The organism is Rhizobium sp. BK376 (assembly GCF_004341625.1).
Taxonomy (GTDB): domain Bacteria; phylum Pseudomonadota; class Alphaproteobacteria; order Rhizobiales; family Rhizobiaceae; genus Rhizobium.
Window position 1 is genome coordinate 1 of sequence record NZ_SLZG01000030.1, and the last position, 47,572, is coordinate 47,572.

At 58.6% G+C, this 47,572-nt stretch carries 42 protein-coding genes, 1 tRNA gene and 2 pseudogenes; 22 read left to right on the plus strand and 23 right to left on the minus strand.

The window, feature by feature from the left end; translation table 11 throughout:
• Positions 1 to 370 precede the first annotated feature (370 nt).
• The 5 genes from EV561_RS32210 to EV561_RS37685 all read left to right on the plus strand — a co-directional run bounded on the left by EV561_RS32210 (position 371) and on the right by EV561_RS37685 (position 1,655).
• Positions 371 to 447, plus strand: a tRNA-Met gene (locus EV561_RS32210).
• Positions 448 to 603: 156 nt separating this feature from the next.
• The gene (locus EV561_RS32215; protein WP_132527978.1) at positions 604 to 855 is read left to right on the plus strand and encodes a transcriptional regulator; all 252 of its coding nucleotides are present in this window, start codon (positions 604 to 606) and stop codon (positions 853 to 855) included.
• A 2-nt stretch (positions 856 to 857) separates the two neighbouring features.
• Positions 858 to 1,223, plus strand: coding sequence for a type II toxin-antitoxin system RelE/ParE family toxin (locus tag EV561_RS37675; RefSeq protein ID WP_132527979.1), 366 nt, complete (start codon positions 858 to 860; stop codon positions 1,221 to 1,223).
• An 18-nt stretch (positions 1,224 to 1,241) separates the two neighbouring features.
• Entirely contained in the window at positions 1,242 to 1,427 is a 186-nt protein-coding gene (locus tag EV561_RS37680; RefSeq protein ID WP_207910631.1) for a hypothetical protein, read from the plus strand.
• Positions 1,428 to 1,463: 36 nt separating this feature from the next.
• Entirely contained in the window at positions 1,464 to 1,655 is a 192-nt protein-coding gene (locus tag EV561_RS37685; protein ID WP_207910632.1) for a hypothetical protein, read from the plus strand.
• Positions 1,656 to 1,663: 8 nt separating this feature from the next.
• On the opposite strand, the gene EV561_RS32230 is transcribed toward EV561_RS37685, so the two are convergent.
• Positions 1,664 to 2,293: a TetR/AcrR family transcriptional regulator gene (locus tag EV561_RS32230; RefSeq protein WP_132527981.1), complete on the minus strand. Its 630-nt coding sequence runs from the start codon at positions 2,291 to 2,293 to the stop codon at positions 1,664 to 1,666.
• 181 nt (positions 2,294 to 2,474) lie between these two features.
• Here EV561_RS32230 and EV561_RS32235 point away from each other — a divergent pair, with 181 nt between their 5' ends.
• Both EV561_RS32235 and EV561_RS32240 read left to right on the plus strand, forming a co-directional pair.
• Positions 2,475 to 3,335, plus strand: coding sequence for an MBL fold metallo-hydrolase (locus EV561_RS32235; RefSeq protein WP_165927998.1), 861 nt, complete (start codon positions 2,475 to 2,477; stop codon positions 3,333 to 3,335).
• A gap of 75 nt (positions 3,336 to 3,410) precedes the next feature.
• Positions 3,411 to 3,953 carry a hypothetical protein gene (locus EV561_RS32240; protein WP_132527982.1) on the plus strand — a complete coding sequence of 181 codons (543 nt, stop codon included), beginning with the start codon at positions 3,411 to 3,413 and terminating at the stop codon, positions 3,951 to 3,953.
• 150 nt (positions 3,954 to 4,103) lie between these two features.
• Here the strand turns inward: EV561_RS32240 and EV561_RS32245 are convergent, their stop codons facing one another.
• Both EV561_RS32245 and EV561_RS32250 read right to left on the minus strand, forming a co-directional pair.
• Positions 4,104 to 7,280 carry a multidrug efflux RND transporter permease subunit gene (locus EV561_RS32245; RefSeq protein WP_132527983.1) on the minus strand — a complete coding sequence of 1,059 codons (3,177 nt, stop codon included), beginning with the start codon at positions 7,278 to 7,280 and terminating at the stop codon, positions 4,104 to 4,106.
• Entirely contained in the window at positions 7,277 to 8,449 is a 1,173-nt protein-coding gene (locus tag EV561_RS32250; protein WP_132527984.1) for an efflux RND transporter periplasmic adaptor subunit, read from the minus strand. The genes EV561_RS32245 and EV561_RS32250 overlap by 4 nt, the downstream gene beginning before the upstream one ends.
• A gap of 680 nt (positions 8,450 to 9,129) precedes the next feature.
• On the opposite strand from EV561_RS32250, the gene EV561_RS32255 reads away from it, so the two are divergent.
• Together EV561_RS32255 and EV561_RS32260 are read left to right on the plus strand one after the other, a co-directional pair.
• On the plus strand, positions 9,130 to 9,666 hold the full coding sequence (locus EV561_RS32255; RefSeq protein WP_132527985.1) for a YqhA family protein: 537 nt from the start codon (positions 9,130 to 9,132) through the stop codon (positions 9,664 to 9,666).
• Positions 9,667 to 9,808: 142 nt separating this feature from the next.
• On the plus strand, positions 9,809 to 10,915 hold the full coding sequence (locus EV561_RS32260; protein WP_132527986.1) for a Fic family protein: 1,107 nt from the start codon (positions 9,809 to 9,811) through the stop codon (positions 10,913 to 10,915).
• A gap of 161 nt (positions 10,916 to 11,076) precedes the next feature.
• Here EV561_RS32260 and EV561_RS32265 read toward each other — a convergent pair.
• The 3 genes and pseudogenes from EV561_RS32265 to ltnD all read right to left on the minus strand — a co-directional run bounded on the left by EV561_RS32265 (position 11,077) and on the right by ltnD (position 13,998).
• Positions 11,077 to 11,716: pseudogene (locus tag EV561_RS32265) on the minus strand (glutathione S-transferase family protein).
• Between the two features lie 597 nt (positions 11,717 to 12,313).
• Entirely contained in the window at positions 12,314 to 13,081 is a 768-nt protein-coding gene (gene otnI / locus EV561_RS32270; protein ID WP_132527987.1) for a 2-oxo-tetronate isomerase, read from the minus strand.
• Positions 13,082 to 13,083: 2 nt separating this feature from the next.
• A complete protein-coding gene (ltnD, locus tag EV561_RS32275) occupies positions 13,084 to 13,998 on the minus strand; it encodes an L-threonate dehydrogenase (protein WP_132527988.1) in 915 nt (304 codons plus the stop codon).
• A gap of 145 nt (positions 13,999 to 14,143) precedes the next feature.
• On the opposite strand from ltnD, the gene EV561_RS32280 reads away from it, so the two are divergent.
• The 6 genes from EV561_RS32280 to EV561_RS38140 all read left to right on the plus strand — a co-directional run bounded on the left by EV561_RS32280 (position 14,144) and on the right by EV561_RS38140 (position 20,363).
• The gene (locus EV561_RS32280) at positions 14,144 to 15,181 is read left to right on the plus strand and encodes a LacI family DNA-binding transcriptional regulator (protein ID WP_132528017.1); all 1,038 of its coding nucleotides are present in this window, start codon (positions 14,144 to 14,146) and stop codon (positions 15,179 to 15,181) included.
• A 31-nt stretch (positions 15,182 to 15,212) separates the two neighbouring features.
• Positions 15,213 to 16,478, plus strand: a complete 1,266-nt coding sequence (gene otnK, locus EV561_RS32285; RefSeq protein ID WP_132527989.1) for a 3-oxo-tetronate kinase — start codon at positions 15,213 to 15,215, stop codon at positions 16,476 to 16,478.
• On the plus strand, positions 16,475 to 17,122 hold the full coding sequence (otnC, locus tag EV561_RS32290; RefSeq protein ID WP_132527990.1) for a 3-oxo-tetronate 4-phosphate decarboxylase: 648 nt from the start codon (positions 16,475 to 16,477) through the stop codon (positions 17,120 to 17,122). Before otnK ends, otnC begins: the two co-directional genes overlap by 4 nt.
• Before the next feature lie 412 nt (positions 17,123 to 17,534).
• Positions 17,535 to 18,554, plus strand: coding sequence for a patatin-like phospholipase family protein (locus EV561_RS32295; RefSeq protein ID WP_132527991.1), 1,020 nt, complete (start codon positions 17,535 to 17,537; stop codon positions 18,552 to 18,554).
• A 3-nt stretch (positions 18,555 to 18,557) separates the two neighbouring features.
• Positions 18,558 to 20,021 (plus strand): GntP family permease, encoded by a 1,464-nt coding sequence (locus EV561_RS32300; RefSeq protein ID WP_132527992.1) that lies wholly within the window; start codon positions 18,558 to 18,560, stop codon positions 20,019 to 20,021.
• 39 nt (positions 20,022 to 20,060) lie between these two features.
• Entirely contained in the window at positions 20,061 to 20,363 is a 303-nt protein-coding gene (locus EV561_RS38140; RefSeq protein ID WP_245513134.1) for a hypothetical protein, read from the plus strand.
• A gap of 187 nt (positions 20,364 to 20,550) precedes the next feature.
• On the opposite strand, the gene EV561_RS32315 is transcribed toward EV561_RS38140, so the two are convergent.
• Positions 20,551 to 29,040, minus strand: coding sequence for a glucoamylase family protein (locus tag EV561_RS32315; protein WP_132527993.1), 8,490 nt, complete (start codon positions 29,038 to 29,040; stop codon positions 20,551 to 20,553).
• 559 nt (positions 29,041 to 29,599) lie between these two features.
• On the opposite strand from EV561_RS32315, the gene EV561_RS32320 reads away from it, so the two are divergent.
• Entirely contained in the window at positions 29,600 to 30,103 is a 504-nt protein-coding gene (locus tag EV561_RS32320; RefSeq protein WP_207910633.1) for a hypothetical protein, read from the plus strand.
• A gap of 41 nt (positions 30,104 to 30,144) precedes the next feature.
• Here EV561_RS32320 and EV561_RS32325 read toward each other — a convergent pair whose 3' ends face one another.
• Together EV561_RS32325 and EV561_RS32330 are read right to left on the minus strand one after the other, a co-directional pair.
• The gene (locus EV561_RS32325; protein WP_132527995.1) at positions 30,145 to 30,936 is read right to left on the minus strand and encodes an aldolase; all 792 of its coding nucleotides are present in this window, start codon (positions 30,934 to 30,936) and stop codon (positions 30,145 to 30,147) included.
• 23 nt (positions 30,937 to 30,959) lie between these two features.
• Positions 30,960 to 31,661: a haloacid dehalogenase type II gene (locus EV561_RS32330; protein WP_132527996.1), complete on the minus strand. Its 702-nt coding sequence runs from the start codon at positions 31,659 to 31,661 to the stop codon at positions 30,960 to 30,962.
• An 87-nt stretch (positions 31,662 to 31,748) separates the two neighbouring features.
• Between EV561_RS32330 and EV561_RS32335 the strand changes: the two genes are divergently transcribed.
• Complete coding sequence (locus EV561_RS32335) at positions 31,749 to 32,657, plus strand: LysR family transcriptional regulator (RefSeq protein WP_132527997.1); 909 nt, start codon at positions 31,749 to 31,751, stop codon at positions 32,655 to 32,657.
• 117 nt (positions 32,658 to 32,774) lie between these two features.
• On the opposite strand, the gene EV561_RS37430 is transcribed toward EV561_RS32335, so the two are convergent.
• The 5 genes from EV561_RS37430 to EV561_RS32355 all read right to left on the minus strand — a co-directional run bounded on the left by EV561_RS37430 (position 32,775) and on the right by EV561_RS32355 (position 36,401).
• Positions 32,775 to 32,918, minus strand: a complete 144-nt coding sequence (locus EV561_RS37430) for a hypothetical protein (protein WP_165927999.1) — start codon at positions 32,916 to 32,918, stop codon at positions 32,775 to 32,777.
• Positions 32,918 to 33,415, minus strand: a complete 498-nt coding sequence (locus EV561_RS32340) for a hypothetical protein (protein ID WP_132527998.1) — start codon at positions 33,413 to 33,415, stop codon at positions 32,918 to 32,920. Before EV561_RS32340 ends, EV561_RS37430 begins: the two co-directional genes overlap by 1 nt.
• Before the next feature lie 117 nt (positions 33,416 to 33,532).
• The gene (locus EV561_RS32345; protein WP_132527999.1) at positions 33,533 to 34,468 is read right to left on the minus strand and encodes an AraC family transcriptional regulator; all 936 of its coding nucleotides are present in this window, start codon (positions 34,466 to 34,468) and stop codon (positions 33,533 to 33,535) included.
• Positions 34,469 to 34,515: 47 nt separating this feature from the next.
• Positions 34,516 to 35,349, minus strand: a complete 834-nt coding sequence (locus EV561_RS32350; RefSeq protein ID WP_132528000.1) for an oxidoreductase — start codon at positions 35,347 to 35,349, stop codon at positions 34,516 to 34,518.
• Positions 35,350 to 35,483: 134 nt separating this feature from the next.
• The gene (locus EV561_RS32355) at positions 35,484 to 36,401 is read right to left on the minus strand and encodes a LysR family transcriptional regulator (RefSeq protein ID WP_132528001.1); all 918 of its coding nucleotides are present in this window, start codon (positions 36,399 to 36,401) and stop codon (positions 35,484 to 35,486) included.
• Positions 36,402 to 36,528: 127 nt separating this feature from the next.
• Between EV561_RS32355 and EV561_RS32360 the strand changes: the two are divergent.
• The 3 genes and pseudogenes from EV561_RS32360 (at position 36,529) to EV561_RS38145 (ending at position 38,547) form a co-directional block, all read left to right on the plus strand.
• Positions 36,529 to 37,328: pseudogene (locus EV561_RS32360) on the plus strand (alpha/beta hydrolase).
• 279 nt (positions 37,329 to 37,607) lie between these two features.
• Complete coding sequence (locus EV561_RS32365; protein WP_245513136.1) at positions 37,608 to 37,928, plus strand: hypothetical protein; 321 nt, start codon at positions 37,608 to 37,610, stop codon at positions 37,926 to 37,928.
• Positions 37,929 to 38,367: 439 nt separating this feature from the next.
• The gene (locus tag EV561_RS38145; protein ID WP_245513138.1) at positions 38,368 to 38,547 is read left to right on the plus strand and encodes a hypothetical protein; all 180 of its coding nucleotides are present in this window, start codon (positions 38,368 to 38,370) and stop codon (positions 38,545 to 38,547) included.
• Here the strand turns inward: EV561_RS38145 and EV561_RS32375 are convergent.
• From EV561_RS32375 to EV561_RS32390, 4 genes are all read right to left on the minus strand, one after another.
• The gene (locus EV561_RS32375; RefSeq protein WP_132528003.1) at positions 38,537 to 38,896 is read right to left on the minus strand and encodes a hypothetical protein; all 360 of its coding nucleotides are present in this window, start codon (positions 38,894 to 38,896) and stop codon (positions 38,537 to 38,539) included. The genes EV561_RS38145 and EV561_RS32375 overlap by 11 nt on opposite strands.
• Positions 38,893 to 39,708: a Ku protein gene (locus EV561_RS32380; protein WP_132528004.1), complete on the minus strand. Its 816-nt coding sequence runs from the start codon at positions 39,706 to 39,708 to the stop codon at positions 38,893 to 38,895. The genes EV561_RS32375 and EV561_RS32380 overlap by 4 nt, the downstream gene beginning before the upstream one ends.
• A 12-nt stretch (positions 39,709 to 39,720) precedes the next feature.
• A complete protein-coding gene (locus EV561_RS32385; RefSeq protein WP_132528005.1) occupies positions 39,721 to 40,620 on the minus strand; it encodes a Ku protein in 900 nt (299 codons plus the stop codon).
• Between the two features lie 282 nt (positions 40,621 to 40,902).
• The gene (locus EV561_RS32390) at positions 40,903 to 41,637 is read right to left on the minus strand and encodes a CPBP family intramembrane glutamic endopeptidase (RefSeq protein WP_207910634.1); all 735 of its coding nucleotides are present in this window, start codon (positions 41,635 to 41,637) and stop codon (positions 40,903 to 40,905) included.
• A 454-nt stretch (positions 41,638 to 42,091) separates the two neighbouring features.
• Here EV561_RS32390 and EV561_RS32395 point away from each other — a divergent pair, with 454 nt between their 5' ends.
• Complete coding sequence (locus EV561_RS32395) at positions 42,092 to 42,328, plus strand: hypothetical protein (protein ID WP_132528007.1); 237 nt, start codon at positions 42,092 to 42,094, stop codon at positions 42,326 to 42,328.
• Between the two features lie 760 nt (positions 42,329 to 43,088).
• On the opposite strand, the gene EV561_RS32400 is transcribed toward EV561_RS32395, so the two are convergent.
• Positions 43,089 to 43,304: a hypothetical protein gene (locus EV561_RS32400; protein ID WP_132528008.1), complete on the minus strand. Its 216-nt coding sequence runs from the start codon at positions 43,302 to 43,304 to the stop codon at positions 43,089 to 43,091.
• A 535-nt stretch (positions 43,305 to 43,839) separates the two neighbouring features.
• Here EV561_RS32400 and EV561_RS32405 point away from each other — a divergent pair.
• Positions 43,840 to 44,124: a hypothetical protein gene (locus EV561_RS32405; RefSeq protein ID WP_132528009.1), complete on the plus strand. Its 285-nt coding sequence runs from the start codon at positions 43,840 to 43,842 to the stop codon at positions 44,122 to 44,124.
• A gap of 65 nt (positions 44,125 to 44,189) precedes the next feature.
• Here EV561_RS32405 and EV561_RS32410 read toward each other — a convergent pair whose 3' ends face one another.
• The 4 genes from EV561_RS32410 to EV561_RS37435 all read right to left on the minus strand — a co-directional run bounded on the left by EV561_RS32410 (position 44,190) and on the right by EV561_RS37435 (position 46,722).
• Entirely contained in the window at positions 44,190 to 44,765 is a 576-nt protein-coding gene (locus EV561_RS32410; protein ID WP_132528010.1) for a hypothetical protein, read from the minus strand.
• Between the two features lie 234 nt (positions 44,766 to 44,999).
• Positions 45,000 to 45,314 (minus strand): hypothetical protein, encoded by a 315-nt coding sequence (locus EV561_RS32420; RefSeq protein WP_132528012.1) that lies wholly within the window; start codon positions 45,312 to 45,314, stop codon positions 45,000 to 45,002.
• A 102-nt stretch (positions 45,315 to 45,416) separates the two neighbouring features.
• Complete coding sequence (gene xth, locus EV561_RS32425; protein WP_132528013.1) at positions 45,417 to 46,193, minus strand: exodeoxyribonuclease III; 777 nt, start codon at positions 46,191 to 46,193, stop codon at positions 45,417 to 45,419.
• Between the two features lie 238 nt (positions 46,194 to 46,431).
• Positions 46,432 to 46,722, minus strand: a complete 291-nt coding sequence (locus tag EV561_RS37435) for a hypothetical protein (protein WP_165928002.1) — start codon at positions 46,720 to 46,722, stop codon at positions 46,432 to 46,434.
• Positions 46,723 to 47,572 lie beyond the last annotated feature (850 nt).

Sequence of the window (47,572 nt, forward strand, 5' to 3'; positions counted from 1 at the left end):
TCCGAACACGGCCGTGAAACGCCCCTGCGCCCATGGTACTTCGTCTTAAGACGCGGGAGAGTAGGTCGCTGCCAGGTCTGCCAAACGCAACAAACGCATGCGCCGAAGCCGTAAGGCTTCGAAAGCTGCATGCGAAAACAAATAATCTTCTCTGAGCGAAAACGGCCCAAAGCCGATCAAAGGGCCGCTTAAAAGCGGCCTTTTTGCTTTGGGCCTGAGAAAGCCATGAGCCAATTGCTCAAGCAATTGGCTTGGCGCAGAATACGGAAACGTTGAACGGGAGCGACTGCAAAGCAGTCGCCCCGGCAGTCCGACAAACCGCTTTGCGGTTTATCGGGATCGCGACAAATCGCATAGCGATTTGCGCTGGCGCGGGGTGGAGCAGCCCGGTAGCTCGTCAGGCTCATAACCTGAAGGCCGCAGGTTCAAATCCTGCCCCCGCAACCAATACACAGAAATAGCCCGCCCCACGGCGGGCTTTTGCGTTCCAAACAGCCGTTATCCCTGGCGCAGCGGATTTATTCGAAATACGGAGTTTTGTGGAGAATATTGACAATATTTGCTACCGCACCCATACTTAAAAGAGAACGAAAGGATAAACGCATGGCTTCGGGTAGCATTCACGTCAAAGTCAGTGGTGCATTGCAGGATCATATCCAGCAGCAAATTGGCGATGATGGGCTATACGAAAATGCCAGCGAGTATATTCGCGCCTTGATCCGCCGCGACTTGCAAACGCGGGACGAGGCGTGGGAAGCCTTGCAAAAAGAACTGGCGCCCGCAATGCAGGCTAAAGACAGCGAATTCATCGCGGTCTCTGCCGAAGACGTTATTCGCCGTAACAAGCGCCTTTAACCATGGCGGGATATCGCTTTTATCCTCGTGCGGACGCCGCACAGGACAGGATTTGGCGTGATACGTCCGATAGATGGGGCGAAGGACAAGCTGATACCTATATCCGTGGCCTGCATTCTCACCTTGAGCGTCTTTGCAAAAGCCGCCTAGTCTGGCGGAAACTTCCTCAGAAGTTGGCGGTGCCTTCCGATGTGACGAGGAAGGCCTTTTTCAGCCGATATGAACATCACTACGTTTTCTTCCGCGAACTGGACAACGGCGATCTCGGTATGATGAGCATCTTGCATGAGAAGATGGATTTGCCCGTTCGGTTGAGGGAAGACCTGCACGCTTTGCATTCCAAGGATGAGGACGGCGATCAAAGCTAAGGCCAGCGGGTGATAGAAATGGTGGACGAACCCCTTAATGAAACCAAACCTCTTCATACTCTTAACGCACGCGGCAATATCCTGCTTGAGGTAGTGCGCGATCAATTCAAGTTATCCTCGGAGCAGATGCTTCGCGAAATACAGTGGCTTCGCCATGCGGTCGAAGAGGCTCTTGCGGGAAAGGGTATTCGATACGACGATTAGAAAACGCCCCTTTTTCCCGATCGCAAACGGAGGGAGATGGCGCTCGTCTTTGATAGCCGCGCCATAGAGGCGCTGATCAGCCAGTTGGCGCTCGCGCTCCGCCGCCTCTCGATCCTTGCGCTGTTGAACGAGCAATGGTCCGGCTGCAACGAAGGTGGCCAACACGTCCGGCAGCATGGCCGCTGGCCCATATGGGTTCCTGGCACATACGAGGTCGGACTGGATTGATTTTCGGATCAGAGATCGGCGCGCTGTTTCAGGACAAGATCGAATATGGTCGTCTTGAAGTCGAGAAGAGGCTCATCGCGCTTTTCAGCCCGCATGCGCAGCAATGCGCCCTCCCAACTGTTCAACACAAAGCGGGCCAGAAGCGCCGCTGGCAGGCCACGACTGATCGCTCCTTCATCCTGTGCCTGTGCGATACAGTGCTCGAAAAACCGCGTCCACGATCCAAAATGCATCGCAAGCCGCTCGCGCATGAGGACGCTGTGGTCGGCGACCTCGGCGCTGATATTTCCGAGCAGACACCCTCTCACGAAGCCAGCCGCCCTGAATGCCTCGATCCTGTCGTCAAAATAACCGGCCAAACGGGCGAGTGGGGCAATTGACGCATCGCAAAGCATGCTGCGCAGCTTGTCCTCATTGCGATCAAAATAGGCGTCGAGGACTTCGACGCCGAAAACCTCTTTGCTGGCGAAGTGATTGTAGAACGATCCCTTGGGGACGCCGACACTCTCGGCAATGCCCTGAACACCCGTCGCGGCATATCCGTCGGTGTGAAACATCCCCAAACCCGCCTGAACGAGATTGTCGCGCGTCCCAAGCTTCGGTTTTGGACCCCTTCGGCCAGTTGACGAAGATTTCATTCAATACATCCTTGACTAATTAATTCTGACCGGTCACCTCATGATTATTAGCACCCCGTAAGCCTGTGTCAAGAAATGCCTTTTGGCGCGGATCATCTCACCCTGCCCGACGCATAACTGCGCAGCCGGATCCGCGCCATTCGACGCGATAATCCATCCTTCTCAAATTATGGAGAAAAACATGACCTCAGCCTTAGATGATGGACTTTCCTGGAGCACGCTCAACATCAAGCGGTCAGGTCTGAGCCGCGATGTACCGCCCGGCCACGAAGAGCTGATGTGGGTGGCGAATTCATCAACGCTGATCTACGGCGAACGCGACGCCATCCTGGTCGACACCTTCCTTACTACCGAACAGACACAGACGCTGTCGGATTGGGTGGCCGCTACTGGCAAAAATCTGACGGCCATCTACATCACTCACGGGCATGGCGATCACTTCTTTGGACTGGCGCCACTCCTCGAACGCTTTCCGAATGCCAGGGCCGTCGCAACGCCAGCCGTGGTCGAGGCCATGCACGAGCATCTGTCGCCGGCCTCGGTCGAGAACTTCTGGCGCAGGCTGTTTCCAGGTCAGATCCCCGACCGGCTGCTTGCGGCCGAACCGCTGGACAACAATGAACTGGAGCTGGAAGGGCACAAGCTTGTGGCAATGAACGCCGGGCGGACCGATACGGCGGTGTCGACATGCCTCTATGTTCCGTCGGCGGGGCTGATCGTCGGCGGTGACGTCGTCTATAACGGCGTTCACCTCTATCTCGGCGAAACCACGACCGAAAGCCGGGTCGAATGGATTTCGGCGCTGGATCGGCTCGACGGCCTTGCTCCCCGCACGGTTATCGCAGGGCACAAGGTGCCGGAAAATCCTGACGATCCATGCATCATCAATGAGACGCGGCAATATATCCGCGACTTCAATCGCTTGAACGAGGCAACAAAGACCGCCCGCGAACTCTATGACGCAATGCTGCAGCTCTATCCCAATCGGGTCAACGTCGGCTCGCTTTGGGGAGCCGCAAACATCGCCAAGAAGCAGGCTTGAGGCCGGAGACGGGACGGTCGTCTTAACCGGCGGTCGTCATCCAGCAGGCACATCAATTCTAACAGAGGATATCCAATGCAGAAAATGCTCCTTGCCGCCGCCTTCACTTTGGCAACCGTCTTTCCAGGCTTCGCGACCGTCGCTTCGGCAACCAACCAGGACCCACTGGACGCCCGCACCATCGACACGATCGAAGCACGCTTCAGCAAGCTCATGGAACTGGCGAACAAGCACGACATCAAGGGCCTGCACACGATGTTTTGGCAGTCGCCTTCCGCTCTTCTGGTCGCAAAGAGCGCCATACCATCCGAAGGCAACTGGGCAGGCTTCTGGGGCAACGATGCGATCGATCAGAAACTGCATGACATTGCGGCCTCCGGCCCTGTCGTGCTGACACCCGATCTGTCCAAACTCAAGGTCGTCGGGCTGACTCCGGATATCGCCGAGTCCTACGCTCCAATGAATATTACCGTGTCCTATGCTGGACAGGACGGGACCCCAAAACCCTTCCTGATGATCATCAATTGGAAGAAGATCGCGAAGGACTGGAAGGTCGCCTCCGAAATCATCCTCCCAGTGCCGCCGACCCCCGTATCTAGGGACGCTCAGCAAGGATAGCACGCCCTTTTGTGCGGTGTTCGGTCACTCACGAACTATGTGAGCTTGGCTGAAGATATCAAGCGAACTCGAAATCTCATTGAGGAGTGTCAAAGAGGCCGCCGCCCGGTGGCTCCGGGGTTCGAAATGCGGTCGAAATCCGGCGTCGTTTCACCCGAGCATCCCCTTGTCCGAAGGGGGTGCCGCGGTGGTTCCGGTGTTCGGCTGCGGGTGCGCGGCCCCGAACAGTCTCAGCTTGACGATCTCCCTCACTGTCTGAACGAAGATATAAAGCAGCGGAATGATGAGAAGGCCCACGATCGTTCCGAGCAACAGTCCGCCAAGGACGGTTACGCCGATTGCCTGGCGGCTGCCTGCTCCCGCACCGGTCGCCACCACCAGTGGCACCACGCCCAATATGGATGCCATTGCCGTCATCAATACCGGCCTGAAGCGCTGCGACGTTCCCTCGGTTGCCGCTTCCATGACGCTGAAGCCTTCTTCCCGGCGCTCCTTGGCGAATTCCACGATGAGGATGGCGTTCTTTGCTGCCAGCCCGATCAGCAGCAGCAGGCCGATCTGCGCGTAGATGTTAAGATCGATGCCGCCGATCGCCAGGCCGGCCAAGGCTCCGAGAACTGCGACTGTTACAGACATCATCACCGCCAGCGGGACACTCCAGCTTTCATATTGGGCAACGAGGAACAGATAGGTGAAAATGATCCCCATGATCAGGATGATGATGGTCTGTCCGCCAGCTTGCTTTTCCTGAAGAGCCAGTCCCGTCCATTGAAATCCGAAGCCTGGCGGCAGCTTTTCGGCGGCAAGCGTTTCCATGGCGTCGAGGGCGTCCCCGGTGCTCGCTCCTGGCGCAGCCTGCCCGTTGATTGCGGCGGAGGGGAAAAGATTGTAGCGGTTGACCGAGTTCGGCCCGTAGATGGTCGAGATGGAGACCATTCCCTGCAGCGGAACCAGGTCGCCCGACTGGCTTCGCACCCTCAGCCGCTGGATGTCTTCGATGCGCGTCCGGAAATTCGGTTCATCCTGAATGCGAACCTGGTAAACACGCGAGAATATGTTGAAGTCATCGACATAGGCCGATCCGTGATGCGCTTGCAGCGCGCTGAAGATCGTCGCCGGAGAAACGCCGAAAAGCTCGGCACGGCGGCGATCGATGTCTAGATAGATCTGCGGCGCGTCTGCCGAAAACGTGCTGAAGACGCCTGTCAGTTGCTTTGTCTGATTGGCCGCGATGATCAAGCCGCGCATCACTTCGGCGAGTTCTTCCTGGCTTTGCCCGGCACGAGCCTGGAGGCGGAAGTCGAAGCCGCCGGTCGTGCCGAGACCGGGTATCGCTGGCGGATTGAAGGGCACGATCGACGCGGAAGAAATCCTGCTGAACTCCCCACGCAGCCGGTTCATGATCGCAAAGACGCTCTGATCCGAGCCGCGCTCGCTCCACGGCTTCAGCGCCGAGATGACCATTGCGGAATTCGAGCCACCACCACCGATCATGCTCGTTCCGGCGATGGCGATGGTATTGGCAACGCCTGGTGTCCGCTGAAGCACGGAGGTGACTGTCGCGATCGTCTGCTGCGTGCGCTCCAGGGACGCGGAATCCGGCAATTGCACATTCATGAACAGATAGCCCTGGTCTTCAGATGGCACAAAGCCCACGGGCAGAATGCGATAGAAGCCGAAGATGCCGACCACGATCACGGCAAGAACCAGCAGGCTAAGGGCAATCCTGCGGGCGAATACCGCCAGCAAACGTAGGTAAAACCGTCTCGATGCATCGAGCCCCGCGTTTATCTTGCCGAAAATTCGCGACCGGCCCGCCTGCGCCGGCCGTAGGATCAGGACGCAGAGCGCTGGACTGAGCGTCAGCGCATTGATCGTCGAGAAGGTGATGGTGATTAGAATGGTAACCGCGAACTGCCGGTAAAGTTCACCGGTTATGCCGGCGAGGAAGGCAACGGGCACGAAGAGGGCGGCCAGCACCAGGGTCGTGGCGACGATCGGCCCCGTGACCTGGCTCATGGTGCGCAACGTCGCCTCGCGCACGTCGACACCGGCCTCGCTCATGATGCGCTGCACGTTTTCCACCACGATGATCGCATCATCAACAACCAGGCTGATTGCGAGTATCATGGCGAAAAGTGTGATCGTATTCGCCGAATAGCCCATGAGGTAGAGCACGGCGAAGCCACCGACCAGGGAAACGGGTATCGTCAGCGTCGGGATAATCGTCGCACGCCAGTCCTGCAGGAATAAAAACACAACGGCCACGACGAGCGCGAAGGTGATCGCAAGCGTGACGAAAATCTCATGGATCGTTTGTCGAACGAAAGCGGTCGTATCGAAGACGACCGTATATGCGACATCATCGGGAAACTGTTTCGACAAGGTCTCCAGTTCGCCAAGAACGGCGTTCGATACGGCCAGCGCATTGGCATCGGCCGATTGATAAACGACGACCGTCGCGCTGGGCTTGCCGTTCAGGGTCGACGTCGTATCGTAGGATTCCGCGCCTAGTTCGACACGTGCGACATCACGGAGATGAACGATCGCTCCATCCTTGTTGGTGCGGATGATGATGTCGCCGAACTCCGTTGCATCAGCAAGCCTTCCGCGCGCCATGACCGTCAACTGCAGCTGCTGGCCGGCGGGCGACGGGGGAGAGCCCAGTTGACCGGCCGACGCCTGCGCGTTCTGGGCCTGGATGGCGGCGGTGAGGTCCGAGGCAGTGACGCCGAGAGCCTGCATGCGATCGGGGTTCATCCAGATACGAATGCTGTAGGCCGGACCAAACACGCTCGCCTCGCCAACGCCCGGCAGACGCGCGATCGCGTCCCTTATGTTGATCATCGCGTAATTGCTGATGAAGACGTCGTCCTTGGTGCCTTTCGGCGAATAAATCGCAAAGCCGAGCAGCATGCTGGACGAACGAGTTCTGACCGAGACACCTGTCTGGGTGACGGCGGCGGGTAGTCGCGGCGATGCCAGCGCCACGCGGTTTTGCACGTTGACCTGTGCAATGTCCGGATCCGTGCCCGCCGCGAATGTCACCGTCAGGCTATAGGTGCCGTTATTGGTACTCGATGACGACATGTAGAGCATGTTGTCGACGCCGTTCACCTGATCCTCGATCGGTGCCGCGACACTGTCGGTCATGACGCTTGCATTCGCCCCGGGATAGCTCGCCGTCACCTGCACTTCAGGCGGCGTGATCTGCGGAAACTGCGCGACTGGGATCAGGAGGAGTGAGACTCCGCCCGCGATCATCATCACGATTGCGATGACCATCGCGAATCTCGGCCTGGCAATGAAGTGCGCCGATATGTTCATTGCGCTGAGCCTGATTGCGATGCGGTGGGCGCGAGCGAAAGCACGCTGCTATCGGTTGGAGAGACGTCAACGGGATTGATGACCACGCCTTCAGAGACGTTCTGAAAGCCCTCGACTATCAGTTTTTCACCGCCTTTCAGGCCATCGTCCACTGCCCAATTGCCGCCGACCTGTTGGGAGACCTTTATTCGTCGCAGCTCGACGGCATTCTTCTCGTTGACCAACAGGACGAACTTGCCTTCACGATCCTGCTGCACTGCCCCCAACGGCACAACCGGGCGCAGCGTCTTTTCCGCCTCCGATATGAGGACGGTGACGAACTGGCCTGGAATAAGAAGGGCATCCGGATTGGGAAACAGCGTTCGAATCGGAAGCGTTCCCGTCGCCGGGTCGATTTCATTGCCGAAGAATTCGATTTTTCCCGGCTGCTTGTACGGCTGGCCGTTCGAGAGCCGCAGCGTGGGCCGATAGCGGCTGGCGAGTTCCTCCTTGCCGATATCACCGGCCGCCGCGCGCAGTTCAAGGATGGATTTGTCGCTCACGGAAAATACCACGCGGATCGGATCGATCTCGACGACCCGCGCAAGCGCCGTCGAACTGCCGCTGACGAAGCTTCCCACAGACAGTTCCGCTGCCCCGATGCGGCCGTCGATCGGCGAGGTTATTCGGGCGTAGCTGAGATTGAGCTCGGCCTGGTCAACGCGTGTTTGTGCCGACGACAGGTTTGCCTGCCCGGTCTCAACCGCCGCTTGGCTTTCTTCCAACGTCGCGCGCGTTACGGTCTGGCCGGTCAGCGACTGATTTCTAGCAACGCGGCGTTGGGCGTCGTCCAAGGTCGCCTGGGCGCTCGCAAGCGCTGCCTTGGCGTCCGCCAGCGATATCTCGAGTGATCGTTTGTCCATCAGGAAAAGATCCTGATCCTTTTTGACCAGTTGACCTTCGTCAAAAAGACGTTCGTCCAGAAAGCCTTCGATCCGTGAACGGATATCGACGGAATTGACCGCCTCCACGCGACCGACGAATTCATGCGTCGGCGAAACATCTTGAACCGGAACATTGAAGACGCCCACGGAAGGCCCGGCCTCTGCTGTGGCGCTCTTCGGTGCGGACATCAACGTGGCCGATAATATTATGAGGCATACCGATCGAATCCGACGTCGCACTTTCATCGACCAGTCTCCACCTGAACCGAGATATTTCTCAAGTCGACACGTATGGAAACAGTCTGACGCGGAAAATTAGTATATATTCAAATACTACTGCTAGTCGTTGAAATCGGCAAGCCGTCAGCGATGGCCCTATTGTTGGAGTCGGAGCCTTGTAGATGTGGACCGGATGTGGGGCAGTTTGGAAGCGGCCTGGACGGCCGTTTCGGAGAAAGCGCCGCCTGTCGTTTCCTGCCCTTGTTCGGGCAAAAAAGCTTCTCGGTTACGCGCGTATCTCGTTGGATTCCCCAAAGATTTTCCCGGCTGAGCTCTGGGGGCCAGGAGAAGGAGGTGAGATGGGTCGTCAATAATTTCAACCAGATGCTGGAAGATGGTGTCCTCCATCTCCTATCGGTCAACGTCTTCATAAGAACACCCAACCCGCCTCTGCCGTATTTACTTTCAGTTGACGTCGTCGGAGATTTTCAACCGGCTTGTTTTTGTGATGTGCGATCGTAAGCTCAGCTGGGCAGCAGTTGTTCGACAATGCTGTCCTCGCCACTCTTGCTGCAAACGATCGCTTCGATTTCCGTGCCGTCATTGCCTTTGCCCAGGCGGCTCTTAGTCGATCGGAGCTGCAGATTGCTGGTGTTCAGCCATGACGGCAGCGCCGCCGGGAAGCATGAAGCTCGATTGGAGAAAACATGATATACCTCCTGCTGAAGTTGCGCTTCGTCATGGCGCTTGCATCCATAGGCGTCATCGCGGCTGCGGCTTTGATGTTCTGGGAAGGACTTCTGACACTATGGCATGCCTTCGCATATGTAAGGACCGACCCGGATCTTGCAGTCATTGCGGCCGTTATGCGAGCGACGGATAAGCTGCTGTTTGCCATCGTCCTCGTCATCTTCGGCTGCGCCATCGCGCTTGGTTTTCTTGTTGATCTGTCGCCGAAGCAACGCGCTGCACTGCCAGGCTGGATGATTATCGACAGCGTTGCCGAACTCAAAAACCTCTTCATCCAGATGATCATACTTTATCTCGTGGTCCATTTTGCCACGCTCGTGGCCGAGACAGATCAGATGCTCCAGTGGAACGCGCTGGTCCTGCCCGCCTCCATTCTGCTGTTGGCCGGCGCAATGAGACTGATCGCCAGTGCGCCTGGCCACGGTGGTCATGGTGAGGTCAACACTGCTCCTGAAAGATCGCGTGCTTCCATCAATGAGCCGGGTGACTCGTAAATATCGCTTAGGTCATTGCTTCGTCGCCATGCGGTTGATCCACTCGAAGAGCAAGCGTCGGCTGTCGACTGAGCAATAGAGAAGCTTGTAATACCTCATTAAGAGCTGTATTTTTGAGTTATAGAAAAGGTATCTATAACTCATGCAGTGGAACTGGCAGCACGCCGATTGGCCAAATTTCAAATACGATGCTGAGAGCATGGCCTCCATGGAGCAGAAATTTCTGCAGTCATCCGGTGAGGTAATCGGTGCAGTTCGGCATTTCAACGAGGACGATGGTCGTCAGCTCCGAATAGAGTTGTTGAGCGACGAGGCTATTAAAACCTCTGAGATTGAAGGCGAATTCCTCGATCGCGCAAGCGTCCAGTCGTCGCTGCGTCGACAGTTTGGACTCGATACAGATGATCGGCCAGTTCGACCCCAGGAGCGTGGGATCGCGGAGATGATGGCAGATGTCTATCAAAATTGGGCTGCTGAATTGCACCACGAGGAGCTTTTCCGCTGGCAGTCGATGCTGATGGCCGGAAATCGGCATATCGACACGATAGGCGCCTATCGCAGTCATGCAGATGCAATGCAGATAGTGTCAGGTCGGCTGGACAAGCCGGTAATCCACTTCGAAGCGCCCGCATCCCGTCAGGTAGGCACAGAGATGGAGCATTTCGTTGCGTGGTTCAATCGATCCGGACCAGATGGGCAGTTCCCGCTGCAGGCATTGACGCGCGCGGCCATCGGACATCTCTATTTCGAGAGCATACATCCTTTTGAGGACGGCAACGGGCGAATTGGCCGAGCTTTAGCCGAGAAGTCCTTGGCTCAAAACATCGGACAGCCAAGCTTGATTTCCCTCGCTTTCACGATCGAGAAGAGTCGAAAAGCCTACTATTTGGAATTGGAACGTCATCAGAAAACACTCGATATCACCGGGTGGATCATCTATTTTTCACAGACAATCCTTGAAGCCCAGCAAACAACCATCGGGCGAATTACCTTCTTCATTCAAAAGGCAAAGTTTTATGACCGATTCCGGGGCCGGTTTAATGACCGGCAAGAAAAGGTCATCGCGCGCATCTTCAAGGAAGGTATTGCAGGCTTCAAAGGCGGGCTGAGTGCGGAGAACTATATTTCGATCACAGCCACATCTCGGGCAACGGCGACACGCGACCTGCAGCAACTTGTAGAGATTGGCGCCCTCACGCGCATCGGGGAGCGTCGACATACACGTTACACCCTGCAACTTCAAAATTAGGACGCTCAAGAAACCAATGACAGATCAGGCGAGGGTGGAGCTTTTGGCCAGATGCACCACCGCCCTTCAATTCATCCAACATAGATCCAACTGCCACCGGTACAGAGTGCCGGCCAGACCGGGAAGGGGTTTCCTGAGCGGACATTTCCTGCAGGTTCGTGTCAAATGGGAAGAGGGGGCAGATCGGGGGCATGCAATTTCTTGAACGGGTCCCTCCAGGCGTCGATCCGGTTTAGTCGATCAGACCAGCGTTGTATGGAGGGGTATTCCGCGATGGGGAGGCGCGCCGTGTCGTTAAAGGGCAAAAAGGTCGCCATACGAAAATCGGCAAAAGATATCATGTCGCCCAGAAGCCACGGCTGATCGGAAAGTTCTCTTTCGAGAATCGCTGCCGCCTTGTGGAATTGGCCCAGACCCTCTTCAACCATCGTGTCGTCACAGGGCCCGATCCCGTAGCGCGGTTTTGTGCCGCGCTCCCAGTGGACGATGTCACATGCCTTCATGAAGTTCTCTTTCGCCCAACTGATCCAGCGGATCATTTCCGGTTCGTCTTCGTCAGTTCGCCAGAAGTTCGAGCCGGCGTGCCGTGATAGCCAGCAAGCAATCGCATCGGTTTCCCAAAGTGCGCGCCGACGCATGCTCCAGGATCGGCAAAAGAAGGTTTGGATTGGGCGGACGATATCGCTCCGATTGGCCTGGGGCCATTGGCTCGGCGAACTGGAACTCGATCTCCGTGTCCAAAAGGCGCGCTACCGCGACTGCGAGGCGCGGATTTGGGTTTCTGCTGAAATGCAATTTCATTTGGTTTCCTCCAGTGCACCCAAAGGAGTCGAACGGAGAATTCATTATTCGACAGCACAGAATAAAAAATTCAAAGAGATTCCGGATTGCGCCGACACATCCCTCAATCGATCAAAACAGAGATGCAGCGGGCTCTCGAAAAAGCATGGAGCGGGAGCTCAGGGACGCTTGGCGTCATCAAGATTGCCGGCGCCGGTTGATCTCGTCATGCGCAAGAATGCATAGGACGTCTTGCTGAAGGAGGCGGCCTCGATTGTTGCCGATCAGGCGGATCTCCGGAAAACGCGTCCATGCCTGCCGATCAGCAGTCGCGAAATGCCGGCGGAAAATAGTACCCCTCGCGGTCCATCACGACCCGAGTAATGTCTTTTGTTCCGTCATCGTCGCAGGCGAGAGCGGTCCCTTGGGAAGTGCTTCGGTGTTCTCCTGAGCCTGCTTCGTGTTTCGGAAGCCGGGGATTGGGAGGGTGTTGGGCGAGATGGCCTAGATCCATCCGAGGCGCAGCCAGGCCGCGTCCGAGCTGCGCACGTCATCGTCCGAAGCTTGACTTGGTCAAACTTGCCGGGGAGCAATCCCATCGCGAGCGGCCACGGTTGATCAAATCGACTTCATCCAGCCGAGCCCTTCCTCTGTGATCCCGGCCGGCCGGTATTCGCATCCCACATAGCCTTGGTAGCCAATCGCATCGATGTCAGCGAGGATAACGCTGTCGTTGAGTTCGCCCGTCGTCGGTTCGTTGCGTGTCGGGACCGCCGCGATCTGGATATGACCGATTTTCGGCGCCATCCTCCTCAAAGCCATAAGGACATCGCCGTGCAGGATCTGGCGGTGATAGATGTCGAATTGCAGGCGCACATTCGGGTGGCCGAGATCATCAATCAGCCTCAGTGCGCGCTCGAAGTGATTGAGGAAGTAGCCCGGCATATCGCGCCCGTTGATCGGTTCGATGACGAGGCCGATGCCCGCTGCCGCCGTGGCGTCCGCTGCCCGTTGCAGGTTGTCGCGATAACATGCCGCCGCCAGGGGATCGTCCCATGGGGCGTTGCCTGCCATCATGTGCAGAAGTGGCGTCCCGATGGCCTTGCCGTAGGAAATCGACGTCGAAAGCGCCGTGGCGAATTCTTCGCGGCGATCCGGGAGGCTGGCGAGACCGCGGTCGCCTGCAGCCCAGTTGCCGGGAGGCATGTTGAAAAGCGCTTGTTTCAGCCCCGCAGCGGCAAGTGTTTCGGTGATCAACTCCGCAGGATGATCATAGGGAAAGAGGTATTCGACGGCGGTGAAGCCGGCACTGGCCGCCGCTTGGAACCGCTCAAGAAACGGGCGCTCGGTAAACATCATCGACAAATTGGCAGCGAACTTCGGCATTCTCAGATCTCCTCCGACATTCCTGGCAGTTCAAGCCCGGTGATCTTGGCGAGCAGCCTGGCGACCGAGCTGTCATCATCTCGCCCCATGCCTGCTGCTTCGGTCATGACGAACAATTGCAATGCGGCAGCCGTGATCGGTAGGGGAAATTTCTGCTTGCGCCCGATATCGGAAACAATGCCGAGGTCCTTGGTGAAGATCGACACCGCGCTGTGCGGCGCGTAGTCGCCGGCAAGGACATGCGGTATGCGGTTCTCGAACATCCAGCTGTTGCCTGCCGATTTCGTTATCACATCGAAAACGCGCGAAATATCGAGATCAAGGCTCTTGGCAAAGGTGATTGCCTCACAGGCAGCAGCAATATGGACGCCGGCCAGCAACTGGTTGACGATCTTGAATGAGGAGCCAATGCCCGGTTTATCCCCGAGTTCATAAACCGTCCCAGCCATCGCATCGAGGGCAGGACGAGCAGCCGAGAAGGCGTGAGGCGATCCGGAGGCCATGAACGTCAGTTCACCTAAGGCAGCCTTCTTCGAGCCGCCACTGATCGGACCGTCCAGATAGAGCAGACCGGCTTCCTCGACGCGTGACGCGAATTCTTTCGCCTCGGCGGGCGAAATCGTCGCGCAGGAAACGATCACGCTCCCGGGCCTCATGGAAGAGACGATGCCGTCATCCCCGAAGAGCACCGTTTCGGTCTGAGCCGCATTGACGACAACGACCACCGCGATGTCGGCCCCATTTGCGGCATCTCTTGGCGCGGTCGTCGCGACGCCGCCATCCGTCTCAAGCGCATGCAGGGCATTCGGATTGATGTCGAAGCCGCGCACCGTGAACCCCGCTCGAAGTGCCGAGCGCGCCATTCCGAGCCCCATGGAGCCGAGACCGACAACAGCAACAGTCAATTGGTGCACCATTCCGGCAACCCCTTTCTTATTCGTCGAAACAAGGACACTTGAGATTATCTCAGCGCTAACATCACTTTCAAACCATATCCTCTTGATGGGATCAAGGAAAATATGTTAGCGCTGAGATATGGACGACACCGTGACGCATTTTGCGATGGATCGGCGGATTATTGAGGAAGTGGAAGCTTTGACACCGACAGGGACGCCGAAGCTCGCAGATGTCGCGCGGCTGGCCAATGTCAGCGAAAACACGGCGTCGCGGGTCGTTCGCAACAAGGGTTTCATTGCAGCCGAGACCAGGCAACGCGTCAACGAGGCGATCGAAAAGCTCGGCTACGTGCCTAACCGCGCGGCCGGCTCGCTGGCGTCGTCTTCCTCGATGATAATCGGGGTGATCCTTCCGTCGCTGTCGAATATCGTGTTTGCCGAGGTGCTGCACGGGATCCACGCCGGTCTTGCAGGCACCCCCTACCAGCCGATGATCGGCGTCACCGATTATGGCCTCGTCAAGGAACAGCAGCTCATTTCCTCACTGCTCGCCTGGCAACCAGCCGCGATCGTCACGACAGGGCTCGAACATACCGATGCGGCGCGGGGAATGTTGGAAGCGAGCAAAGTTCGCATCGCCGAGTTGATGGACATCGACAATCGGCCGATCGATCTTGCCGTCGGTCTTTCCAATCGCGAGGCGGGAAGGGCGATTGCCCGCCATCTGATGCAGCGCGGCTATTCGAAGATCGCCTATGTCGGCCACGACTGGCTTGCCGACCGCCGCTCTCACGCCCGCTACCTCGGCCTGTGCGAGGGCCTCAGCGAAAAGGGGCTGGATCTGGTCGCAGAAAACAGGATCGACGGGCCGAGTTCCGCCCTGTCAGGACGCGAGGCACTGGCGCGCCTTCTCGTTGACGGCGCCGATATCGAGGCGGTCGCCTTTTCCAACGACGACATGGCGGTCGGCGGCTTCATGCACTGCCTGGCAGCCGACATTCCCGTGCCGGACAAGCTCGCCCTCTTCGGCTTCAACGGCCTGGAGATTGGTCAGGCGCTTCCCAAGCCGCTGTCGACCGTTCTTTCCAATCGCTTCGCCATCGGCAAAGCCGCGGTCGAGCACCTGCTCGAAAGCGCAGAGCGCAGCGATCCGCCGAGAGTCATCGATACCGGATTTTCCATCATCGAAGGGGCGACCGCCTAGGGCGCTCGTTCCCTACAAGCAGGAGAACGACATGTTGCTGGGCGCAATCGCCGACGATCTCACGGGGGCAACCGACCTTGCCTTGATGCTCTCGCGTGAGGGAATGCGGACCATCCAGACGGTGGGCGTGCCGTCGCCAGCGTTTGATCCCGGTAATGTCGATGCGGTCGTCGTTGCACTGAAGTCCCGAACCAATCCAGCTTCGGAAGCGGTGGCGATGGCGCTCGACGCATTCGCATGGCTGAAAGCTGCAGGAGCACAGCAATTCATCTTCAAATATTGCTCGACATTCGATTCCACTGCAGAGGGTAACATCGGTCCGGTCAGCGACGCGCTCGTAAAGGAGCTGGGCACCGACCTGACCATCGTATGCCCGGCTTTCCCTGCAAATGGCCGGACGATCTACAAGGGACATCTCTTCGTCGGCGACCAGTTGCTCTCGGAAAGCCCGATGCGCAATCACCCCCTGACGCCTATGACCGACAGTTCGCTCGTCCGGCTCATGGCCGCCCAGTCGAAAATGAAGGTCGGCCTGGTCGCCCATGACGTCGTCGCACGCGGAGCCGATACCATCAGGCAAGCTTTCGCAAATGCACGCGCGCGGGGCGAGCAGGCGTTGATCATCGACGCGCTCTCGGACCAGGATTTGCGTGCCATCGGCGAGGCGGCGGCCGAGCTGCCATTGATAACCGGTGGCTCCGGCATTGCGATCGGCCTGCCGGAGAATTTCCGTCGACGAGGGCTCCTGTCATCCCGGGCTGGCGTCGTTCACTTTCCTTCGCCTCCCGGCAGGGCAGCGATCCTCGCCGGATCCTGTTCCGAGGCGACGCGGGCCCAGATCAAGGCTGTGATCAGCGCCGGACAACCGGCATTGAAGCTCGACCCGATCGACATTGCCAATGGGCGCATTGCCGTTGACAAGGTGGTAGAGTGGGCAATTGCTCAGGATAAGCACACGCCTTTGATCTATTCGAGTGCCGATCCTCAGGAGGTGCGCGCGGCACAAGAGGTTCTCGGAAGACAGAAAGCCGGCGAGTTGGTGGAAGATTTCCTCGCCAAGACCGCTACGGAGCTGAGGCTGAAGGGTGTAAGGCGGCTGATTGTCGCTGGCGGTGAGACCTCGGGAGCAGTCGTCGGCGCGCTCAAGCCCTCGGCCCTTTATATTGGCCCGGAGATTGATCCGGGTGTCCCCTGGACGCTGACGATGGGGGACGAACAGCCAATGGCCCTGGCGCTCAAATCCGGCAATTTCGGCGCGCCTGACTTCTTCATCAAAGCCTGGGAGCTCTTGAAATGACGGCGACACTGTCTGAGGAAATGCGCCTGCGCGACGAGATCGTCGAGGTCGGCAAATCGCTGTTCGACCGCTGCTTTACGTTCGGCTCAACCGGAAACATCAGCGCGAGATTGTCGAACGGCGATCTCTTGATGACGCCCACCAACGCCTCGCTGGGCGCGCTTGATCCGGAGCGCTTGTCGAAATTTTCTGCCGAAGGGGTTCATATTGGCGGCGACAAGCCGACCAAGGAAGCCTTCCTGCATCAGTGCATGTATTGCGAACGCAAGGCCACCGGCGCAGTCGTGCATCTGCATTCGACGCATGCTGTTGCCGTCAGCCTTATCGATGGTCTTGATCCCGACGATCTGCTGCCACCACTGACCGCCTATTATGTCATGCGGGTCGGCAAGCTACCGTTGGCGCCGTATTTTCCACCGGGTGACGCAGCCCTGGCTGAGGCGGTACGGGAAAAGGCGAGGGACAGCCATGCTGTTCTGCTCGCCAATCACGGTCCGGTCGTTGCCGGAAAATCGCTGCGCGAGGCACAATATGCCACCGAGGAGCTGGAAGAGACCGCCAAATTGTTTTTGATGCTGCGCGGCGAAAAGATCAGACCACTGACGCCGGAGCAACGGGAAAGCCTGACGAAAAGGCAAAACTGATCCTCGGAGAGCCAGATAGGCGCGGGGATTGAGATCATTGTCCGACCATAGGCCGTCCGAAATTGAACGCATGTCAACCGGCGAGGTACCCCGGTTCCCATCAGACACCCCGAACTGAAGCTCCGCGTATGCTACCGTAAGATACATGCGCTGCAACCGTTTCGTCATGCTGCGTGTACCAACAGCGGATATGGCTGTTGGCAGGCAGCGCGACGTGGAGCGGGCAAGATTGACCACCGGCGATACGATATACATCGACGGCGGGTACGATATCATGGATTAGGCCACCACCTCAGGGCACGCCCCGAGTGTTATCCGGCCCCTTCGGATCGCTTGATTTGTGCCAGAACTCACTCAACCTATTCGATTTCTCATATCAGAGGGCGGAAAAAGATGATCAGGGCTGCGTGATATGGACCGCTCCCTCCTCCTCGTGGACCTGGCGCTGCAAGGCGGCGGCGCCCATGGTGCCTTTACCTGGGGCGTGCTCGACCGGCTGCTTGAGGAAAGCTGGCTGAGCATCGAGGGCATTTCCGGCACGTCTGCCGGGGCCATGAACGCGGCGGTATTGGCGGACGGCTTCGCCCATGGCGGGCCGGAAGGCGCGCGCGAAGCGCTCGACCGCTACTGGCGGGCAGTCTCGGATGCCGCTCGCTTCTCTCCTTTCCAGCGCAGTCCGCTGGACCGGATGCTCGGCCGCTGGACCATGGATACATCGCCCATGTTCATCGGCATGGACGTCATCTCCCGTCTTTTCTCTCCATACGACCTCAATCCCGCCAACGTGAACCCGCTGAGGCGTATCCTTGAGGAAGAGATCGACTTCGACCGGCTTAAGACATCACCCATCCGCCTCTTCATCACTGCCACCAACGTGCGCACTGGACGTGGCCGGGTGTTCCGCAATTCGGAGATCTCGCCGGACGTGCTCCTCGCCTCGGCCTGTCTGCCGACCCTCTTTCAGGCCATCGAGATCGATGGCGAGCACTACTGGGACGGGGGGTATTCGGGAAATCCAACGCTTACGCCACTGGTGCGCGAGCTGAAATCCGACGACACCATTCTCGTCCCGATAAATCCTGTCGAGCGCCCCGGCACGCCACAGACGGCGGCGGAGATCATGAACCGGCTCAACGAGGTCTCGTTCAATGCCGTGGCCCTCAAGGAGTTGCGCATGATCGCCCTCCTGCGCAAGGTGGCCGACCCCGGCAGCGCCGAAGGAGCCGCATGGGCGAAAATGCGCGTCCACATGGTGCCGAACCCGCTGATGGCGACGCTCGGCTACTCTTCCAAGCTCAATGCGGAATGGGACTTCCTCTCCATGCTCAAGGAGGAGGGACGCAACAGCGCCGAGGTATTCCTCGACAGGCATGGCCATATGCTTGGCGTCCAATCCTCGATCGACCTCGACGTGCTCCTGGAAGGGGTTTGAGCCATGGGGCTTCTTGGCATCCTCGTCGGTCTCGCCGTCCTTATCTTTTTCGCTTTCCGGGGGGCGAGCATCCTGATCCTCGCGCCGCTTGCGGGCCTGATCGCAGCCGCCTTTTCCGGCGAACCGCTGCTCGCAAGCTGGACGCAGACCTTCATGCGCAATGCGGCGGACTTCATTGCACAGTTCTTTCCGCTATTCCTGCTTGGTGCGCTGTTCGGCAAGCTGATGGAAGATTCAGGCTCTGTATCCTCGATCGCCAATTTCATGACGCAAAAGCTCGGAGCGGAGCGCGCGATCCTCGCCGTGGTGCTGGCCGGCGCCATTGTCACCTATGGAGGAGTGAGCCTGTTCGTCGCATTCTTCGTGCTGGCGCCCATGGGCATAGCACTGTTCGCCGAGGCGGGCGTGCCGCGCCGGTTGATGCCGGCAGCCATCGCGCTCGGCACCTCCACTTTCACCATGTCGGCGATGCCGGGCACGCCATCCATCCAGAACGCCATTCCGATGCCGTTCTTCGGCACCACCCCCTTCGCGGCACCCGGGCTTGGCGTCATCGCTTCGGTCATCATGCTGGGCTTCGGCATGTGGTGGCTGAAGCGGAGAGAGGTTTTGGCGCGCGCGAACGGAGAGGGCTTCGGTCCCTCGGTTGCGCTCGCGACTGAATCGGCGGAAGCTGCGGCGGATGATCCGATCGTGCGGGAGCGAGCCACCACTGCGCGCGAATTCGACCCGGTGGAGGTTCACCACAGCCAGGAGGCGGCCAAAGGTCCGCCCATCGTGCTCGCGGCGCTGCCCGTCATCGTGGTGATCATCATCAACCTGCTGATGTCCTTTATTGTCCTGCCGCGCATAGATACCTCGTTCCTCGCTTTGCCCCAATGGGGCGAAACGAGCGTCTCGGCGGTCGGAGGCGTCTGGTCGGTGATCGTCGCGCTGCTCGCCGCCATCATCACCGTCATCGCGATCAATTTTCGCAGCATACCGGCCTTGCGCGCGACCATGACGGCCGGCGCCAACGCCTCGGTCCTGCCGATCCTGTCGGTGGCGAGCCTTGTCGGCTTCGGCGCCGTCATCGCTGCGCTGCCGGTATTCGCGGATGTGCGCGCATGGGTGCTTTCCATCGGCGGTGGCCCGCTGGTGTCGCTGGCGGTGGCGACCAACATTCTGGCCGCGCTTACCGGTTCCGCCTCCGGCGGCCTCACCATCGCGCTTGATGCACTCGGCCCCACCTACATGAAAATCGCAGCCACAATCGGCATGGATCCGGCATTGATGCACCGTGTCGCCGTCATCGGCTCAGGTACGCTCGACAGTCTGCCCCATAACGGTGCGGTGGTAACGCTGCTTTCCGTATGCGGCGTAACCCACAGGGAAGGATACCTCGACATCGTCATGGCGGCCGTCGTGGGAGCCCTCCTTGCCCTTGTGGTGGTCATTGTGCTCGGTTCACTCTTCGGGAATTTCTAACGCGGACAATATTAATCGAAACGCGTCAGCCAGCGCTGGGTGTGCTTCATCGCTTCCGGGGTCGAACGCGCGGCGACAGGATTCGAAGCGGACGGACTTCAGGGCCTCGGCAGCCCGGCGGTAGTCGTCGAGCACAATGCCTTGCGTTACGTCCCCGAACCGGGGCTGATCGCCGGCCCGGATTACGATCCCGCCATTGCGGGAATACGTTTAGCAATGCGGCCCGAGCGCTGTTGTGAGCGTCTCGTGTCCGCCCAGGCGCTCGAGAATATCCTTGCCCAGGATCGTCAGCCAGTGGACGGATTTGATCGACCTGCCGCCGCCCTGGTCGGGTTCCACTGAAGATCGGACCAGGTCGGAAAAATCGAAACCGGGGAAGCGATGTCACCCATTAGCTCGAGATTTTCCGACATCCATCACTCCCCGTTTCAACCTATCCTGCCTCGCGAGCCGATCGAGTGAATTTCGTTTTCGACGAGGCGGCAGATAAATCCGCCGCCCGCCTAATACGCATGAAACCGGTCATGCATCAGTTCAGACGGGGTCCCCCATCAATCCGCTTCATTTCCTCTCCGTCGATGAGAACCACCGGGCCGGCATTGTCGACGGGTTTAGATACAGCGATATGATGCTCTTTGCCTTCGAGCTGGATTTTCGCTTCGAAGCCGCTCCAGTCGCGAGGCAGATTGGGCTCGACGAACAGGACACCTTGCTCGATCCGAATGCCCAGAATGCCTTCCAGCGCAGCCCTGTAGAGCCAGCCGGCCGAGCCGGTATACCAGCTCCACCCGCCGCGCCCCTTCAACGCTCCTTCGCCATAGATGTCACCGGCAACGACATAGGGTTCGATCCGATAGACTTCCGACGCATCCTTATCCAGCGCGTGCTGAATCGGGTTGAGCATCTGGAAGCAGCGCCAAGCGTCGTCCGGCCGTCCCATGCGCGCAAGTGCCATGACCACCCACGTCGCCGGATGCGTGTATTGGCCGCCATTTTCGCGCACGCCCGGGGGATAGGCAGCGATATTTCCAGGATCGTGTGCCGGATTGACAAAGGGCGGCGTCAGCAGCCGAACCAGCTGTCCGTCCTCGTCGGCGAGCTTCTCCAGCGTCGCGTTCATCGCGCGAGTGCTGCGCTCCGCATCGCCCTGTCCTGACAAGACGCTCCAGGATTGAGGCATGGAATCGATTATACATTGATCGGATGTGCTGGATCCGAGCGGCGTTCCGTCGTCGAAGAAGCCGCGGCGATAGTATTCGCCATCCCATCCGGCCGCTTCGACCGCCTGCTTCAAGATCCTGACATGGTCGGACCACCGGTTGACGCGTTGGGTGTCGCCGCGCTCTTCGGCAATCCCGACGAAGCGGCTCAGCGTGCCAAGCAGGAACCAGGCGAGCCATACGCTCTCGCCTCGTCCTTCGACGCCGACGCGATTCATCTTGTCACACCAGTCGCCCGCCAGCATCAGCGGCAATCCGTTCGCCCCGGTCCGCTTGATCGCAAGGTCGAGACCGCGTGCGGCATGCTCGTAGAGCGAGGCATTCTCGGCCGAAATGCGCGGCTGGAAAAACGCATCGTGCTGACCGGCACTAAGCTCGGCTCCTTCGATGAAGGGGAGCGTCTCGTCGAGGATCGAGCGATCTCCGGTCGCGGTTTGATACTGGTCGAGCGCATAGGCAAACCAGACGACATCGTCGGAGATGTTGGTGCGCACGCCCGCGCCGCTATCGTCCAGCCACCAATGCTGGAAGTCGCCTTCGACGAACTGGCGTCGTCCGGCATTGCGGATCTGGTTGCGCGCATATTGCGGAGAGTGGCTGAGGAAGGCCAGCGAATCCTGCAACTGGTCGCGGAAGCCCCAGGCGCCGCTCGCCTGATAGAAGGCCGTGCGGGCCATGATACGGCAGCTCAGCGTCTGGTATGGCAGCCAGGTGTTCACCAGGAAATCGAGGCTGCGATCCGGTGTGGTAATGTGGACCTTGCCCGTGAAGTCGGCCCAGAAGGCCTTCGTCCGGTTGATGACGTCATCGAAGCTTTCACCGCGCAGCTCCGCGACGAGCGCTCTCGCTTCCTCCGTGGAGCCCGTGTCGCTCATATAGAAGACGATTTCACGGGTCTCGCCAGCGACAAGCGTGAGGTCGAAGGCCATGGCGGCGGCCGGATCACCATCGGGTTCAATCGAATCGGAGAGGACGATGCCGCCCGATGCTGCACGCGGCTGTTGCATCGTGCCGTGGCGCCCGACGAATTCCCGCCGGCTGCCCGAAACGCTGGTTGCCGTCTCGCTTGCCGCGAACGTTGCCACACGCGAGGAAAAATCGACGCTGAAGGGGTTGGTCGCGAAGATCGCACCGGAGCCCTGGTCGTATTCGGACAGGATAAACGGCTTGGTCTTGGTCGGATGGCTTCCGAGAATCCACTCGGCGTAGCCGTAGAGACGCAGATTGCGCGGCTCGGACGACTTGTTGCTGATGCGCAATTGCGTCAGCTTGATCGGCCGCTCGGCGTCGATCGTCTGCGTCACTGTCAGCGCGATCTCTTCCTGCTCGGTCGAAAAGACCGAATAGCCAAGACCGTGACGTGCTTCGAAGCGCGTCGAGGCGTCCTGGGCCAGTGCGGCATAGGGTACGATCGTCGCCGCGCGGTCGAGGTCGCGTAGATAGAATGCTTCGCCCGGTCGATTGATGACGACATCGTTGGTCCACGGCGTCAACAGATGGTCGCGGGAATTCTGGCCCCAGGTGAATGCAGCACCTTCCGCCGAAACGCCGAAACCGAATTTCCCGTTCGAGATCACGTTGATCCACGGATGCGGTGTCGGCTCGCCCCCGGAAAGACGGATGACATATTCGCGTCCGTCCTGCGTAAAGCCGCCATATCCATTCCAGAACGCCAGGTCGGCGCCGTCGACGGTCGAAGAAGCGGTCTCTTCGCGCCTCATCCGGGGGACCAGCGTGGAATCGCCCCATTGGCCGAGAACGGCTGGAGAGCCCGAAATCGTCAGCGCGTGCTCAAGCTGCTCTCGCAGGTTTCCATCGCGTCCGAGCAACACGATCCGCGATGCCGCAAGAATGGCCTCATAGGTGCGTGGCTCGGTCATGTCCTTGCGCAGCGTATAGATGTTGCGCTGGATGCCGGCGATCTCGCTCGTGTGTCGGGCCGCGTCGCAGAGCTGGTCGATCGTGCGCTGCATATCCTGTGCAGGCGTGCCGGTCTGCTCGTTGAAGATGACGAGGTCGATTTCCACGCCGCGTGACTGCAGGAAGCCTTGCGCGCGCAGCAGTTCCTTCAAGAGGTCTGTGCCAAGCTCATCGGTGATCCGCAATGTTATCAGCGGCGCATCGCCGGATAGTGTCGCAGCCCAGAGGACCGATTGCGGCTGAAGACCGCGGCGAACGGCAGCTGCATCTGCGCGCATCGCCATTTCCGGATAGACGAGGTAGCGGGCCAGTCGCTGGTAGATCGCGGCCTCTTTCGAGTTGATTCCGACCTGGCGCAGCTGGTTTTGCGTGCGCGTCCAGGCCTGAACGAGTTCCTGGGTGAAAACGTCCGGTTTGCGATAATGGGCCGCTGCCGTCTCGAGTTCGCTGCGGGTCGCAGCAGCGATCGTCCAGAAGGTGAGGGAAACCTTTTCGCCCGCCGGAACGCGCACGACACGCCGCAGCGATACGCAGGCATCCATCGTGAAACCGTCGGATCCCGACAAGGTCGCGCCCGGATCGAATGCGGCTGCTTCGGTCAGGCTTCTGCCGCGGCCGAGGAAACGCATGCGATCGGTCTCGAACTGCGTGGCGGAGGCGGAATCGCCGTCGTCGACGACAAGGTGAGCGATCACGATCTGGGGATCGGTCAGCTCGCGTTTCTGGCGCTCGACGAAGATCGTATGATCCTTTTCGCTGATATCCGTCTTCAGGAACATGCGCGCGAAAGCCGGGTGACCGGTATCGACGCCGTCATGCGCAGCCACGGGCTCCATGTAGGAGGTGACTTCGATCAGCCGATCTTCCGTGCCCGTATTGGTCAGCGTCAGGCGCCGGCCTTCGGCATCATGATCGCTGGCGATGAAGACCTCGAGGTCGCTCGTCAGGTTTCCGACGGTCTTGGAGAACTCGGCGCGATCGTCGCTGAAGCTCGTGCGCGTATTTTCGTTGGCAATCGAGCGTGGCTCGGCCGTCGTGGACCACCATTCATTGGACGAGGCGTCGCGCAGGAAGATGAAGCTGCCCCAACGATCCTCGGTCGGATCGGCACGCCAGCGCGAGACGGAAAGCCCGTTCCAACGCGAATAGCCCGAACCGGTTGCCGTCAGCATGGTCGAAAGGCGGCCGTTGGAGAGAAGGACGATGTCGCGTTCACGCGATGCCGGATCTTCCACCCGACGAACTTCGGGACGCATGAGGTCGCCCTGGACCATGGCGACCGCGTCAGTCTCGTGCTTTGCGGTCATCTTCGGCACGTCACGGGGTGCCTTTTCCTGCAGCAGCAGCTCGGCAGCTTCGATCACGGGATCGGCGTGGAACAGTTCACGCAGCAGGCCGTCGAAGACGACATTGGCGACTGCGGCAATCGACATGCCGTGATGGTGCGCATAGTAATTGTAGACGACAGCGCACTTCTTGCCCTCGGGCACGCGGCTCGGTGTGAAGTCGACGGCATCGTGGAAGCCGTACATGCCGAGCGCACCGAGTTCCCGCAGCCGGTTGAGATTTTCGAGTGCCGCTTGAGGCGCAAACTGGCTGGCGAGGATCGAGGCATAGGGCGCGATGACGGCGTTCTGGCCAAGACCGCGCTTCAGGCCGAGCGTCGGAACGCCGAAATTGCTATACTGATAATTCATCTGGTGGTCGCTGGCGTTGAAAGCCGCTTCCGAGATGCCCCAGGGCGTGCCGAGCCGGCGCGCATAATTCATCTGTTCCTGAACGATCAGATTGTTCGTCTGGTTGAGAATACCGCCCTGGCGCTCCTGCATGACGAGCGGCGGCATCAGATACTCGAACATCGAGCCGGACCAGGAGACCAGCGCGCCGCGCGAACCGACGGCGACGACATGGCGGCCTAGCTTGTACCAGTGCTCGGTCGGCAGATCGCCCTTGGCGACTGCAAAGAGGCTGGTCAGGCGGGCCTCGGAGGCGAGCATGTCGTAGCAGGCGGCATCCACCTCTTCGGTTTCGACGCGGAAGCCGATCGACAACAGCCGGCGTTCGGGACGGTAGAGGAAGCTGAAATCCATGGCGAAGGCGGTGTCGCGCGCGCGATCGGCAACGGCGAGCAACCGCGTGCGGATCTCTTCAGCCTTCGCCGCATCAACGTCGCCATCCGAAAGATGAGCGCGGCATGTCAGGACAAGGCTGTTTGCCCAGCGCACGACTTCGCTGCTGCGACCGGTCTTGACATCACGATCGAGGTCTCGCGCCAGCCGCTCGATGTCCGTGGCAAGCTCGGTAAAGCGGGTCACTTGCGCAGAGGATGCGTCATGCCCCTTGGCCGTCTCCAGCGCGGTCTTGAAGCCGGCGATCAGCTCGACGAGGCGAGCCTTGATGGCGCGGATCGCCTCGTCTTCCTGCGGAAGCTCGGCAAGGACCTCGCGCAGGATATCTGCAACGTCGCCGAGGCCATCGAGATTGCCGCGCGTATGCGCCAAGGGCGCTTCCGCCCACCTGCGACAGGCCGACGATACGGCGATCAGATGGCCGGCAAGATTGCCGCTGTCGACCGCGGAGACATACTTGCGTCCGAGCGGCTTCAAGGTATCGGTGTGATACCAGTTGAACAGATGGCCGCGATACTTCTCCAGGCGATCGACGGTTGCGAGCGTCTGTTCGATGCGGGTGACGGCGTTTTCGAACGAAATCCATCCAAAATGACGCGCCGAAACGACGGAGAGGAGGTAAACACCGACATTCGTCGGAGACGTACGGATCGCAACGACCGCATGCGGCGTCTGCTGGACGTTGTCCGGCGGCAGAAAGTGCTGGCTCGGGATGACGAACTGGTCGAAGTAGCGCCAGGTCCGACGCGCGATCTTGCGCAGATCGCTGGCGACCTGTTCGGGGACGTCCAGGCGGTCTTCGGTCTCCGCGGACTGGCTGACATACCAGGCAACGGCCGGCGACAGGATCCAGAGCAGCGCGAAGGGGATGCCGACGAGATAGGCGCTGTCACCCGGCAAGGCGGCCAAGAAAACGGCGATCACGCCAAGTGCGGGGGCGTGCCACATGACGCGGTAATGGCCGAGGATCGTCTTCTGGGCAACGGCCTGGGCGCTGGCGGCCGTGCGCCACTGCAGCATCAGCTTGCGGCTGACCAGAAGGCGATACACAGAGCGGACGATCGCATCCGCCATCACCCATGCCATGTCGGCGATGAAGACGATGCGCAACGCAACCTGGGCATTGGCGCCGCGTATATCCGTCAAGACGGTATGGAGATGGGCTCTGGCGACGATATCGCTGGTGCGTGGAATGATGCCGTTGATCAGCGACAGTGTCGGCGCCACGAACAGGCTGAAGATCAGCAGCATCTGCCAGAGAAGCGCGCCGAGCGGGTTCAGCCAGGCCCAGCCGAGCAGCGACGCGAAGAACCAGGCGATCGGCGTCAAGGAACGGCGCAGGTTGTCAAACATCTTCCAGCGACCGAGTTCGGTCACACCGCGCTCGGGCTTGAAGATATAAGGCAGAAGCTGCCAGTCGCCGCGCGCCCAGCGATGCTGGCGTGACACTTCGACTTCATAGCGGGTCGGGAAGTCTTCGACGAGCTCGGCGTCGGTCACGAGTGCGCAGCGCGCCATCGAGCCTTCGAGAAGGTCGTGGCTCAGAACCGAGTTCTCTTCGATCTTGCCCTCAAGGGATTTCTCGAAGGCATCGACGTGATAGAGGCCCTTGCCGGTGAAGGTGCCTTCGCCGGTCAGGTCCTGATAGACGTCCGAGACCGCAAAGACGTAAGGGTCAAGACCGCGGTTGACGGAGAAGATGCGCTGGAAGACCGATGCATCCTTGCCGGTCGTGAGCGAAGGCGTGACGCGCGGCTGCAGCACGCCATAGCCGCTGACGACCCTCCGGCTTTCCGGATCGAGCACCGGGCGGTTGATCGGGTGATAGAGCTTGCCGACGAGCTTGGTGACCGTATCGCGCACGAGGCGCGTGTCGGAATCCAGCGTCATGACGTACTGGATGCCCTCAGGAACGATATCGGCGCCGGGCAGGAAGGTCGTGGTGTCGCGATCGCCGCGCAGCAGCCTGTTGAGTTCGTGCAGCTTGCCGCGCTTGCGCTCCCAGCCCATCCAGACGCCTTCGCCCTCACTATAGAGGCGGCGGCGGTGCAGGAGATAAAAACGGGTCTTGCCGTCCTGCGCATAGCGGGCCGAGAGGTCTGCGATCTCGCTGCGGGCATAGTCAAGAACGTCCAGATCGGCCTGCGATTGCTCGACCTTGCTGTCCGGCCAGTCGGTCAGCAGCGCGAAATAGAGTTCGCCGAGCGGATTGGCGAGATAGTGGACTTCGAGGTTGCGGACGAGCTCGTCGACATGGTTGCGGTTGCCGATCAGGGAAGGGATCGTCACCAGCGTGCGGGCATCGTCCGGAATGCCTTCCTTGAACTCGTATCCGATCAGCCGTTCCGGCCTGACGAAATTCGTGACCACGAAATTAAACAGACCCGTCGCGCCTTCGGACGCGGGAAGTGTCAGCAACACAAGCAAGGCGACCGTGATGGAAAGGGCCGTTCCCGACTGCGTCATGGCCCAGCCGACAAAAATCAGCGCGATCAACGTCAGGCAGAGCACCGGCACGGCGATCGCCAGCCAGTTCATGCGCTGCATTGCGCGCAACAGATATTGGCTGACTGGCGTCCGGTAGCCGACGGTTGCTTCAAGTATGCGACGGCCGGCGCCGACGAAATAGTAGCCGACATTGCGCTCGGGCGAAAACAGATCGGCAGGTTCCGCATCGGCGGATTTGGTCAGTCGGACGGCGGCCTGGGCGATTTCCATTTCCGACTTGCCGCTGCGCTTGGCAAGCCTTTCGATCTGCCTGCGGTAGCCATTGCGCGAACCGGGATCCAGTTGTGGATAGTCGGTCTCGGTCAGAAGCAGCATGTCGACCTTGCTGACCTCTTCGACCCAGGTCGACCAGTCCGTATCGTTGATCTCGCGAAGGCTGCGAATAATGCTTCCCATCATCGCATTGCCGCCCGCCAGGCGGCTTTGCTCCAGGTTCACGACGGCCTGTATGTCTGTGCCGGCCTCAGTGAGCTTCGCTTCCAGCCAGGCAAGCGCCTCATCCATGGGCTCGATCGCATTGCGCAAGCGGTAATGAAGCTGTGTTACGAAGGTCGGATCAGAAACGAGCGCGCTGTTGTGCCCGAGCAGATCCGAAGCCTTGCCCGTCGCTGCCGTGATTTGGTCGGCAAGTTCGTTCGCCTTCTTCCGCATCTGGCGGCTGGCGTCGATAAGGGTCCCAACGCGGCGCAGATTGTCGATCAGAACGTAGCGCACCAACGAGGGCAACGCCCAAAGCTCGCCGATCCGCAACGTCTCGGCGTCCTGGAAACCATCAACGACAGCCGCAAGGCCCGCACGGCTGACATTGCTGTGCGAGTGGACGGCATAGAGCCAGGCGAGCGCCAGTGTCCGCGGAATGGAAACACCATCGATCACGATCGTGCGCAATTCGCTAAAGAATTTCCGCGGAAAATCCCTCCGCACCTCCTGGATGGCCTCTTCGACGATATAGTGGTTGTCGAGCAGCCATTCGGCCGCGGAAATAATCGGTTCGCCTGCGTCCACATCAGCTGCGGCAGCGCGATAAACGCGCAGGATTTCAGCCTCGTTCTCGCGATGCCTCTGATAAAATTCAAAATTCTGAAAGCTGGCGACATTGAGCTCATGCGTCTTGGCAAGCTGACGCGCCTCATCTGTCAACTCGCCATTGGACAACAGCGCACCTCTGATTCCCTGATAAGGATCGACAGGTTGCGTCGGCGTTGCTGTCGCGGGCACGTCGTCTATGATTTCAATGTTCATGGCATCCAAAATTTACGATTGTGCCTCGCAATGCGAAGCTTGGGTTAAATGACCAGCATAGCCGAATGCTCGTCTGAAAAGACAAGAAGATTGGCGTGGCGATGGTCATTCTGCGAAACATTGCAGTTCCGTAACCCACCCAAACTGAACTTTTCATGAATGGCGGCTGCCACAGGCACACGGTTTCCGGACGAGCGTATGATCGAATTCCGTAGCCTTCGTTCCGGTCTTCATCTTTCGGGGACGACCCGTGTTCCTCCAGCTCAGTGGGTGAGGTGGACAATCGCGGTGCATAAACTCACCATCGCCACACGGCGGTCTGACGATCTCGCTTTGACTTTGATGGAGGCGTAGGGAAGAGGCCAGGCATGGCGTTAAGCGCTTGCAAAGGGTTTTAGGATGTTACCCAGAAAGAGTGCCTCGGGCGCAGACGACACCCTGGCGGAAGGCCTAGGTCGGGTAAAGGAAAATCCAGAGAAATTTGGGCTCTTCTCACTGGACTTTTGCATGGTCCTCGCTCTGTTGAGTTCCATCGAGAAATGACCCCCGTGCGTTCCACTTGGAAATGACCGGAGCGCATTCGATGAAACAGAAAAGCAGCGTGTCCATGCAACCGGCTCCGAAGGATCGTGCGATTAAAAATAGCGCTTTGGTGCGGTCCGGTGAAAGGAGCGCAAGCGGAAACGCGAACGGCCCGGCTGAACCTTTCCGTCTGGTCTCGGCGCGTGAGCGCGACCTCGGGTGGCGCGCAAAACATGAAGCGCTCGACGATGATGACGACGTCAAGACGCGCATAGCGTCGGCAGCAGATGTCCTCATTTCCTGCCATGTTCTTGAATATCAGCCACGCAACCCAGATATACGCGACCCTGCGAGGAAGTTCACGGAACGCGGCGTTTCTTCGTCAGGACGGGTCGGTCCGTTCGATGCGCTTGTAGAGCGCATCGACGAAGGCCCCGGAAAGACGCTGCATGGGGCGCTCTTTGTACGGAAAAATAGAGGTTGGATCCATCGAGTGGATAATCGTCGCGACGTCCGCCTCAAAGAGAAGCACACGGCGTGACATCGGACGCGTCACCCGCTCAACTCGCCGTTGCGGCAGTATCAGCTTCGATACTCAGGCGCCTGGCGGTCGAGAACGCGCTTGATGCTTTCAAGGTGGAGGCGCGCGCTCTCCGGATCGCCTTGGCGCATTTGCCTTGCCGCCTGTTCGGCGATCTCGTCGGTGACCGGCAGCAGTCGGCGCCCGGTGCTCATCGCCTTGAGCTGAACCTCTGCGGCACGCTCCAGGTAATAGAGATCATCAAAGGCTTCAGCGATGTTAGGCGCGCAGACCATGACGCCATGGTTTTTCATGAACAGGATATCTTTGCCGCCGAGCACAGCAGCGATCCGATCGCCCTCGCGTTCGTCGAGCGCCAGTCCGTTATAATTCTCGTCGACAGCAACACGGCCGTAGAATTTCAGCGCCGTCTGGCCAGCCCAGACGAAGGGAGCGCCCTCGACCATGCTGAGCGCCGTTGCATTCGGCATATGCGTATGGAAAGCCGCACCTACGCGCGGGGACATCTTGTGAAGGCGGCCATGAATGAAGAAGGCCGTCGCTTCGGGCACACCGTCACCGACAATGACATTGCCCTCGAAATCGCAGATCAGCAGCGAAGAGGCGGTTGCTTCTTGAAAGGCCCAGCCCAGCCTGTTGACGAGGAACAGATCCGGATGGCCGGGTACGACGGCAGAGAAATGATTGCAGATGCCTTCCTCGAGCCCGAGCCGCGCCGCCATTCTAAGGCAGGCCGCCAGATCGACGCGGGCCTGCTGGATCTCGTCCGTATCAAGTGGCAAGTTTCGCAATATGGCCGGCTGGCCCCTCGAAAGGTTCAGTTCATGAGCCATGTCTTGTCTCCATTTCGCATTCTTCACATCCAGCCGTTTTCGGCAAACAGGTCAGGCACCTTGTCGAGCATCGGCACGATCTCGTTGGGGCGGTAGTCGCTGAGCGGTTTGCGTCCCGTGCCGCGATCGACCCAGATTGCACGAAATCCCAGTTCGCGCGCCGCGGCAAGGTCAAGATGTGGGCTTGCGCAGATATGCACGAGGTCATCGACGCCGATACCAAGTGTTTTCCAGGCCTGTCGGAAAATCTGTGGCGAAGGCTTATAGGCCTCGGTTTGCTCTGCGGTGATGACGCGGTCGATGGCGCCGCCGAGCTGGGCGACATTGCCGGCAATGATCGCGTCATCCGTATTTGAGATAATGGCAAGCCGGAAACCGGCCGCCTTCAGCCTGCCCAGCGTTTCCACTACTTCAGGAAAGGGCGGCATTCGACCGATCGAGGATGTCACGAGATCGGCGTCGGCGGGATCGAATGGCAGTCCGAATTCCGCCATCGCCAGCTCAAGTGCATGTGCTGTCACCTGGCGGAACGGCCGGTGTGGCTTTTGCTGCTCAAGTTCGTGCTCGTAGCGATCATAAACAGCAATGAATGCCGACTGGTCGATGTCCCGACCCTTTGCCGACAACATCGCATCCATGGCAGCAAGCAGCCCTTCATCCCATTGGATCAATGTCCCGTAGCAATCGAAGGTTAGCCAGCCTGGTTTGTTTCCTGGAAGTGTCATCCCGTCTCTCCATGATTTAGCTGATATTGACAAACAATGAGGTCATTGAGAAATTAAATGTCCCCATCATGTTCAGTGTGAAAATGAATGAGCTTTCCTTTCGATCTGGATCTGTTGCGAACCTTTGCCGCGGTCGTTGATGCAGGCGGTTTCACGCGAGCAGGCGACCGCGTCCATCTCACCCAGTCGACCGTCAGCCAGCAGATCAAGAAGCTCGAGGCCAACATCGGTCACAGCCTGCTCCTCCGCGACAGGTCGACCGGCGGCATCCAGACGACCGAGGAGGGCGAAGTTCTCCTGAGCTATGCGCGTCGCATTTTGGCAACCGCCGAGGAAGCAACCGACATCATGCGCAAGCCCGCTGCTCCAAAGACCGTCAGGCTCGGCGTTCCCGAGGATTTTGCGGGCCGCAGACTTATCGATCTCCTCTCTGGCTTTTCCTCAGCGTCGCCGCATGTCAGGCTTGATACCGTCAGCGGATGGAGTGTCGAACTTCGTCGCCTTCTTCATGCTGACGAGATCGATCTTGCGCTGATTAAGCGCGAACCCGACGAAGGGGCTTGTCTGGCGAGTTGGACAGAGGAGCTGGTCTGGGTCGAAAGCATGGACCGTCCGGTCAGGGATGATCCGGTTCCGCTCGCTGTCTTTCCTGTCGGTTGCATCTATCGCGAGCGGGCGATCCGCTTTATCGAGCAAAGCGGAAGGCGCTGGCGTATTGCCTATACGAGCCAGGGTCTGATGGGCGTGCAGGCTGCGGTCGCTTCCGGCCTTGGCATCAGCCTCTTGCCGTCGGATGCGGTTTTGCCGGAACATCGCCCGCTCGATGCCGCAGACGGTTTCGATCCTCAGCCGTCGTCGGAGCTTGCTCTCGTCAAGGGGCGGTCGCGCCTGTCGCCGGAAGGCCGTTCGTTGGCGGATTTCCTTAGGGCTAATCTCTTCGTCCGCGAAAGGGAGAGTGGGGAGACCGCCAGGGCTGGCTTTCGGTTTAGGACTTAGTGGGATCTTGCGCGGCGTAGAAACGAAGCGCCCTTGGTCTGAAGATGGAGAGCGGCATGCCGAAAGTGCCGTCAAGCACCCGTCGTTCCGAATATCAGACAAGTGCTTTATCCGCCCCTACGATCCGTCCGGCCGCTTTCCGCAGCCGGAAGTGCCGATCAGCGTCAGAAACCCGCCGTCGCAAATGGTCAACGAGACGCCCTTGAGAACAATGGTGTCGCCGTAGCCTCTCGACACGGCGTCAATTTCGATCGCCGCCATCAGCTCTGTCCTTCCGGGAGGTTCCGGTGCAGAGGATTGCCGTCCATCGAGGCGCCATTCTTGCCCAGATGGGACAAAATGGTGGGAGCAAGGTCTAGGACGCTGGCGCTCTCGATGCGCTGGCCGCCGGTCTCGACCCCCCGGCCGGCGGCCATGAGAAACGGCATCTGCTCGAAATCTCCGAGCCCGCCGTGCTGGCCGGCGCCGATCGTGTCGTCCTTGTCGCCGGCCCGCCTTGCGGCGATGCTGGTACCGGCGACCCCAAAGGCGTTCGGCTGTGCCGTCGCAAGCATGGAAACGGCAAAGGCCGGCCCCGCTCCTATGGGAATGCCGAAGGCGGCGAATTCGTGCCTTGCGAGCACAAGGCCGGCCCAGCGGCGGCTACGAAGAAAGGCCGCGACCTGCGCTAGGTGGCCGGCGGCATCGGGATGCACGTAGACCAGGATTGACGTGCCGTTGGACGCGACGACGACCGAGGCCACCAACAAGAACACCATCTAATCCGAGGGGTATCCAGGCGAAAATACAGGGTTCGATCCCGTTTTTGCGGTAGGTGTCTAGCGCATGGATGAAGCCACGCCTTGCAAGGTCGTAGCGATCAAACCGCAGGCACTCTAAGCGACAGCAAGGATCGCACGGATGTCGGTTTTGGGAGGCACACCGAAGAGGCGTCGGTATTCCCTGTTAAACTGGGTGGCACTCTCGTAGCCCACACGCAACGCGGCACTTCCCGCGTCCAGCCGTTCGGTGATCATCAGGCGACGAGCTTCGTGCAAGCGCAGGTGCTTTTGGTACTGAAGCGGGCTCATCGCTGTCAGAGCGCGGAAATGGTGATGCAGGGTGGATTCCCCGAGTCCCGCGATTTCCGCAAGTTGCTCGACGCGAAATGGCTGCTGGAAGTGATCACGCAGCCACCTGACTGCCGCCGAAACCCGGTTCGTCTGCGTTCCGACTTCCACTACCTGTCGAAGTCGAGCGCCGACGGGACTGACCAACGCGCGGTAGATGATTTCCCTTTGGATCGAACGGGAGAGAATTGGAATATCCTGCGGTCGATCAACCAGTTCAAGTAGGCGGAGCGCGGCGTTCAGCAATTGCGCGGTCACAGGTCCGACCGCCAAAGCTGGCTCATTGGCCGTCGTCGAATATCTCAACTGATCGACTTCGGCGATCAGTTCGCGCGCCAGCTCCAGGTCGATGACCTGCTTGATCGAAATATACGGGTCCGTTTGCGTGGCATTCAGGACTTGGACCACTGTGGGCAGGTCGAGCGCAGTGAGCAGGAAGTGCGCCTGATCGTAACGGTAGGTCTCGTGTCCAAGGATGACTCGCTTCTCGCCTCTAACGATTAAGGCAAGTGACGGTTCGTACAGGAACGATGCCGGCGCGGCCATGGACATGCGCCGATGAAGGGACAAGCCGGGGACCGCTGTTTCTGTGGACCCTTCGCCATCGAAGTGGCGCACGAATATCGAGACCATTCGGCGGCGGATCGCCTCGGAAGCCTCGGCATCCATAACCGGTTCCATACTGATGCCGAGGTTGCTCAATTGATATCAACTTTCCATTGAACGATCTGTGATTAGCGGAGTGGCGTTCAATTTGGGAAGTCGGTCGACAAGGTCAACCCTTTCCATTCTTCAGCGTTGGCCTCAAGAGACTTGGCCGCCTTACTGAGCACCGCATAAGCGTCCGATCCGGTCGCGAGCCGGGCAGGTGGGTCTGCCATGTTGACCAGCGAGAGGATCGTAGCCCCGAATTTGACAGGGTCGCCGATTTGCTGATGGTTGTTTGCTTCAAGGTCCTGTCGTCGTTGCGACGAAAACATATGATAGTCTTCGATGGAAATCTGGCCGAACCGGACAGAACTGCCATCGAGGAAGTCCGTCCGAAAGCGCCCGGGATAGACGCAGCTGACCTTGATGCCAAACGGTGCGACTTCACGACCAAGGCCTTCCGACCAACCCGAGACGGCATGCTTCGTCGAGCAGTAGACCGACGACCCGGCGAAGCCTTCTATGCCGGCAATGGACGATATCGTGATGATATGCCCGGATCGCTGGGCACGCATGATCGGCAACACCGCGCGTGTCACGTCGAAGACGCCGAAGACATTCGTTGCGAATTGCTGCGCGAGCGTGGTCCGCTCGATCTCCTCGAATGCGCCGAGTTGCCCGTAGCCGGCATTGTTGACCAAGACATCGATACTGCCAAGCTTCCGATTCGCTTCGCCCACCGTAGCATCTATGGCAGCTGGGTCGGTTACATCCAGAGCGAGAGCCTGCAGTCGGTCGCCGTAGCCCGGCAGCGCATCTTTGATCTGCCCCGGATTGCGGGCGGTGGCGACTACCGTGTCGCCGACATCGAGAGCGGCGCGCGCGACTTCCATCCCGAGGCCACGGCTGGCCCCGGTGATAAACCAAGTTTTCATTGTTTTTGTCCCGTGAACTGTAGTGGAGCAAGCTGCACCACGGCCCTTTTTCTAGCGCTGTAGGCCCGCTGACCGCTAGAAACAGACCTTCCTAATTCTTGCCTGATCCTGTCGGTGGCTTTGCTCCGCGAATCCTAATTTCCCTCCCATGGAGCGCCGGTCAATGCTCGCACTAAATGGTCAATAACCATCTGGACGCGTAGCGGGCGTCTGAAGCTTGGCGGGGTCAAGAGGTAGAGGCCGAGAGTCGGAACTGACCATTTGGGCATGGCTATTTCCAGCTCTTTCGACTTCAGCTCTGGCCAGATCATAAACTTTGGCTGCAAGGCCACGTCCTGACCGGCGACCAGCGCTGGGTTGAGCATGTCGACGTTGTCGGACCATATCCGCACTGGCGGTTCGACTTCCTCAACGCCGAGGGTTGGGTGTGCAAATCTCCAAACTCTTTTCATCGCCGCCCCGGTGTAGGCAAGGGCGCAATGGGACGAGAGGTCGGTGGGCCGTGACGGGCGGCCAAATCGTTCGAAATAAGAGGGCGCGCCCACGAGCAAGATTCGAACTGTTGCCAGCCGGCGGGCCAGCAGCGACGAATCCTCCAGTGTGGCGATGCGGAGGGCGAGATCGAAACCCTCACCGATTAGGTCGACCTTGCGGTCATTGAGTTGGAAATCCAGCGTTATTTCGGGGTTTGTTTGAAGCAGCGATGGGAGCGTTGCGCTAAGGTATGCCGCGCCGAACGAGAGTGGCGCGCTTATCCGGACCAGTCCCCGGGGTCGGATCGAGTGTTCCCCTGCTTCGTCCTCCAGAGCCCATGCTTCATCTAGCATCCTTTGAGCTCGTTCAAGAGAAGTCCGGCCAGCCTCGGTCAACGAGATGCGGCGCGACGTTCGTGCAAACAAAGAGAAGCCGAGCCTGGCTTCGAGGCGTGCGATCGCCTTTGACACCGTCGGGTTCGAGAGGCCGAGCTCATCTGCGGCGCGCGAGAAGGAGCAAAGTTCGGCGGTCTTCGCAAAGATCGCCCATGCTTCAAGATCAGGAAGTCGCTTTGCCATTTTTGGAAACGATATGATGCCAATGTTTCTATTTCGATAGCTGCATCTTTCGGTGGGTCGGAGCAACAACGATCCGGCGCGATGAACCAACAGGGTTCGACATTCCATTCAAGGCGGAGCAACGCAGATGCCGGCGATCACGACCAGCGACAACACCGAAATCTTCTACAAGGATTGGGGCTCGAAGGAGGCCCAGGCGATCATGTTCCACCACGGATGGCCTCTGAGTTCTGATGACTGGGACGCTCAAATGATGTTCTTTGTCGAGAAGGGCTTCAGAGTAATTGCCCACGACCGCCGCGGGCACGGCCGTTCGACGCAGACCGGTGTAGGGCATGACATGGACACTTATGTCGCCGATGTCGTCGGGTTGACCGATGCACTCGATCTGAAAAATGCCATTCATGTCGGTCATTCGACGGGTGGCGGCGAGGTAGCACGGTACGTAGCGCGGGCAAAACCAGGCCGGGTCGCGAAAGCTGTTCTCATCAGCGCCGTTGCCCCAATCATGGCGAAGACCGCCGCCAACCCCGACGGCGTGCCGATGGATGTCTTCGATTACGTCCGCGAACAGACAGCGACCAATCGAGCTCAGTTCTTCCACGACTTCACGATGCCGTTCTTCGGCTATAACCGGGAAGGCGCGAAGGTCAGTGAAGCCGTTCGGCAGAACTGGTGGAGACAGGGCATGATGGGAAGCGCCCTCGCACATTATAAGGGTATCGCAGCCTTCTCTGAGACTGATTTTACCGACGACCTCAAGCGGATCAAGGTACCCACCCTCGTCATGCACGGAGAAGACGACCAAGTCGTCCCTTTGCGACAACGGGCAAGATGTCGGCCGGGTTGGTCGAGGGCGCTCAACTGAAATCCTACCCTGGCTTCCCGCACGGAATGCCGACAACCAACGCGGCGCAAATCAACTAGGATTTGCTCGCTTTCACAACCGCCTGACGACAGAGGCGAGGATGGCCGCTTCCTCGCGGTGACTTAGAGATGGTCCTCGCCCAGTCATCAATCGATGACTGGGCGAGCCCCGTTTGTTCGTCACCCGCCGCGATAGCGAACTAGGGCCAAGATCAAAGCACTGCCAATATTGCGAAAACAGCACATAAATGGACCGCTCACATTTCACTTGTTTTATGCTTCCGTTCAGATGCTTACCGTTATCGTTGGCGTCCGTTCACAACTGAAGGGCTCATGGCAATGCAACGACTTCCTACCACATTATGGGCCATGGCGCTGGGCTTCGTCATAGTCAACGCGGTCTCCGCCTGGGGAGATGGCTTCGAGAACGTCATTCTATCGTCAACCAAAGATGCGAAAGAGTCCGAAGCGACGTTCACGACGGATACGCCCAAGATTTTCGTCCAGGCCCACATGACGGACGCGGTGAAGTCGGGCTCGACTGTCGTTGTGTCGTGGATCGCCGTCGACACTGGTGGAGCCGCTCCGCCGAACTACAAGATCGACGAGGTCTCGCTCCATGTGATCCTTGCGAATGTAATCGATTCAGCACTGAGCTAGCCGAATAACGGGTGGCCCGTTGGCGACTACAACGTCGTGTTCTCCGTTGACGGTGCGGTGAGAGAGACCATCGATTTCAAAGTCAAATGACAGCCAATAGACTCGGATGCAGGGGTGGGGACTGTCTGCTGGTGGGGTTGCCTATCTAAAGGGAACGGACGAGCGTCGGATCAGCACATCGTCTCTGGCTCCGCCAATCTCGAATGGCGGAATGATCGTGTAGCCACCTCGTGGGGAGCTGCGGACAATCACTGACTATCCACCCATTTTCTGCAATCGTCCACCACGCGAAATAGAAGCCGAACGGCTTCGACCTGGCAGAACGCGAGGTTGCCTCACCGCGCGAGGCTTGAGTGGGGGGAGTTCGACAATCTCGACCTGGGCCTCATTCGCCGCCCCAATAAACCGATCCCTCACTTGCTTCGGTGTCATTTCATCGTTGAAGCAAGTGACGATCGCCATGCGCAGGGCACTCTGCGCCGACCCACTCAACAGCGGCCAGCGCTCATCGAGTATGAGCTTGGCGATTTCCATCACCGTCGAGACTGTCTGGCTCTGGGGGCCGAGCTTCACGGATATGGGAGAAAACTTGCGAAGGCTCGGCCGGGTCATGGCCTGATACCTGTCTTGTCAGCAACCCTGGTAGGCTGTCTTCCGTGTCGTCCCGGCCGTTCGAACGACCGTGCCTTTGGAAACGCTAGGACATCCTTTTCGAAAATCCAGACCTTGCCGTTGTAGTCTTCACCACGCCGGCTCGCGGCAGCAGCCATGTCCCGGTAGTGCCTGGCATATCGCGCGAGCCGTTTGAGCGACGCATCGGGGGGATTGGCCGTCGCCATCATCGCTTCCTGTGTGACGACGACAATCCAGACGGTCTCGCCGTCGGTCACGGCAACGTGGCCGTTTTCGCCAAAGATGAATGGAGCAGGCTTGCAGAGCTCCAATTCGATGAGAGAAATGTCGGTCATCGCGCTGCTCCCTTCTTGCTCTTCAGCTCAGCTTCGACGCTCTTGCGCAGAGCGTCCATGATGTTGATCACGTTTGACGCGGGCACAGGCTCTTTCTTGCCCTTCGCGGTCTTTCTCGGCTTGAGGGCCTTCTTCTTCTCCTCGATGACGGCGAGTAGACCCTCCTGGATCGGATCGGTCACCATGGTTGGCGACCACCGCTTGGTTTTCTGCTTGATGAGTTGCTGGACGAGCGGCGCAAACTCCGGATCGGACTCCTCGTCGATATCTTCGAAGTAGGCGTCCTCCGGGCGGACTTCGTTGCCGAACCTGAGGGTCCAGAGAACGATGCCTTCGCCACGAGGTTCAAGAACCACCGCGCGTTCCCGGCGGCCCATGACCAGCTTCGAGAAACCAAAGACGTTGTCTGCAGCCATTGCGTCTCGAATGACGGCGAACGCCTCCTGGCCGATCGGGTCGTCAGGCATCAGGTAGTGAGCCTTCTCAAGGTAGACCGATTCAATACTCTTCCTGGGGACAAAGGTGCCTATGTCGATCGTCCTGACGGTATCCAACGCCACGGTGTCGAGGTCGTCATCGGTCAAGATGACGTAGTCGTTCTCGCCGCGTGCATAGCCTTTGGCTTCGTTTTCCTCCTTCACCCGCTTGCCAGTGACGGAGTCGATGTACTGGGAAACCACCCGGTTGCCGGTCTCCTTGTTGAGCGTGTGGAACCGGACCTTCTCGTTTTCGCTCGTCGCGGGCGTCATGGCGACGGGGCAGGTGACCAGCGATAGCTTGAGATAGCCTTTCCAGTATGGGCGCGGTGCCATGGTCCAACCTCCTCAGCTTGCCTTGCGCTGCGACGCGGCACCAGTTGCGGACCTGGGCGACGTCCGGCGAGCCTTCTCGCGGGCGGAACCTGCGTTCGCATTCGCGGCTGTGCGCTTCGGTTTGTCGGGTCCACCACCCAGCATTCCAGCGCTTTCGCGGAGAGCCTTGAGCAGATCGTTCGGTTCGGAGACTTTAACCGGCTTTTTCTTTGGAAGAGCCTTCCCCTCGATCTTCGCCTTTACAAGCTCGGCGACGGCGGCCTCATATTGATCCTCGAACTCGGCTGGATTGAATTCACCCATCTTCGTGCCGATGATATGCTTGGCGAGATCGAGCATCTCGCCTTGCAACTTGATCTTCGGCATGCTCTCGAAAGCCTTGGCCGACGACCGGACTTCGTAGTCGAAGTTCAGTGTCGTCGCGATCAGGCCCTTGCCATGGGGGCGAATGAGGACGGTTCGCAAGCGTCTGAAGAGAACGGTGCGGGCTATAGCGGCGACATTCGCCTTCTTCATACCGTCTCGAAGCGCGGTGAAGGCGTCGCCGCCAATCTTATCCGGTGTCAGGTAGTACGGCTTGTCAAAGTAGAGGTCATCGACGTCGGAGCATGGAATGAAGGCACCGACATCGAGCGTCTTGTTGCTCTCCGGGATCATCGCGGTGATCTCTTCCGGATCGATCATGATGTACCGACCGCTGTCGATTTCGAAGCCTTTTGTCTGGGCTTCGCGCGGCACCACGTCGTCAGTCTCGCTGTCAACAAAAACGCGGTTCACCCGGTTCCCGGTCGCCTTGTTAATGGTGTTGAAGGTGATGCGTTCGGACGTCGATGCGGCCGTATAGAGGGCCACACCGAATGAAACCTCGCCGATTTTCAGGAAACCTTTCCACTGCGCCCGCTGGCCTGTCATATCCGTCCCTCCGAATCGCAACCCAAAGCGACTCAACGGCGGCTCAAGTGATTCGTTCCGAATCAAAATTGAATCTAATGTCAATGGGTTAGCGCGCGTTATCAACCGATGATTTGGAGCAATCGAGACTGGCGAAAATCAACGACATGGTCTGCGAAAGTTGCGATTTTCGCCAGATGCCGAAGAACTTCCGGAAATTGGAACGACAAGCTTTCCAGAGGCCAATTTGAGGCCGCGGACCAAGGGAAACACCCGTTTCCGTCGCCTGGCGATCAATGCTTGTCAGGCGCCACGACCGAGCAATCCGCCACGGGATTCCACGTGGCGGACCTTTGCCAGCCCCTTCGCTCGAAGCAAATAAAGGGCATATAAAAAATTTGGCGTTACGAACAGCGGCGCAAGGTAGGCATACGCGGGGAGGGGCTGATCCTCATTCACGCCATTGGCGACGTGCGTCGCAATCAGCAGCGGGAGGCAGTCCCATACTGCGTGCAACATGATGACCGGATACAGCGATCCCGTTCGCACGCGAAGCGCCATCAAGATGAGACCTGTTTGAAATGCGGCAATTGCCTGAAGCGTTGACGCCGTCCAATTACCTGTCTGGACCGCGTTGAGGACATGGATCAGTCCGAAGATCCCACAACTGAGCCATATCGATGGCCAAAACCGGAATCGAGAACGCAGCCCGCTGAAAAGGATGCCTCGAAACATTACTTCCTCGGAAATCCCGACGAAGATTGTATTGATGACGATAAAAACGAGTTTTTGAAGGGGCGGCAGACCGAGAACGATCACGATGCCGCTAAAGGTAATGAGATAAAGAAGCGGCAACCACATCAACCGTAGCGTCGACGCAATTTGGAAGGGCTCGAACCCAATGTCCGTCCACCTAAAGGAGACCAGGATGGCGGCAAGGAACAAAACCGCCATGACGATGGGCCAAACTACACCTTGGCTGACAAGCTGTACCACGGACCGTTGATCGCCTGCGGTAATCTGGACGCTGGTCGCCAAGATTGCGGCCCACAGTAATAGAACGACGAAGGAGATTGGGAGTCGGTGTCGGTTGCCAATCTGTCTGAGATATCCGATGTGCAAGAAACCTTCTCTCAGTTGGGCTATGTGCCGTGGTGAAAAACTAGTCGGCGTAGTCGGCTCTGGCAAGCAGTTGTAGACGCTTCGCGATTGGCCAATGGCTAAGAGGCTGAAATCCTCAGATGTTGGGTGGATGGTGTTATAACGACGCCCGATGGGGCCGCGTCCATTTGGCGGGCCATCTCCGAGACTGCGGCACTTGATTGACGAATGTGATGCTATACACATCACAAGGAACGCGACTGCTGTGATCCTAGCACGGGGTCGGGCGGCAGATTGACGTCACTCGCTGTCACGAGATCACGTGACCGTTCAGATTTAGGTGCGGTCCTGGCAAGGGACGGCAATAGTGGGTTGTTCGGAATGCAGATGAATGGCTAAAAGTGACGATCTTGTTGCATCCGCTAAAACCGTCCTTGCTCGATACAAGAGCGGCAAAATGGATCGGGAGACGGTCCGCGAGTGGGTATTGCGCCTTGGCGCGTATCCGGAACCATACGGCAGTCGCGTTCGTGCGGCAGACGACTGGTTCAGAGCGCACCCCTTGAGTGATGTTTCCGGAGACATCGAAGAAGTCGACTTCGAGATGCTGCAAGCGATCATCGCCTAGACACTCGCCGAAAGGCACAATGCCGGACTTATTGCCGACTAGCGTGATCCCGGTCCGTGCTGGCCACCAGTCTCCGGTGACGCATTAGGTGTCCCGTACTGGTTACCGACGCACGCCGCGAGAGATACGGCAACCGCGGCGCTGAAAGCGAACCGGCAAAGCCAAAGTGCAAGTGGCTTGCGCGATAGTTGCACTCTCATTCTGTAGCCCTTCCAATGTTTCAATGGTCGAACTGGACCAAAGATATGCTCTTCAAGTGCCCTGTTTGCGGTTCGACGCGTGGCGGTTCCCTACAGCAAGATGCTGAAAGATTGACATCTCTCACGGCACGGCTGTGAGCGGTGCTCGACACCATTTACACAGGCAGGACAGACGATCGGTCGCGTGGTTCACAATCACCAACGACCAGGTTCAACCCCTGGCCTGCGGCTGCTTCAAGCGCAGGGCGGCCCATCGGCTAGCCATTGCCAATGATCTTGCTCGCAAAAGCTATGGCGGGAGCCAGGACTATAAGCGCAAACACGGCAGCGTAAATCTTGGTTTTCATCGCAACCTCCTATCGGTGGCGGATCTGATGTGGCGATGCGACCTTCGAGAATCAATAATCCCAGGGATTAGAATCCGACTGTTCATATGTCCGCCGTTTAGCTGTCCTGTAAGGGCGCGGGTATTTCGGCCTCCCGACCGACGTGAGATACACGACAGCGCGCTCAGGGAGCACAAGCCTCATCAAACGGCGCGAAAGTGGGCAACATTCAGTCTAGACGCCGAGGATGGCGTCGATCTCGGCAATGATGGCTGCATAGGTCTGTATATGCCTGTGGTATTCAGCCTTGATTTCTTCGGTGATGTCGGCGAGCGGGCCGTTGCCTTCCTGTCGGAAGTGCTTCGTCTCGTTCTCCTCCATATGCCGAAGCTGCTGCTCATATTCCTTGAGCTTCTGCTGGTGGTTGTCTCGAATTTTTGCCAAGTCCATTTTTTTCTCCCAAGAATATGCGGTGCCAGTCCTGACTAACGCCGAGCACGACACGTTCGCTCACGCGATCGCAACGGGCAAGCCAGCAATGACCCCGAAAAGGAAATGCGGTGGGAGGCTTGGCTCTCTCGATGGGTGGGGATTTGAAGGATCTCGATGAGCCAATAAGCTGAAAGCGGGCACCATATACGCAGGGGCTGCCTCGTAGTCACAGAGCGTGGTTACTCACTGCCGCGCTCGAACAAAGGAGCAAGATGACCATAACGCCAAGCACGATACGTCATCCTAACCACGCCTTGCGCAAAGATTACAACGGCAATTGCGGCGAGGGCGATGGACAAGACGGTCTTCAGCATTGGTGGTCAATTCCGTGGTCGGGATTTGGGAAGCTTAGCTCACATTGCAAAAGAAACTATAACCATTGTTTAGAAGCGCCTCAACTATCCATAGGTATGGGCGAGCCTAGAATTTTAGCGATTCTGGTTATGGGTCCGAAAGTTGCACATGCTACCTTTGATTTGTCGCGGAGGTAGAAATGTCGAAGTTTGCGGGACTGGTTGTCATATCGTCTGCGGTCGCCTTTTTGGGTTCTGGCGGATATGTGCTGATACCGACGGGGGTTCCGGTCGGAGCTCGTGAGGTTGTCGATCCGAAATGCGACATCAAAGGCAATATTAGTATCGACACCGGCGAGCGCATTTATCATGTGCCAGGGCAGAAGTATTACGCCGAGACGAGGATTTCACCGGAATACGGCGAGCAATGGTTCTGTTCCGAGGCCGATGCGCGAGCTGCGGGCTGGCGAAAGTCAAAGCGTTAGCTGGTTACGCGAACGGCGAGTTTGCGTCGTCCTTCTCGGAACGCGTCCTGGCGGCTCCCGTGACTTTAGTTTTGCAGGATTTGGGGCCGGGCTCTCTCGGCCTGATCCTCCACTTCGAGAATATCGACCCTTCCCAGGTCAAGCAGATCGTAAATCTTCTTCGCGGCATCCTCCAAATCGCTGCCTCGTACATGGACGACAGGTGTCGTCGCCTCGCAGGTCGCTAGATCATAAATGGCCATGCCCCAAGCTTTTCCTGAGGCCATGTATGCGATTTGCATCTCACCGATCGATACGGAGTCCTCGTTGATATAAAGCGCGGTCTTGAAGCATCGGACGTTGCCCTTGCCAGAAACGACAGCCCGCAATTTATGGTGAGCGCGGCGCAGTTTGTTCGACTTGCAAGCGGGTAGATAGTAAAGGCCGATCCCTTGTTCGGGAGGATCAAAGAATTGATCAACGGCTCCCGATGCATGGAAGAGAAGTTCCATCAACTCCGTCGACTTATATCTCGATCCATCGGATTCCTCGTCCGCGCAATGATCCTGGACAAACGATACCAGTCTTCTGAGGGAGACAATGTCTTCCTGGGAAATACGCAATTCGCCGCCTGTGATCGTCGGCTCCGAAATCACATCCATCGCTCTACTCCTTTCCCTATAACTGACGTCGCCGTCAGGACGCCAACAACTCGGCTACCATCCCGGTCTCAAGGCGTGTGTCTGCATCGCGGTGGAGGTAGTGTTTCCAGCACCACCACTGCATTTCCTGACGGCGGCCTGGGGGAGAAAAACCGAAGCCCGCCCAATCTCCACAGTGGCAACGATGGGCAATCGGGGCCGGAGCGTGCTGAGCAGGCTGTCGGTCGATATCGCTCATTGTCTTTGGGTCCTTGCAGCTTCAATGGCACTGTCGAAGACGCTGCGCAGCTGCGCAAGATAATCGAGCGATCCTTCAATCTCAGCCGCATTGAACTTGTCGTCTGGCTCGACTTCCGACGCCACGAATTTCAGATCGCGTTCTATGTTGAACGTCACTTCGCCCACAAAGCCCTTCGGGTCTTCCGTCAACATTGCTAGACGCATCAGGACCTGACCGGACAGCATCTCGCTCACACGCATCTGTGACCGCGTTTGCCGCAAAACATCCAGCAGAAAGCCGATCGGGTCCTCGTCGATTTGGTCGGTCATTGAGATACCTCCTATCGTTTGTTCTTATTATGTTCTCATTATTGGAGGAGTCAACAAATTTGGCTGGCTCATTCGATTCGCTTCAGAACTCGGACTCCGGGCTTAAACGTGATCAAGTTCGATGATGACGGGAGCGTGGTCGCTCGTATGCTCCCAGCTGCGGACTTCCCTTCGAACCGTGGCCGATACGAGCCACTCGGCGACGGTCGGCGACAATAGGAAATGGTCGATCCGCAGTCCGGCGTCTCGGGCGAACGCGTTCCGGAAATATTTCCAGAACGTATAGATGCGCTCATCCGGATGCAGGTGGCGGATCGCGTCCGTCCATCCCTGGGCAACGAGCGCGGCATATGCCTCGCGCACCTCTGGGCGGAACAGGGCGTCGTCTCTCCATCGTTCAGGCGCATAGACGTCGAGATTGGTCGGCATGACATTGAAATCACCCACCAGCATGGCGGGCACGTCGAGGTCCAGAAGTTCACGCGCATAGTGCTGCAGGCGCTCGAACCAACGAAGCTTGTAGCCGAATTTCGGGCCGGGCGCGGGGTTACCATTTGGAAGATAAAGGCAGCCAATCAGGAGACCGTTCACCGCAGCCTCGATGTAACGACTGTGCGTGTCGTCAGGGTCGCCCGGGAGACCTCGCCGAGTGAGAAGAGGTTCCGCGTCTCTTGCAAGGATCGCAACGCCGTTCCAGCTCTTCTGACCGTGCCAGATCGCGCCGTAGCCAACCTGCTCGATGGCCTTTCGGGGAAATCTGTCGTCCGGCGTCTTTAATTCCTGCAGGCACACGACATCAGGACGATCTTCGGCAAGCCAGCGCAGCAGGACGTCGAGCCTGCCGTTCACGCCATTCACGTTATAGGTCGCAATCTTCAATGTGCCCCTCTGGTGAGAGCGGGTGGACGGGTAAGAAGCTCGACTGCCGCTTCGTTGGCCATCGGAGGAAAACGGAAAAACTCCGATGTTCTTCTGCACCGTCGCGTCCGTTTGGCACAGCCCGCGCTCGCCAGCTAAACACAAGACAGCGCCGAACGTTCCATCGTCTGGCACCGATTGATCTGGCCTTCGGCATCCCGCGCTATATGCGTCGCAAGCGGACCAGCACTTTCGGTTATCATTCGCTGTCTGCGAGAATCTTCAACCGTCGGATTGCGTCAGCGGCCTCCAGGAAGCCGTGGGAAATCAATACGTCCCATACACCGTCAAGCACCATGTCGGAGAGCGCCAGCAGTTCGGTAGCAAGTCTATGTGATCTGTGATCGGCGACATTCCCGAGCAGTTCCTCCATGTCGACAATGGTGTGTGCCGCTCTAACCAGCAGGCGACGCTTCTCGACGGTCGTCAACCGATCGATTTCATTGGCGGCCCGGTATAGCTCTGCGACAAAGTTGGTGGTGGGCGTCATCAAAATTCCATCCCCACACGAAGTGATTTCGTTGCCCTCAACCGCGCGGACCTCTACCGCATACCTTCTCCGCTCGAAGACAGAAATGGCGGATGAGCAGACCGGCCGGTGAATTTTTCAACGATATCGGCCAAGGGTGGTCTTTCAGTGCGAAGAAATTCTCGCTCACACTGTGTCCGTTACCAGAATACCTGAACGGCGACGATGACGAGAAAAGCTACTATGACTGCTGAAGCAATCCGGAAGACGGTGCGATTGGCCTCGGCGAGTACCTGTGGCTTCGCGTCCCGCTTGGGATTGAATTTGTGGCGAGGTTTCTGTTGTGCTCCCGCCCGAGGCGGTTTGTCTGCTGCTGCCATGGTTGTCACTCGGGGCGGTGGGTCAATGCACCGCAGTCTAACATGAAAGCTGTCGAGCGTTTAGTTCGAGTACTACGTGGCCTCACAGGCTCAGCAGGCGGAACCAAAGCGATGACGGTGTAATCCGACAGGAGCCCTCCGATCGCGGCAGATCACTGGCGATATATTTGCCGCGATCAGACGTGAACAGAAGTGAACAGAAGCGGTGCAATGTGGCAGGCGGATGCCCGAATTGATGCACAGATACATAGGGTGGCTACACACAGTCACTTTTAACAAGGTGCGGAAATAGCGCTAATTTTTCAGCCGATCCTCGCTAGATGGCTCGAAGACGAGCCTTGACGATGCTTTTTCAGCGGCCTTGTCGGCCCATTCTGCCGTAATCCCCCCTCTCTCGGCGGATTACGGGCGCGATCATGCCGTCGCCAGCAGCTTTGGTAGCCTCACCAAATTATAAGCGGTGGCCGTCAGGGTGAACATCCAGCCGACGC

Bases quoted from the DNA above. Each gene is read 5' to 3' on its own strand.
- EV561_RS37435 (WP_165928002.1), bottom strand. From the start codon at position 46,722: ATGACGCCCACCACCAACTTTGTCGCAGAGCTATACCGGGCCGCCAAT.
- EV561_RS32240 (WP_132527982.1), top strand. From the start codon at position 3,411: ATGCAGAAAATGCTCCTTGCCGCCGCCTTCACTTTGGCAACCGTCTTT.
- EV561_RS32260 (WP_132527986.1), top strand. From the start codon at position 9,809: ATGCAGTGGAACTGGCAGCACGCCGATTGGCCAAATTTCAAATACGAT.
- EV561_RS32330 (WP_132527996.1), bottom strand. From the start codon at position 31,661: ATGACACTTCCAGGAAACAAACCAGGCTGGCTAACCTTCGATTGCTAC.
- EV561_RS32250 (WP_132527984.1), bottom strand. From the start codon at position 8,449: ATGAAAGTGCGACGTCGGATTCGATCGGTATGCCTCATAATATTATCG.
- EV561_RS32350 (WP_132528000.1), bottom strand. From the start codon at position 35,349: ATGAAAACTTGGTTTATCACCGGGGCCAGCCGTGGCCTCGGGATGGAA.
- EV561_RS32395 (WP_132528007.1), top strand. From the start codon at position 42,092: ATGGCTAAAAGTGACGATCTTGTTGCATCCGCTAAAACCGTCCTTGCT.
- ltnD (WP_132527988.1), bottom strand. From the start codon at position 13,998: ATGGTGCACCAATTGACTGTTGCTGTTGTCGGTCTCGGCTCCATGGGG.
- EV561_RS32215 (WP_132527978.1), top strand. From the start codon at position 604: ATGGCTTCGGGTAGCATTCACGTCAAAGTCAGTGGTGCATTGCAGGAT.
- otnC (WP_132527990.1), top strand. From the start codon at position 16,475: ATGACGGCGACACTGTCTGAGGAAATGCGCCTGCGCGACGAGATCGTC.
- otnI (WP_132527987.1), bottom strand. From the start codon at position 13,081: ATGCCGAAGTTCGCTGCCAATTTGTCGATGATGTTTACCGAGCGCCCG.
- EV561_RS32300 (WP_132527992.1), top strand. From the start codon at position 18,558: ATGGGGCTTCTTGGCATCCTCGTCGGTCTCGCCGTCCTTATCTTTTTC.
- EV561_RS32280 (WP_132528017.1), top strand. From the start codon at position 14,144: ATGGATCGGCGGATTATTGAGGAAGTGGAAGCTTTGACACCGACAGGG.
- EV561_RS32410 (WP_132528010.1), bottom strand. From the start codon at position 44,765: ATGGATGTGATTTCGGAGCCGACGATCACAGGCGGCGAATTGCGTATT.
- EV561_RS32335 (WP_132527997.1), top strand. From the start codon at position 31,749: ATGAGCTTTCCTTTCGATCTGGATCTGTTGCGAACCTTTGCCGCGGTC.
- EV561_RS32380 (WP_132528004.1), bottom strand. From the start codon at position 39,708: ATGGCACCGCGCCCATACTGGAAAGGCTATCTCAAGCTATCGCTGGTC.
- EV561_RS32375 (WP_132528003.1), bottom strand. From the start codon at position 38,896: ATGACCGACATTTCTCTCATCGAATTGGAGCTCTGCAAGCCTGCTCCA.
- EV561_RS32400 (WP_132528008.1), bottom strand. From the start codon at position 43,304: ATGGACTTGGCAAAAATTCGAGACAACCACCAGCAGAAGCTCAAGGAA.
- otnK (WP_132527989.1), top strand. From the start codon at position 15,213: ATGTTGCTGGGCGCAATCGCCGACGATCTCACGGGGGCAACCGACCTT.
- EV561_RS32385 (WP_132528005.1), bottom strand. From the start codon at position 40,620: ATGACAGGCCAGCGGGCGCAGTGGAAAGGTTTCCTGAAAATCGGCGAG.
- EV561_RS37430 (WP_165927999.1), bottom strand. From the start codon at position 32,918: ATGGCGGCGATCGAAATTGACGCCGTGTCGAGAGGCTACGGCGACACC.
- EV561_RS32295 (WP_132527991.1), top strand. From the start codon at position 17,535: ATGGACCGCTCCCTCCTCCTCGTGGACCTGGCGCTGCAAGGCGGCGGC.
- EV561_RS37675 (WP_132527979.1), top strand. From the start codon at position 858: ATGGCGGGATATCGCTTTTATCCTCGTGCGGACGCCGCACAGGACAGG.
- EV561_RS32325 (WP_132527995.1), bottom strand. From the start codon at position 30,936: ATGGCTCATGAACTGAACCTTTCGAGGGGCCAGCCGGCCATATTGCGA.
- EV561_RS32420 (WP_132528012.1), bottom strand. From the start codon at position 45,314: ATGACCGACCAAATCGACGAGGACCCGATCGGCTTTCTGCTGGATGTT.
- EV561_RS32230 (WP_132527981.1), bottom strand. From the start codon at position 2,293: ATGAAATCTTCGTCAACTGGCCGAAGGGGTCCAAAACCGAAGCTTGGG.
- EV561_RS32355 (WP_132528001.1), bottom strand. From the start codon at position 36,401: ATGGCAAAGCGACTTCCTGATCTTGAAGCATGGGCGATCTTTGCGAAG.
- EV561_RS32405 (WP_132528009.1), top strand. From the start codon at position 43,840: ATGTCGAAGTTTGCGGGACTGGTTGTCATATCGTCTGCGGTCGCCTTT.
- EV561_RS32255 (WP_132527985.1), top strand. From the start codon at position 9,130: ATGATATACCTCCTGCTGAAGTTGCGCTTCGTCATGGCGCTTGCATCC.
- EV561_RS32365 (WP_245513136.1), top strand. From the start codon at position 37,608: ATGCAACGACTTCCTACCACATTATGGGCCATGGCGCTGGGCTTCGTC.
- EV561_RS32245 (WP_132527983.1), bottom strand. From the start codon at position 7,280: ATGAACATATCGGCGCACTTCATTGCCAGGCCGAGATTCGCGATGGTC.
- EV561_RS32315 (WP_132527993.1), bottom strand. From the start codon at position 29,040: ATGAACATTGAAATCATAGACGACGTGCCCGCGACAGCAACGCCGACG.
- EV561_RS32235 (WP_165927998.1), top strand. From the start codon at position 2,475: ATGACCTCAGCCTTAGATGATGGACTTTCCTGGAGCACGCTCAACATC.
- EV561_RS32340 (WP_132527998.1), bottom strand. From the start codon at position 33,415: ATGGTGTTCTTGTTGGTGGCCTCGGTCGTCGTCGCGTCCAACGGCACG.
- EV561_RS37685 (WP_207910632.1), top strand. From the start codon at position 1,464: ATGGCGCTCGTCTTTGATAGCCGCGCCATAGAGGCGCTGATCAGCCAG.
- EV561_RS37680 (WP_207910631.1), top strand. From the start codon at position 1,242: ATGGTGGACGAACCCCTTAATGAAACCAAACCTCTTCATACTCTTAAC.